Genomic DNA, 54,261 nt, shown 5'->3' with positions numbered 1-54,261 from the left:
CCAGTCGGCCGCGGATTCCTCCCCCGGCCGGCCGGCGGTGGGCCCGCGCCGCTTCGTGGAGGGGAAAGGTGTCGGCCACCCGCGTGGTGAGCCGCCCGGCACCGGCCCCCGACCGGCCCCTGACTGCGGGCCCCGCCGGAGCCGTCCGGGCATCCGCGACCGTGGCTCACCCCGCTGCCGGGCGCAGCTCGCGGATGATGCGGGTCAGGTCGGCCGGGGCGGCCGCGAGGCGGACCGGGCTGCCCGCGTCGTCGAGTTCGGCGATGTGCCAGCCGCCGGGGACGGTGTCGCCGTCGCTGCCCCGGAGCCGCCGTACGCCCTTGACGGTGAGCCGCTCCACCGGGATCGGCTTCGCCGCGAAGCGGCCGGGGCCGGAGTGCGGGGTCACCGCGGGCGGGCCGTCGCCGAGGACGATGTGGGTGCCGAAGAAGTGCGGGTTGTAGTCGGTCTGTTCCAGGAAACGGGCAGCCACGAACACCTCGTCCGCCGCCCCCGCCTTCCCAGGCTTCCCGGTGGACTCCGCCGCTCGGGGCGTACGCACCCGGGTGGCCCGCCAGGCCAGGACGGACAGACCCAGCGTGGCCGCCGAGCCCGCCGCCGCCCAGGCGATCGTCGCCGGAGAGGTGAAGGGGTCCGTGGGGTGGCGGTAGCAGAGCGGCAGCAGCCACAGGGCCGTACCGACGAGGACGCCCACGAACGGAAGCGCCGACGGGAGCACCTCGTCGTCCGGCAGCCGCCGCCCGCGCAGGCGCAGCAGCACCCGGGCAGCGGGGTAGCCCGCGGTCAGGGCCAGCGCGGCCGCGAGGACGGCCATCTCCCCGGCGGCGGAGACATGCTCGCGCCACACGTGGTGCGCTCCGGCGACCTTCATCACCCGGTCGCGCCAGAACGTCACCTCCACGCTGTCGCCCGGCCCGAAACCCTGCGCGCCCTCGCGCGAGACCGCGAGCCGCTCCAGCGGGCGGCCGTCGGCGAAGTACAGCCAACTGGACTGCTTGGGCCTGCGGACCGCTGCCTTCGCGATCACGGCGGGCACGGTGGTCAGACAGTCGCGGCGCTCCGTGGTGCCCGTACCGGCGCCGGCTCCGGCGGCGCACGGGACGGCCGACTGCCACGCGCGTGCGTAGGAGGTGGAGTCCGGCACGGCCCACGCGGCCGCCCCCGCACCGGCCAGCAGCAGCGCGCACAGGATCAGCGCCCAGGACACGGAGCGCCCGGCGGTGCGGCGCGAGATGACGGGGATGTGGCTCGAATCCGGGGCTCCGTGACGGACGTGCAGCGCGTGGAGCGCGTCCACCTTTGCGTCGAACTCCGCACGGTCGTCCGGCAACCCGCACTGCGGCAGCGGCAGGAGCCGTCTGCGCCCGTTGCGCAGCACCAGGCCGACCCGCCGGACCTCCGGTATCCGGTGGCTGCTCTCGTGCTTCAGCAGGATCCGCAGGCCGGTGATGTCGCCCCACGGGACACTCCGGCGGCGCAGCAGCGTTCGGCTGTGTACGCCGTACGCGTCGGCGCTCACCCGGGTGGTGACCATGCCGAGCGCCAGGACGCCCAACAGGGCGAGCAGTACGCCGATGCTCAGCCACGCGTCCAGGAACGTGCCGCGGTACGCCCCGCGCACCGCGGCCAGGGACGCTCCGGCGGCACCGAGCCCGACCAGGAACCACCAGGGGAGTCTTCGACGGGGGCGGCAGATCACTTCCCGGACATCGTTCATGCGCATAACCTTGCCACCGGCCGGGCCGCGCCTTCTTGTGGGTTCTCCGGCAATGCTGTGGGCCGCCACACTGCCGATGTCGCGCCTACTCCCTCCGGGCCCCTGCCACGACGCCGTTACCCTCCCGGGTTGCCGACCCCATGCGTTGGAAGGCGGTGGGTGTCGTCCGACGGCGGAGGAACTCCTTGATGTCCCGAGCACACTCGGCAGGGCTCGAACCGCCGGTGTCGCACTCGACGTCGTAGCTGCCGTGGGCATGGGCCCGGTCGAACTGGCGGGCCGCCAGCCCCGCCGGGCGATCACCGCGCGTCCGCTCCCGGCGCTCCAGCTCCGGCAGCGGGCAGCGCACACCGACGAGGACGACGTCCGCGGGCGGAAACAGGGCCAGGCAGTCCTGGAGGCGCCAGGGCTCGCTCAGAATGTGGTCCACGACGACGGTGTTGCCCGCGGCGGCCATGCCCGCGACCGCGCGGTGATACCCCATCCAGGTGCGCCTGAGCACGATGTCCAGCTGGTCCGGTGCGAGCTCGGGACCCGACCGCATGGCGTGGAACGCGTCCACGGGCATGTGGAAGGACGGCTCGTCGAGGAGGGCGACCAGCTCCCTGGCAACGCTCGACTTGCCTGAACTGGACGTGCCGTTGAGGAAGATGATCAGCCCGCCGGCGGGGCCGCGATGGCGTTCACCTCCATGACCGGTGTCATCTCCGCGTCCGTGGGCGGCCGGATCCGAGGGGGATATGTCCATGGCCACAGAGTAGGACCGGGGAGGGGTTCACGGGGTGGTGGCCTCCCGACTCGTGGTCCACCGGCTGGTGACCTCCCGGCCCTCGATGATGGGCGTCAGACCGTCGAGGAGCGCCGTGAGACCGAACTCGAACAGGGCGTCGAGACGCAGGTCGTAGCCGTCGCCGAAGGCTCCGACGATCCGGGTGAAGGCGGGGAAGCGGCCGGACTCCGCCAGCCACTGGAGGGTGGGGGCGCGGCTGTCCATCCACTCGTCGTCCGACTGGCCCGTGGCCGCCTCGGCCTGTGCCTCCCGCTCCAGGTGCACCGCCAGGCCGTGGGAGTGGCTGTAGATCAGTACGTGGATGTCGAACAGCCGGGTGGGGTCGAGGCCGTGGCCTTCGAGGGCGCTCAGTACCCATTCGCCGTGGACCATGAGGTTGGGCAGGGGCAACGGGCGGGATATGGGGCCGAGTTGGGCCAGCCATGGGTGCCTGCGGTACAGGGTCCAGAGGGTCCGGGCCCCCAGCTCGACCCGTGGGCGCCAGCCCTCGGGCGCGTCGGCGGGATAGGACTCCTCGCCGTAGGCCGTGTCGGCCATGAGCAGGACGAGGTCGTCCTTGCCGGTGACGTACCGGTAGAGCGACATGGCGGCCACGCCGAGACGGGCCGCGACGCCGCGCATGGAGAGGGCCGACAGCCCTTCGGCGTCCGCGATGTCCATGCCCGTACGGACGATCCGTTCGAGGGTCAACTCCTGCTCGGAGGCGGAGGCGGAGGCGGGGGCTCCGGCTGAGGAGGAGGCAGAGGAGGGGGAAGCCGGGGATGCGGCCGGCGGAGCGGTTCCGGCCACGACCGTGCCGGTCCGGGGCCGGGTCTCGACGAGTCCCTCAAGGCGCAGCGTGGTCAGGGCCTTGGTGGCGGTGGCGAGCGCGACGCCCCACTCCCGGGCGATCTGACGGGTCGAGGGAACGCGGTCCCCGGCCACGAGTTCGCCATCGGCGATGCGGCGGCGGATCGCGGCGACGATGCGCAGATAGGGCGGTTCGGCGGGTGTTGCTGTGGGCTTCGTCACGTCCTGCGGCCTTTCCGTTCTGTACTAGTGCAGAGAGGAGCGGTGAGAATGCCGCCCTGATGTCAACTGTCCTAGTACAGCAGGAGGGTTAGGTCAGTTGAAGAGGGTGTGCGTACGCCGTACGTTCAGTTTGCGTACAGCGTATCGAAGGAGTTTCCCATGCAGACCGTTCTCATCTCCGGCGGCGGAATCGCCGGGACCGTGCTCGCCCACTGGCTGCACCGCCGCGGCTTCGCGCCCACCGTCGTCGAACGCGCCCCGCGCCCGCGCCCCGGAGGGCAGGCCGTGGACATACGCGGTGTCGCTCTCGATGTCGTCGGGCGGATGGGCCTGCTGGAGCGGGCGCGGAAGGTGCGTACCCGGATGCGCGGCATGTCGGTCCTCGACCCCGAGGGGCACGAGATCGACCGCTCCACCGAGTCGACCTTCAGCAGTGGCCGGCTCGACAGCGACGACATCGAACTGCTCCGCGAGGACCTGGTGCGGATGGTGCACGAGCACACGCGCGAGGATGCCGAGTACCTCTTCGGGGACAGCGTCACCGCGCTCCGGGAGGACGGTGACGGTGTGCGCGTCGACTTCGTCCACGGGGCGTCCCGCACCTTCGACCTGGTGATCGGCGCCGACGGCCTGCACTCGGCCGTACGGCGCCTGGTGTTCGGCCCCGAGGAGCGTTTCGCCCGTCACCTGGGGAGCTACCTCTCGGTGTTCAGCGCGGACAACTTCCTCGGGCTCGACGACTGGCAGGTGTGGCTGCGGGACGGCGAGGTGGGCTTCGGCGTCATGCCCGTACGCGACAGTACGGAGCTGAGGATCGCCTTCGGTTTCGAGTCCGGCCCCCTCGCCCGCGAACCGCGCGACAGCGCCACCCTGCGGCAACTCGTCGTCGACAAGCTGGCATCCCTGCGCTGGGAGGGGGCCCGCCTGGCCAAGGCCGCCGCGGAGGCACCCGACTTCTACTGCGACGCCATGGCCCAGATCCGGATGGACCGCTGGTCCCACGGCAGGGTGGCCCTGCTCGGGGACGCCGGGTACTGCCCCTCCCCGCTCACGGGACAGGGCACCAGCCTGGCCCTCGTGGGCGCCCATGTGCTGGCCGACTGCCTCGCCCGGACACCCGGCGACCACCGCGCCGCGTTCTCCCGCTACGAGTGGCGGATGCGCCCCTTCGTCACGCTCAACCAGGACCTGATCACCGAGAACCCTGGCGGGCCCGCCGCCGAGGCGTCGATCACGCGCGCCAAGAACGCACTCTCACTGGACGACTGATTCGTATTCCCCCGCATGCGGAGCGGGGGATCCGGGGTGAATCGCTCGATGGGTTCCTCGCCGTCCGGAGCGGGGCGACGGCTCCGTCGTGCGCCATGCGCGTCAGTCCGTACGCGGCAGGGTGTCCTGGTTCCTCCGGCCGGGCCCGCCCGGCGACGCGCCGGAGCCGGACCGGAAGCGGAGCCGGTACTCCGTCGGTGTCGTGTCGAGCTGTCGGCGGAACGCCCGGATGAGGGTGTCGGTCGTGCCGAAACCGCAGGTGGAAGCGGTGCGTTCGAGCGTGGCATCGGTGGATTCGAGTTGGCTGCGGGCCCTTTCGACGCGGACCGATTCGACGTAGGCGCTCGGGGTCATGCCGAGTTCGGCCTTGAAGATCCGGGTGAGCTGCCGCTCGCCGACGTGGGCGTACGCGGCGAGGTCCGCGACGGTGAGCCGTTCGCCGATGTTGTCCATGATGTGGTGGCGCAGGTCCTCGATGCGCCGTGTCGTGGAGACGGGTTCCAGGGGCACGCTGAACTGGCTCTGCCCGCTCGGCCGCTTCAGGTACATCACGAGCTGCCGGGCGACGCGCAGCGCGACGGTCTCGCCGAAGTCGTCCGCGACGAGGGCGAGCGACAGGTCGAGACAGGCGCTGATCCCCGCGCCGGTCCACACGTCGCCCTCGCGGATGAAGATCGGGTCGGCGTCGACCTCGACCGCGGGGTGGTCGGCGGCGAGTTGCTGCGCGGTCGACCAGTGGGTGGTGGCGCGCTTGCCGTCCAGCAGTCCGGCGGCGGCGAGGATGTGCGCCCCGACGCAGACGGACGTGACCCTGCGGGTCCCGGCGGCGAGCGTCTTCACCCAGCCGACCACGGTGGGGTCGGTGAGGGCGCGTACGCGGCGGTTGCCGTCGACCTCGACCGAGCCGGGCACCAGCAGGGTGTCGATGCTCCGCGTGGACACGTCGTGGAAGGTGGTGTCGGGGAGGATGCGCACGCCGGCGGATGTGGTGACGGGGTCCATGGTCCGGGCGGCGAGGACGACGGTGTAGCCCGCCGCGTCGTCCGTCTCGCGCCGCAGGAGGGCGAACACCTCCGGTGGTCCGGTGACGTCGAGCAGGTCGACGCCGTCGAAGAGGACGATGACGACGAGTCGTTCGACGGTGCTGCTCATGGGCGGTCTCCGTCCGGTCGTTCGACGGTGCTCATGGGGGTCTCCGTCAGGTCGGCCATAGCGATGTCGGTATCTGCATGTTAGATGGCATTGCCGACATGCTGCGGTCGGTCGTAGCGTTCACAACACCCGGTATCTGCTCCGGCACAACACCCGGCACAACACCCAGCGCTACTCCGGCACAACACCTGAGGCGGTACACCCATGGCCACGACGACCCTGCGCGCACTCAACGGCTGCGACGAGACGCCCGCGTCGCTCGCCGATGCGACCCTGATCCTGGTCGACTACCAGAACACCTACGTCGGCGGCGTGATGGAACTGGAGGGCTGGCGGGCCGCGCTGGACTCCGCCGCCGCGCTCCTGGGCAGGGCCCGGGAGGCGGGCACGAAGGTCATCCATGTCATCAACGACGGCGGCGAAGGCACCCCGTACGACATCCGCGCGGAGATCGGCCGGATCCACCCGAGCGTGGCGCCGGTCGAGGGCGAGCCCGTCGTCGTCAAGAAGGCCCCGAACGCGTTCGTCGACACCGACCTGGGCGAGCACGTCGATGCCGCCGGGAACGAGAACGTCATCGTCGCGGGGTTCATGACGCACATGTGCGTGACGTTCACCGTGGAGGGCGCGTTCCTGCGTGGCAACCGGCCCACGGTGGTCGCCGATGCCTGCGCGACGCGGCCCCTGCGGTCGGTGGGCACCGAACTGACCGCCGACCAGATCCACCACAGCGCGCTCGCCACCATCGCCGACCTCTACGGGGTGGTCGTCGAGTCCGGGAAGTCCCTGGCCTGAGGACCGCGGCGACCGGACGGCCCGCGATCAGGCCAGTGCCGCGGCCAGCATGTCGAGATGGTCCGCCACCGGTCCGAGCGTGATCAGACCGCTGCCCGCACCGCCCTGTTCGGCCGCGGCGGGCGCCAGCTCCGTCCGGGCCCGCGCCATCACGGCCCGGTCGCCGACCGCGACGCCGGCCCGTGCGACGAGGCACCACATGGCCTCGGACATCAGGTCGCGCGGCGGCGGCCCGATGGCACGCAGAGCCGCACCGGCCTCCTCGTCACGTCCCTCGCCCACCAGGAGCACCGGACGCACCCAGGACTCGTACGGTCCCCAGTCGGCCTCGCGGTCCACGGCGACCGGCTCCCCGTGCCGCAGGCGCACACTCAGCAGCGCCAACGGCAACAGGCCCTTCCGCAACCCGGGCATGCCCGCCCCGCGCAGACACCCCGCGGCCTCCTCGTAGGCGGCCAGGGCGGCGCCCGGCGGTCCGGTCATGGCGACCCGCAGCGCCCGGTACCAGGTGGTGAAGACGGACACCAGCGGCAGATCGTGGCGGGCGGCCAGCGCGTCGGCCGCCGCCGCATGCCGGTCGGCACCGGCCAGGTCGGACAGCGCGGACCGTGCCTGGACGCGGACGAGGTGGCCGAGGACCTCGTACCTCACCAGCTGGTGGCGCTCCGAGAGCGCCACCAGCTCCGCTCCGATCGCGTCCCGGCGGGCGGCCAGTCCGGCCCGCCGGAACGTCTGCATGAAGGTGCCGTTCAGGGCGAAGGCGAGCAGCGAGGCGTCGTCGAGCCGTTGGGCGATCTCCTCCGCCTGCCGGGCCGCCCGCAGGGACCGTGCCGCCACCCCGGACACCGGTCCGTCCGCGGGCAGGCTGCCCCGCGACTCCACGGCGATGGTCGCCAGCAGCCGGCAGCGCGAGGCGTCATGGCCCCCAGACGGAAGCAGCCGAAGGGTCCGCTCCGCCGCTCCCACCAGCCACCGGGCCTGCTCGGGGTCGTCCGAGCGCGTCCAGATCGCCGGTACGTCGTACACCCCGATGACCCGCGCCGTCAGTTCGGGATCACCGAGCTGCTCCGCGGCGGCCACGGCCGCGACCCGGTGCTGCCGCGCCGACTCCAGCCCGCCCCCGCCGGTGACCGCGAGGTCCCGCATGAGACCGGCCGTCGACTCCAGCCGGGTCCGGGCCCGGGAGGCCAGAGAACCCTCGTACGCGGCGGCCGCCCTGGCCCACACCTGGTCCACCGTGGACCCGGTGTCGGGGTCCAGATGGTCCGCGTGCCGCAGTATGTCCTCCTCCAGCCGCCGCAACCGCGGGCCGGGGTCCACGCCCAGGTGCTCGCGCAGCATGGCGCGGGCCCGCCGCAGGACCGACAGCGCGTCGGCCTGCCGGGCGGAGCGGTACAGGGCCAGCGCGAGCAGCCGCCACGCCTCCTCCCGCCACGGATGCGCGGCCACATGCGCGTCCAGATCGGGTACGGCCCCGGCCGCGTCCCCCAGGGCGATACGGGCCTCGGCCCGGCGTTCGACGGCGTGCAGGCGCAGTTCGGTCAGCCGGGAGCGCTCCGCGCGCAGCCAGTGTTCGTCGCCGAAGTCCGCGAAGGCGGGGCCGCGCCACCAGCCCAGCGCCTCGGCGAGCCGCTCCGCCACCTTGGCGGGCCCGGCCCTGCCCAGGGCATCCATCACCTGCTCGAACCGCCATGCGTCGACGTCGTCCTTCGGAACCCGCAGGGCGTATCCGGGCCCCTCCGTGACCAGTAGCCGCGGCGGGGTCCTGGGCGGCCGCTCCGGCTCGATGGCCCGCCGCAGTCCGCCGACGAAGGTGCGCACAGTGCCCACGGCATCGCCCGGGGGCTCGTCCCACAGGTCGGCCACCAGCTGGTTCACCGGCACGACCCGCCGGTGGGCGACGACCAGCCGGGCCAGGACCGCGCGGTGCCTCGGCCCCTTGAGGGGAAGCGGGTCCCCGGCCCCGTTCCAGGCGACCACCGCCCCCAGCACCCCGAATTCCACACGCACCCTCGTCGCCCCTTCGTACCCTCGCCCGCGGAACCGCCCGGCCCACAGGCGTTCATCCCCTGCTGATCGAAGCCTCGCAGACTGAGGACACCGCCGGCCGGTCCCGTGCCGCAGCGGCCCGTACGGAGCCGCGGCGATCCGTACGGAGATGTTCACCGGACAGAGGAGAAGCGCCATGGCACACACCATCCAGGGATTCGATCACCGGCGGATCCAGGTGGACGACGGGGTCGAGCTCACGGTCGCCGTGGGCGGTACCGGATCGCCGGTCGTCCTGCTGCACGGCTTTCCGCAGACCCATCTGATGTGGCGGCACGTCGCCGCCGATCTCGCGGCCGACCACACGGTCATCTGCCCCGACCTGCGCGGTTACGGCGACAGTGACAAGCCCCGGGAAGAGGGCCCGGACACGTACTCCAAGCGGACCATGGCCAACGACGTCGTCGCGCTCGCGCGGAGCCTGGGACACGAGCGCTTCGCTCTCGCGGGACACGACCGGGGCGCCCTCGTGGCCTTTCGCGCCGGGCTCGACCACCCGGCCGCCGTCAGCCACCTGGCCTGCCTGGACGTCCTGCCGACCCTGGACATGTGGAAGGCGTTGCACGGCAGGTCGGCCGCGGTCGGCTTCCATCTGTACCTGATGGCCCAGCCGCCCGGTCTGCCGGAGAAGATGATCGGGGCGAGCGCCGACGCGTTCTTCTCCCACTTCCTCGACATCTGGGCCAAGAACCCCGACGCCGTGCCGGCCGACACCCGCGAGGTCTACCTGGACGCCTCCCGGAACGCCGTGCCGTCCATCGTCGCGGACTACCGTGCCTCCGCCGGGATCGACGTGGAGCACGACAGGGCCGACCGCGCGGACGGCAGGCAGCTCACGATGCCGGTCTCGGTCCTCCAGCAGGACTGGGGCGCGGCCCTCGGCTACGAGGCCGCCGCACTGTGGGGTGCCTGGGCCACGGACCTGGAGCACTCCACCGTCTCCTGCGGTCACTTCATGGCCGAGGAGGCTCCGGCCGACATCGCGAGGGCGTTGCGGGACCTGATGGCCCGTTGAGCGGGCGGCTGCGGTGGAGGCGTGCGGCGGACCATACGGAGAACGGGGCACGGTCCGGTCCCGACGGTGAGGTCTCAGTCGTCGTGGTAGGCGGCGATCGCGGACCGGACGAACGAGCGGATCAGCGGATTCCTGTCGCCCTCGTTCCACGCCACGACCACGCGGCTCGGCTCCATGCCGATCAGCGGTACCACGGTGAGCCCCGCCCCCGGCTCGTGGTTCAGCAGGGTCATGCCGACCGTGCCGTTCCAGAGAACGGCCTGCCGGCACTCCTGGACGGCACGCACCACCGGGCCCTCGCGAGGTTCCCCGCCGTTCCAGTACGACTGCCAGATGGCGTCGGTGCCCTCCGGGAACAGGAACCAGCGGCGACCGGCCAGGTCGGCCGGCTTCAGACTGCCGCGGCGGGCCAGCGGATCGTCGTCACGCAGCAGCGCTCCCACCGGGTCGGCGCGCAGTACGCGCACGGTCAGACCGGTCTCGTCGAACGGGCCGCGGGTCAGGGCGACGTCGACCAGTCCAGCGCGCAGCCCGCAGGTGGGATCGGTCAGGCCGGCCTCGCGGACGCGGACCTCGACGCGTGGGTGCAGCCGGTGGTGGGCGTCGGCCAGCCGGGATGCGCCCGGGTCGGTGCTGTCGCCCAGGACGCCGACGGTGAGGGTCGCGGCGCCGGCCGCCGCGGCCACGCGTACGCGTACCCGGTCGGCCCGGTCGAGCAGGGCACGCGCCTCGACGAGCAGCACCGCCCCCACCGGAGTCAGCGCGACACCGGTGGACGACCGGTCGAACAGTACGGCGCCGACCTCGGTCTCCAGCCGCTTGACCGCCCGGCTCAGCGGCGGCTGGCTGATGTGCAGCCGGGCGGCGGCCCGGCCGAAGTGGAGCTCCTCGGCGACCGCGACGAAGTAGCGCAGTGTGCGTAGCTCCATGGTGTGACGATACCCGTGCGGTATCGACATCACGGAATGGGTCTTGGACTTCGGGGCGGCCCCGGCAGTGGAATCGACACATGACCGACGAACCGAGGACCAGCGAGCCGAGAACGAGCGAACCGAGGACCAGCGAACCCAATACCAGTGAGCGGATGGCCGACCCCGCCGTATCGGTGGTCGGTCCGGGCGACGGCGAGACGATCCTCCTGGGCAGCACGCGCATGCGTGTCCTGGAAGACGGCAGCAACACCGGGCACCGTCTCGGCCTCGCCGAGTCCGTCCTCGCGCCGCACACGCCCGGACCGCCCCAGCACCGCCACGCCCAGCACGACGAGGGCTTCTACGTCATCTCCGGCACGGTGCGGTTCACGGTCGGCGACAAGGACTACGACGCGACCGCGGGCACGCTCGTGATGGTCCCGCCCGGAGCCCCGCACACCTTCGCCAACACGACCGACCGGCCGGCCGTCATGCTGAGCACCTTCACGCCGGACCTGTACGTGCAGTACTTCCGGGACCTGGAGGAGATGTTCGCCGGCGGCCGGGCGCCGGCCCCACAGGAGAGCATCCAGGTGATGAGCCGTTACGCCACCGAGCCCGCCACCGACTTCGCCCCGAGACGGGACTGACAACGCCGACGACGCCGCCCGCCCGGCCGACCGCCACCCGATGTCGGCCGGCTGTCGGCGCCATGTCGGCGTACCCGTGCAAGCTGATGCGCATGACCGAGCTACGCGCATCATCCGACGACCTCCGCCCCCTCACCGCTCTCGACGACGGATCCGGGCCGAACCTGCTGGTGGTCCACCCGGGCGGTGGGGACGCGACGACATGGAACGGCGTCACCCGCCACCTGACCGACGACTACCGCGTCGTCAGGATCCACCGAAGGATCTACGCCCCCGGAGCGGACCTCGCACTACCCCACTCGATGGCCGTCGAGGCAGCCGACATCGTCGCCGTCGCGGGACTCCTCGACGCGCCGGTGCTTCTCGTGGGGCATTCCTCGGGCGCCGTCGCCGCGCTGGAAGCAGCGCTGCTCGCCCCGGCGGCGTTCGCCGGACTTTTCCTCTACGAACCTCCCCTGCCCACTCGGGAGTTGATCGCCGGGGCGGCGGGAGCACATGCGCGTGCCGCTCTCGACGCGGGCGACCCGGTCGAGGCGATGCGGATCCATATGCGCGACACCGTCCGCATGCCTGCGGAAACGGTCGATGCGATGTTCGCCGACCAGCACGTGCGAGCGGCGTCCGCCGCCTACGCGCCGGCCCAGATCGCGGACGACGAGGCAATCGACGCACTCGGCGTCGGTACCGACCGCTTCGCGAACCTCGCGACGCCGACGGACCTGATCGAGGGCGACCAAAGCCCCGCCCACCTGCGCGAGCGCCTGGCCGATCTGGCGGCAACGCTGCCGAACGCGCGGACCGTCACGCTCGCCGGCCAGGGACACATCGCCCACCTCACCGCGCCCGACACACTGGCCAACGCCATCCGGGACATGGCGGAACAGGTACTTCGCGTATGAGTCCCCGTCCGGGACCCGCCGTTACACGCTGTCGGGCGGGATGGGTGTGGCCTGGTGGTAGTACATCTGCCACGTCGTGGCCGCACCCTGCTTGCGCCAGAGCGAACTCCGCCGTGCCCGGTCTCCAGCCATCGTGGTCTCGTAGGTGAGGTGCACCAGCCCGGGTGCCAGCAGGACACCGGTGATCTCTGCGGGCTCGTAGCGCGGACCGCCTTCTGTCGCGCCGTCCATCTCGGGCAGCGCGGCAAGCATCTCGTCGTACGTCCACCGCCGCCCCGAAGCGCCGACTTCTGCGAAGTCCGGGTCCAGTAGCTGTCGGGCAAGCGAGCGCGACCTACGCACGCCGGGGTCCATGAGGCTCAGCTCGCCTGCGATCGCTTCGCGTACCTCATCCGTCTCTCGGCTCATGCAGGTATCTTCGCCCAGGTGACCAAGCCCCTCGCAACCGAGTTACCACGCGCAGAGCACAACAGGGGCTTGGACTCCCTGCGTCAGGCCGTCGGGCTGTCGGGCCGTCAGACCCAGAGCTGATAGACGCCGTCGTTGCACACATGCATGTAGACGGAGCTTCCGTCACTGTCGAGGCATTCGCCCGTCTGCCGGTTCCGCAGCTTCCAGCCGTTGCCCGTGTTGATCTCGTCCCAGCGCTGGTAGTTGTTGCCGCTGCAGGACTCCATGTAGACGTCGTGGTCGGTGTAGGCCGTCATGCAGTAAGCCGGATCTGACTTGTCCTGCTCCAGCCAGCTCCCGTCGCTCATCTGGACGTCGTGCCAGAAGGCGGTGGTGGTGCTGCCGCAGCTGTCGACTCCGACGTTGTCGGGCGTCCCGGCCCAGTTGTAGTGCACCTCAAGACACTTGTTGTCCGGCTTGTGGGTCCAGTGGACGTCCGAGTCGGCGTGGGCCGCCGCGCTCGTGGCCAGTACGAGGAGCGGGGCGAGCGCCACCGTTCCGACCGCCTGAGCCACCCGCTTGATACGCATGAGAGTCCCCCTTTTTTGGAATGCCGGAGAAAAGAAATCAGGCCGGGCCGGTGGGAAGGGAAGGCCGGTACTGGGGCCCGTGAGTCGTTGGCCGTATGCGACGAAACGATGCCCGGTGCCCTCGTCTGCCCTCCCAGTGGGAGGGCAGACGACCCGGCCCCCGTTCGGACTGCGTGAGGGAGCCTATGCGTCACCGGACGGCGGCCGTGTGCATCGCGTGCAGTCCTTTTTGACGATGCGTGCAGCCGCAGGGCCTGGACGGACCCGGAGTGAGGGTTCAGGGAGCGGGGCCGTCCGCCGGGCGACGGTGGCGCGATCTTGCTCGATCCAGCAGACTGCACACCGCCGGAGGCCGAGGCCCCCGGCGGCAGGCAGCGGGCACGGGGGAGCTTCGACGGTGTGGCAGAGAATGACTGCGGCGGAAGTGCCGCCTCACAACAGGTTCGATTGGTTCGCGGAGGTGGTGTCCCATGTGCTGCTGCCGACGGCGTTCCGTGCGGAGGACACCGGCGGCTTCTACGCGCAGGGCGGGCTGCTGGACCTCGGTGCCGCCCAGATGGCCAGGTTCACCTACGCCCCGCTGCGCTCGCGGCGGACCCCGGCGTTGATCCGCAAAGGGGACCCGGAGCAGTACCAACTCGGGCTGGTGACCAGCGGATCCGCCTGGTTCGCGCAGCAGGGCGGGGAGGCGGAGGCGGGTGCCGGGGACATGGTGCTGTGGGACACCTCCCGCCCGTACGAGTCCGGCTCGGGGATGGACGGCCGCAGCGTCGAGGTGTTCGTCCTGCAGATCCCCAAGGCCCGGATGCCCTTGCCCTCGCAGCAGGTCGACAAGCTCCTCGGGCGGCGCGTTCGAGGTGGCGCGGGCATAGCCGCGATCCTGGCCGGGTTCCTGGTGGACCTCGCCGAGAAGGGCCCCGACTGTTCGCCCCACGAGCTGGGCGGGCTGGGGGAGATGGCCGTGGACCTGGCCACCTCGTGTCTGGCGGGACAACTCGGCTCCACGGTGGAGCAGTCCGCCGAGCTACGGGCCCACACTCTGCTCCGCCGGGTCAACGCCTTCATCGAGCACCACCTCGGGGACCCCGACCTGACGCCGCGCGTCATCGCCGACCATCACCACCTCTCACTGCGGAGCCTGCACGCCCTCTTCCACGACGAACCCGAGGGCGTCGCCGCGACGATTCGCCGGCGTCGGCTCGAACGCTGCCGTGCGGATCTCGCCCGCCCCGATCTGCGGCAGCAGCTCATCCAGACCATCGCCGCCCGCTGGGGCTTCACCAGCACGACGGCCTTCAGCCGCACCTTCCGCACCGCATACGACATCACCCCCCGCGACTACCGCGCCGACGCCCTGACACGTGCCGATGATTCCCGGGACGCAGTGCCCGGCTGATCGCCCGTCGGCCCGTCGGCCCGTCGGCCCGGAGAAGGGGGAGCGGTGGCTCCGTTCGGCCTGCGGCCGGTGGCGCCGTATGGGCCTGGCCGTACGGGTGGGTGGGGCCAGACCCACTCCGGTGCCGATCCGGCCGGAACCGGGCCCCGGCTGGTGCAGAGTGAGCAGATCAGGCCGGACCGGCCGGATCGGTGCGCGGTGCAGGACTCCCGCGTGCCGCGGCCGGTGCCATGGAGTGGGGAGGAAGGGCAATGCGGCAGCTGGTGTCGTGGGTGGCGGGCGCCTGCGTGGGGTTCGTACGGGCGTGTGTCGTGATGGTCGTCAGCATGCTGGTCCCGGCGGTGTGGGCCGCCGCGGTGGTGCTGGGGATCCGTTGGGGCGCGGCGAACCCGTGGTCGTGGACGGCGCCGTTCGTGCTGGTGTGCGTGGGCACGCTCGCCCTGTCCCGGCCGGTCTGCCGGGCGGTCCGCTTTCTCGTCGCACGGTGGACCGCCACCGTCATCCCCGCCGGATACCGGCAGGCCGGACCGGTGACGCGGATGTCCACCGGGTACTGGTGGAACGGCTTCGGCTACGAACGCACCAGCCGCGACGCCCTCATGGACCAGAGGTGGCGGATCCGGTGGAAGGACCCGGCCAACTGGCGCGACCTGCGCTTCACGGCCATCGCCCCGTTCACCGCGGGCGTGGTCGCGTCCCTCCCGCCGGCCGGGCTGGCCGTGGCGGTCCTCGGGCTCGGGGAGCCGGGGCCCGTCGCACGCGCCGTCGGGGTGCTCGGCCTGGTCGTGGCCGTCGGCGGAGCCCGGTACGCCTGGCGGGCCGTCGAGCCGGTGGCCGTCCGCTTTCTGCGCGCGTCGCCCGCGATGGTGCTCGCGGAACGGGTGGAGGAGCTGACGGCCCAGCGCGCGGACACGACGGTCGCGCAGGCCGCCGAGATCCGCCGGATCGAGCGGGACCTCCACGACGGGGCGCAGGCCCGCCTGGTCGTGCTCGGCCTCTCCCTGGCGACGGCGGAGAAACTGATGGAAACCGACCCCGAGCGGGCCAGGGCCCTGATGCGGGAAGCACGGGCCGGTGCCGCCACCTCACTGACCGAACTCCGCGACCTGGTCAGGGGAATCAATCCGCCGGTGCTGAACGACCGGGGGCTCGTCGAAGCCGTGCGCGCCTTCGCCCTGGACAGCCCGCTCGAAACGGCCGTCACCACCGACCTCCGGCTGCGCCTGGACCCGCCGGTCGAGTCCGCCGTCTACTTCGGGATCGTCGAACTGACGACCAACGCGGTCAAGCACGCCCGCGCGACCCGGGCGCGGATCACCCTGACCCGTGACGACACCGGCCTCGTCGTCGACGTCGAGGACGACGGCCGGGGCGGAGCCGGAGTGGGCGCCGACGGGGGACTCGCGGGGCTGCGCCGTCGCCTCGCGGCCTTCGACGGCACCCTGGAGATCACCAGCCCGGCGGGCGGCCCGACCCACGCGAGGATAGTGGTGCCATGCGAATCGTTGTAGCCGAAGACCTCTACCTCCTGCGCGACGGCATGGTCCGCCTCATCGAGGCGTACGGACACCAGGTGGTGGCCACGGCGACCACCGGGCCCGAGACACTCGACGCCTTGCTGAAGTGGCGTCCGGACGTGGCCGTCGTCGATGTCCGCATGCCGCCGACCCAGTCGGACGAGGGACTGCGGGCGGCCCTGGCCGCGCGCGGCGAACTCCCCGGACTGCCGGTTCTGATCCTCTCCCAGTACGTCGAACAGCTCTACGCCCGCGAGCTGTTGGCGGACGGCGCCGGTGGCATCGGCTATTTCCTCAAGGAGAGCGTCTTCGACGCCGACCAGTTCATCGACGCCCTGGAACGCGTCGCGGGCGGTGGGACCGCCATGGACCCGGCCGTCATCGCCAAACTGCTGTCCAGCGGCTCCTCGAACCGGCGGCTGGAACAGCTCACCGAACGCGAACACTCGGTGCTCGGTCTCATGGCCGAGGGAATGTCCAACCAGGCCATCGGGCGGCGGCTCTTCCTCAGCGAAAGCGCCATCAGCAAGTACACCACCTCCATGTTCGGCAAACTGGGCATCACCGATGACGACGACAACAACCGCCGCGTACTCGCCGTCCTCACCTACCTGAACAACCCCTGACCGGCCGACGGGCGGGACGGACTCCGGGCCCGAAATGCCTGACGGTATGCCATATCCGCCAGGTGTCGCTGTACTGGATGTGCAGGCGGGCGGGTATGTTCCGACGGGTCCGTGCCCGTGTCCACGGGCCGGGGCTCAGCTCGACACAGAAGTGCCCGGCGTCCGGGTAGCGGTACACAGAGGACGGGCCTCGTCGACCAGGCTCCGCAGCGCGGTGCCGTGCTCGCGGAACGCGGTGGAACTGCCCACGACGAAGAGGGCGTGCGCGGCGATGTCGAAACCGAGGTGGTCGCGGTACGTCCGGTACTCCCGCCGCTGGTGGTCGATGGCGGCCTCGTCGGGAAAGTCATGGTCCGGGGTGGCCGCGGTGTGGGGTTCGCCGCTGCCGAGCCGTGCCCGGACCTGCCTCCACGACGCGGTCCGGAACTGCAGGCTGTGGTGGACCAGGACCAGGTCCAGCGAGACCGGTTCGCCGTCGCTGACGACGCCGTCGGGGGCCGGGTTGGCGCGGATCGGCAGGTGGACGAGCGACCGGGCGGACCGGGCGGCCAGTGCCCACATGGCGGCGAGCTGGGCGGCGCCGTCCCGGTCCGCGTACATCGACAGCCAATGGTGATCGTCACGCAGCGCCAACCGTGCCGCGACCGGGGCGGGCCGGACCACCCGGAACCCGCTGCCGCCCAGCCGCACCCTGTGTATGCGGACCCGCTGCCTCACTCGCTTCCCCGGACCCGTTGCCTCGCGCACCCCGGCCGAGTCCAGGACCCGGCCGCGCAGGGTCCGTCGGCAGGCTGTGGGGCCTGCCGACGACATGTCCGGCCGGGGCGGAACAGGGTGGCTCCCGACGGTTTCCCTGTGACGGGAGCTTCACGGCCATGTCCCGACTGTGTGCCATCCGGCGTTCGGCCGAAAATCGATGGCTAGCCTGACGGCGCTCAAGGTGTCCCTGGGGGACGTCGCAACAGTCGGACGGAAGAGGGAACGGACATGGGCGGTCGTGACGGGCACACGGTGTCGCGCAGGCGGATACTCGGGCTGGCCGGTGCCGGGCTGGGGGCGGCCGTGGTCGGGACCGGGGTCGCGGGGTGCGGTCCCGGGGAGGAGCCGGCCGCACCGGGCGGCAGCGCGAAGCCCGGCGGGGACAGGAAAGGCGGCGGGGACAGCAAGGGCGGCGGCTTCACCACTCCACCGCCGGGCACCGCACCCGAGCCGCTGTGGAAGGCGGCCGCCGCGAACACCGGCCTGGCCGGCATCGACGCGCTCGCGGTGATCGGGGGAGTGGCCCTGGTGTCGGGCGATCCGCTGGTGGGACGGTCCATGGCCACCGGCAAGGAGAAGTGGTCGCGGCGCGGCGTCACCACACCCGGCGCCGAACTCATCGTCGGCGGCGGCACGCTCTACCTCGCCAGTGCCGAGTACGACGGTGACGTGGTGGGTCTGGATCCGGCCACCGGCAAGGAGACCTGGCGCAGCCGCCTGGGCAAGAAGTATCAGCAGCCGCGCCCGATCGCGGCCGACGACCGCCATGTGTACGTCATCGCCGGCATCCTGGAGAAGGACTTCACGACGCCGAACAATGTGATCGCCGCCATCGACACCACGTCCGGCAGGATCGCCTGGCGTGAACAACGCGACGCGGGTACCGAGGAGTTCGGCATCACCGCTGCGGCCGTCGACGGGCGCCTGGTCTACACGGACTACCGGGAGAACGTGACCGTCCGCGACACGGCGACCGGACGGCAGGTGTGGACGAAGAAGATCAGCCGGTCCAACAACCGGCGCTTCGCCGTCCACGAGGGCCTGGTGATCGTGGCGGACGGCCGGCGGCTGCGCGCGTTCGACCTGGCCGGGGGCGAGGACCGCTGGTCGCTGCGGACGGAGGAGTTCAGCTCGTTCAACGACCCGCAGGTCCTGGACGGGGTGCTCTACGCCTCCGACAGCGTGCGCGGCATGTGGGCCGTGGACCCCCGTACGGGCAAGCGGATCTGGCACAACGGGGAACTGCTGGACTCGGCGACGCAGGCGTGGCAGTTCGCCAAGGTGAACGGCACCCTGTACGGCGCGACCGAGTTCGACGAGGACGGCGGCGTGCACGCCTTCGACGCGGCGACCGGGAAGCTGCGCTGGACGTACAACGACAAGAGCGGCGACATCCAGCAGTGGTACGTGGCGGCGGCGGCCGACCGGCTGGCCGTGATGCACGGGAAGCGGCTCTACGCGCTCCCCGCCGTGTGATCCGGACACCCCGGCCGCACGGAGGCTGCCCCTCACCGTCCCGCGCGGGACGGTGAGGGGCAGTCGGGGCTTCCTACTTCCGACCGGACGGCGTCCGGCAGGTCAGGTCCTCGGCCGGGAGCCTGCCCGTGGTCAGATAGGCCGTGGCGCTCTTGTCCGCACAGGATCCGTCGAGGCCGTAGACACCGTGCCCCTCGCCCCCGGCGACGGTGACCATCCGGGAGCCGCGCAGCGCCCGGTGCATGCCCCGGGCGCCGGGCAGGGGCGTCTGGGGGTCCCACTGGTTCTGCAGGATCAGCACGTCGGCCTTGTTGTTCACCGTTGTCGCGGGCTCGCTGCCCTGCTTCCAGAAGGCACACGGCTTGATGTTGGACGCGAAGTCGCCGTACAGCGGATAGCGGGCCTTGTCGCGGATCGCGTCGTAGCGGTACTGCTCGGGGTCCTGCGGCCATGTACGGGAGTCGGCGCACAGGACGGCCCAGGCGCTCGCGGCGTTGTTGTCCGGCGGGACGTCATGGGCGGACGCCGTTGCGACGGGATCCGGGGTCGCCTCGGTCGTGACGGCCGGGGCGGCCTTCCCGCCCTCGGCCGCCCGCTTCAGCTCGGCGACCCGCTCGGCGGCGCTCTGGACGTGGGGGAACATGCCGCGCAGCTCGGAGCGGATGTCGGCACCGCTCAGCCGGCTCCCGCCGGAGTCGACGGGGACGCGGTCGGCTCGGGCGACCAGCTTCCAGAAGGTCTCGCGGACCTCGGCCGGGGCGGCGCCCAGGTGGTACGTCGTGTGCCGGCGGGCGGTCCATTCGGTCCAGCGTGTGAAGGCGTGCTCGGCCCCCTCCGCCATCCCCTGGAACATGCCCCGCCAGACCCACGCGGGGTCGGTCGCGCTGTCCAGCACGAACCGGTCGGCCCGCCGGGGGAACATCTGCGTGTAGACGGCGCCGAGGTAGGTGCCGTAGGAGTAGCCCAGGTAGGAGATCTTCCGCTCGCCCAGCACGGCACGGATGACGTCCATGTCGCGGGCGGTGTTGCGGGTGGTGAGGTGCCGCAGCGTGTCGCCCATCCTGGCCTGGCACTTGTCGGCCACCGTACGTGCCCACGCCACGTCCTTCGCGAAGGTCGCGGCCTTGTACGGGCGTTCGTCGTTCTGCTCGTCGTCGGTCAGACCGCAGCCGGCGGGAGAGCTCTGTCCGATGCCCCTCGGGTCGAACCCGATGAGGTCGTACCGTCCCTTCACCTCCTGGGGAAGGGACAGATTCGGGTTCACGGGCAGGCTCAGGCCCGGCCCGCCGGGGCCGCCGGGGTTGAGCAGCAGCACGCCGCGCCGCTTCTCCGGGTCGCTCGCCCGCAGCCGGGACACCGCGATGTCGATCTTCCTGCCACCGGGATCGCTGTAGTCCAGCGGCACCCTGAGCGTCGCGCACTGAAAGGAGGCCGGGCTCTCGGCGTCGCAGCGCTGCCATCGGAGGGTCTGCTGGGTGTACTGCCGCAGCGGGTCCTTGGCCTCGGTGGCCGAGGAGGCGGAGAAGGCCGGTACGGGTGTGAGCGCCGACAGGAGAGTCGCCGCGGCACCGGCAGTCAGAAGGGATGCTATGTGTTTGTTTCGCACAGTGTCGCCCGTCCTTGCTGGAGAGAGGTGTTCGGTCCATCTGGCCTTGTGTGCACGGGAGTTGGTTGCTTCCGTCGCCTGGGTGTCCGCGCATGACGGCATGGCCGGGGCGCCGGGACCGGGAGCGCGCCGCCGGCTGCCGGTTGGTCCCGGTCAGTCCCCGCTGAGTTGCTGGTGAACGCACTGCCGGTACTGCTGGAAGCTGTCGGGCCGGTAGCACTTCTGCGTGTGGTCGGCGTACCAGGCCAGGAGGACGGCGACCAGGACGGACACCACGATCGCGAGGAACGACGTCAGCAGGCCGGTGACGGACATGCCCCGGCCGACGCCGGTACGCCTGGCCTTGATCAGGGCGACGACGCCCAGGACCAGGCCGATGACGCCGAGCGGGCCGCCGACGAAGACGATCGAGGTGATCAGGCTGATGATGCCGAGCACCATGGCAGCCACGGCTGTGCCATTCCTGCTGTTCCTGCTGTTCCTGGCGACCGGAGGCCGCAGGCCGGAGCCGGGACCTGGCCCGTTCGATACGGCCTCGGTCGGCGTCGCCGTGTGATGCGGCGACGTCTTCGTCCCTTGCGTGTTCATCATCAGTCCTCCCGTGAACTGGGCAGGACACGATCTTGGTGCGCGGGGTCCCTGCCGCACATCGCGGAAAGGCGGGAAAACGGCCTCCCTCGATCGGGGGAGGCCGCTGGGGAACGATCCGGTCATACTGGCCGCATCATGTTCAGGGGAATCCGGCCGCTGCTGCGCGGCTCCACGTATGCGGGTGCGCTGTTCGCCTATGGCGGCGCCTTCGCGAGCATCCCACTGCTGGTCCTCGCGCTGCTGCCGGTGGCGGAGTGGCGATCCGCCCCCTACGGGGTGCGGGTCGCTCTGGCCCTCGTGGTCTGGGCGGCACTGATCGGCGTGGTCGGGCTGGCCCGCACCACGCGGCGGGTGCTGATCGTGTGCGCCCGCCGCCTGCTGGGCGTTCCCTTGCCGGATCCGGTCGCCGTACGCCGGTCCACGAGCACTCCCGATGCCGGAGCGGCTCCCGCCGGGTCGGCCCCCGTCGCGCCGGCCTCCGCAGTGTCGTCCGCAGCCGACCGCCGGCGGACCTCGGTCTGGCTGCTGCTCCATGTGGCACTGGGGTGGGCCGGTGCCCTGGCGAGCGGTTTGCTGTTCCTCGCGGCCCTGATCCTGCCGGGGAAGTGGCTCGGCGCCGAGGCGGGGTTGAGCCTGTTCGGCTGGACGGTGCGGGCCACGGGCGGCTGGGGCAGCTGGGTGGCGGCCCTCGGCTGCCTGCTGCTGGCGGCGATCGTGTGCGTGGCGGTGACGTACGCCCTGCGGTGGCTGGCGCCGAGGCTGTTGGGGCCGTCGTCGGCCGAGCGGCTCGCACTGGCGGCCGAACGGGAGCTGCTGCTGGCCGAACGCAACCGGCTGGCCCACGAGTTGCACGACTCGATCGGGCACACGCTGACGGCGACCACGATCCAGGCGGCGGTGGCGGGCGAGGTGCTCTCCGCCGACCCGGTGGCCGCGCGGGCCGCCCTGCGCAGCATCGAGGAGTCGGCACGGGCCGCGCTGGAGGACCTGGACTACGTGCTGGGCGTGCTGCGCGAGGAGAAGACGGGGACGGCGCCGACCCGCACCCTGGCCGACCTGCCCGAGCTGCTGGACCGGTTGCGGCATGCGGGAGCGGTGGTGGAGCCGGAGCTGACGGGCGAGCTGGCGCAGGTGCAGGGGACGGCTTCCCGGGCGGCGTACCGCATCCTCCAGGAGGGGCTGACCAACGCGTTGCGGCACGGGGCGGGCGGCCCGATCGGGGTCAGGGTGGCCGCCGCGCCGGACGGACTGGAGCTCAGCGTGGTCAACCGGACCGGGGCGGGCACGGGCAGGAGCCCGGGTGCCTTCCCGACGTCCGGGCACGGTCTGCCCGGACTGGCCGAGCGCGTACGGCTGCTGCACGGCGAGATCGAGGCCGGCCCGGACGGGCCGCGGCGCTGGCGGCTGACGGTGCGCCTGCCGGTACGGTTGCCCGCATGATCGGCCCCGCGACCACCGGCCCCGGCCCCGCAACCGCCACCGGCTCCACCGCCACCACCAGCCCCGTCGGCACCCCCGTCACGCTTCTGATCGCGGACGACGACGAGGTGACCCGCAGCGGTCTGCGCACGCTGCTCACGGCACAGCCGGGGATCACGGTGGTCGGGGAGGCCGCCGACGGCGTCGAGGCGGTCGATCAGGCGCGGGAGCTGCGGCCGGACGTGGTGCTGATGGATGTGCGGATGCCGCGCCGCAACGGGATCGAGGCCACCCGGCAGTTGCTGGCCGGGTCGGCCACACCGCCGAAGGTCGTGGTGATCACCACCTTCGAGAACGACGGCTATGTCACCGCCGCGCTCAGCGCCGGGGCCAGCGGGTTCGTCCTCAAGCGGCGCCCGGTCCGGGAGATCGCGGAGGCGGTACGCGTGGTGGCGGCGGGAGAGGCGATCCTCTTCCCGGCGGCCCTGCGCCGGATGGTCGCCGCCCGCCCGTTGGGCTCCGCCGAGGCGCTGCCGAAGGCGGCGCTGACGGGGCGGGAGGAGGAGGTGCTGCGATCGATGGCCACCGGCCTGTCCAACCCGGAGATCGCGGAGTCCCTCACGGTGAGCCTGGAGACGGTGAAGACCCACGTCGGGAACGTGCTGACCAAGCTCGGCGCGCAGAACCGGACCCACGCGGTGGTCATCGCGTACGAGTCCGGTCTGGTGGTGCCGGGCTTCACCGGCTGACGCGCCCGGACGCGAGCCCGGGGCGGCCCGTGCCGGACGGGACCGGCACGTGCCCGGTACGTACCGGACCGGCAAGTACCTGGTACGTACCGGACCGGACCGTTACCGGCGGCGCCCCTACTTCTCGTCGTCCCAGGCCATCGAGCTCATCCGCCAGCCGACAGGCGTCCGCAGGAACTGGGTGGTCTTGCGGCCCGAGCCCTCGAACCACTTGCCGTCGAGGACACCGGACTTCCGGTACTCGCTGAACCGGTGCGCGACGGACCCGAAGATCTCGGTCCGCTCGGCGACCTCCCACTCGGAGAACTCCGTCACCGTCCCGTCGGTGAGCAGCTTCTCCCGGGGCTCGATGAACGAGTCGAGATCGTAGATCACGGGCTCGTCCCCGACGTTCGAGACGATCGTCCCCTGCGGAATGAACACCTCACGGACGACATGGAGGTTCGGCCGGCTGCCGCCGATGGTGGCGAACGCGCCGAGAAAGGCGTGCATCAGCCGGTCCAGCTCGGCCTTGACGTCGGAGACGGGCTCCTCTTCCACGGGCCCCGCGCCCCCGGGCGGCCATTCCCCGGCGAGGACCGACCAGACTTCGCTGTCGTGCCGCACCCCCTGGTGCGGGAAGCGCTGCCGCAGCACACCGTCACGGGTCATCCCGAGCCGCCGCGCGACCTCGATGCTGCGGGTGTTGCCCGCCGAGACCCACCACTCGACCCGGTTCATCCCGCGTTCCGTGAAGGCCCAGTCGATCAGCGCCCGGCAGGCCCGGGTCACCAACCCCCGGCCTTCCCCGGCCGCCTCCAGCCAGCAGCCGATCTCGCACACCCCGGAGGCGCGGTCGAAGCGGGTGAACATGACGCCACCGACCAGTGTGCCGTCCAGCCAGATGCCGTAGATCCGGGCGGAGTCCTCGGCCTGCTTGTCGGCGTAACGCTGGAGGACGGCCGTGGCGGAGGCGAGGCCGGTGCTGAGGGTCGCCCACGGTATCCACGGATCCACGGAGGGCCGCGCGCGGTCGATATGAGCGAGGAACTCCTGGGCGTGCCAGGGCTCCAGGGGGCGGAGCCGAGCAGTGTGGCCGAGCGGCAGTGCGAACACGGATACCTCATCCCGGGGTACGTGAAGAGCGTGCGGAACGTACGTAGGTCAGCAGCATGCCGCCCGCACCCGGAGACCGTGAAGCCCTCGGGCGCGTCCCGGAACGGCTCCTGTCACCTCATGGCGCGAACGGCCCGTCGAGCGCGGCCCACTGGAGCAGCATGATGGTCTTGGCGTCGGCGATCGTGCCGTTGCGGATCCGGTCCAGCGCCTCGGTGAAGGGCAGCTCCACGGTGGTGATGTCCTCGCCCTCGGCGGCGATCCCACCGCCGCCGGTGACAGGGGCGGCCGTGTCGTAGGGGGCGGCGAAGAAGTGCAGGCGCTCGGTGACCGAGCCGGGGCTCATATAGACGTCGAAGACATGCTCGACGGCGCCCACGGTGTGCCCGGTCTCCTCGGCGGCCTCCCGGCGGATCGCCTCCTCGGGGCCGTCACCGTCCAGGAGCCCGGCGGCGGTTTCGAGCAGCATGCCGTCGGGATGTCCGTTGACATAGGCGGGCAGCCGGAACTGACGGGTCAGCAGTACGGTGCGCCGTCCGGTGTTGTGGAGCAGGATGGTCGCCCCGTCACCACGGTCGTACGTCTCGCGCTGCTCGCGGCTCCAGTGTCCGTCGCCGTGCCGGTAGTCGAAGGTGGTCTTCCGCAGGACGTACCAGTCGCTGGAGAGCAGCTCCACCTCGCGGATCCGCACGCGCGGGTTGCCGGTGAGGTCGCGGCCGTGCCGGTCCAGGCCGGTGCGGCCGCGCCGGTCGGGGGTGTCGATGCCGGCGGTCACCGGGCGGCCGGTACGGCGGCGAGACCGGCAAAGACGTCCTTGCCCTGCGCACGGGCCAGGGCGACCATCAGGTCCGCCCCCTCCGAGGGGCCGCCGATCCGCAGGACGGCGTCGCAGCGGGAGAGCAGCCGTTCGGCGACGGGGTGGAAGATCTCCCGGAAGAGCGGGTCACCCGGGCCGGTGCTGCCGGCCGTCTCCAGGAGCGGCAGGGCGAGGGCCTCGCCGGTGACGGGCAGGTGCCCGGCGCGGAACAGGACGAGAGCCGCTTCGTTCATCGCCCGTACGTTGGCTTCGAGCGCGTGGGGGTCGTCGTCGGTGCCGGAGCGGTAGGGGCCCGCGACAAGAATCATCAGTGCGCGTGGAACGCTGCTCATGACCGGTTCACTCCTCGGGTGGGGCGCATTCAGACCAGGCGGCTGTCGACGCCCGCGTCCCGCAGGGCGTCCAGGGTCTCCGGGCCGCTGGGGTGCGTGGCGGCGTCCTCGGCCGCCCTGTCCGTGACGAAGTGGTGCACGGCGCCGAGCGGGGCGACCCGGCTGAACGCGCGTACTCCCAGCTTGGTGGCGTCCGCCACCGCGATGGTGCGGGTGGCCCGGGTGAGCCCGACCTGTTTGACGGCCGCGTCGTCCAGCGAGAACTCCGACCAGCCGTGCTCGGCGTGCACACCGCCGATGGACATCACGAAGCAGTCGAAGGCCAGCGACTCCAGGGTGCGCAGCGCCAGCGGGCCGACGAGGGAGCGTTCGGCAGGACGGGAGCGGCCGCCCACGACCAACAGGTCGATCCCGGGCCGGTCGGCCAGGCTCAGCGCTGCCTGCAGGCTGAGCACGGCGACCGTCAGCGGCGCACGGGCGGCCAGGTGCGCCGCGACGTGCACGGTCGTGGTCCCGGCGTCGAGCAGCACCCGCGATCCCGGCTCCACCATGGCGGCCACGGCCGCCCCGAGCCGGTCCTTGGTGGCTGCCTGCCACGGCTCCCGCGCGGCGAACCCCGCGTCCTCGTCGCGCGGGCGGGTGGCGACGGCGCCCCCGTGCACCCTGCGCACCAGGCCCTGCTGCTCCAGCGCGTCGAGGTCCCTGCGCACGGTCATTTCCGAGACGCCCAGACGATGGGAGAGCTCCGACACGGAAACCCGGTCGGAGCCCTGCACCAATCGCAGGGTCAGGTCCAGACGATTGGCGACACCCATGCCTCAATTTCTATCACGCAAGAGTTCAAATGAACATCTCCGTGTGCGAATGCTGATCGCGGGATGACCGGGACGATCGTGCCGCCCGCCCCTTTCTCTCTCCCTCTCCCTCCCCTCGAAGCCGGAGTCAGCTCATCCCCGACTCATCCCCCGACGGGCCCGCTTCACCTCGCGGTCGATGGCCCAGGCGTCGGCGACCGGCCCGAGGTGGCCGAGCTTGTCGGGATTGATCACCCCACGGACGGTCTGGACCTTCCCGTCGAGCACGTCGAGGACCAGGGCGTGCAGGACCCTGCCGTCCCGGTCGCGGAAGACCGCGCCGGGCTGGCCGTTGACCTCGCGCGGCTCGGACGTCACGTCGATCCGGAGCAGCCAGGGGAAGGCCGCGCCCAGCACCCGGGCCACCTTCTCCGCGCCCACGACGGCATTGGCCAGCTGCGGGGCCTTGCCGCCGCTGTCCCCGACCAGCTGCGCGTCGGCGGCCAGCATGTCCTGCAGCCCGCCCACATCCCCGTTCATCAGCGCGTCGAAGAACCGCGTCGCCAGCTCCCGCCGCTCCCGGGAGTCCGCCGCGAACCGCGGTCGCCCGGCCTCCATGTGCCGCCGCGCCCGCACCAGCAACTGCCGGCACGCCGCCTCCGAACGCCCCACCGCCGAGGCGATCTCGTCGAACCCGAAGGCGAACACCTCCCGCAGCAGGAAAACCGCCCGCTCCAGCGGGCTGAGCCGCTCCATCAGCAGCAGCGCCGCCATCGACACCGAGTCGGCCAGCTCCGCCGACCGCGCCGGATCCTGATACGGATCGCTCAGCAGCGGCTCGGGGAACCACGGCCCGACGTACTCCTCCCGCCGCACCCGCGCGGAGCGCAGTACATCGATCGAGATCCGGGTCACGGCCGTCGACAGAAAGGCCTTGGCCGACGTGGGCCGGGTCGCCGAGGCGTCGAAGCGCAGCCATGTCTCCTGCACCGCGTCCTCGGCCTCGCTCACACTGCCCAGAATCCGGTAGGCGATCGAGAACAGCAGCGGCCGCAGTTCCTCGAAGTCCTCGACCTTGCTCACACCGACTCAGCTCCCCTGGTGTCTTCCCGCTGATGCCTTCCCGCCCGACCGTACGCGTGGGCACAGGCGGCTTCTCCTGGCCGGTCCCGGCAACCGGCCGGACCACCGGCCGGACCACCGGCTCGGGCCGGGACGATTCCCCGGACCCGGGCCGGTGGCTCATCGGCCGGTGCCGTTCAGTGGAACTGGCCCGGCTCGTAACCACCGGCCGGCTGCTGGGCGATGACGTTCAGCCGGTTCGCCGTGTTCATGAAGGAGACCAGGACCACCAGGGCGTTGAGCTGCTCCTCGTCGTAGTGCTTGGCGGCATCGGCCCACGCCTCGTCGGTGACCCCACCGGCCCCGTCCGCGATCCTGGTCCCCTGCTCCGCCAGCTCCAGCGCGGCACGCTCCGCCTCGGTGAAGACCGTGGCCTCCCGCCAGGCCGCCACCAGGTGCAGCCGCACCGAGGTCTCTCCGGCGGCTGCGGCGTCCTTGGTGTGCATGTCGATGCAGAAGGCGCAGCCATTGATCTGGCTCACCCGCAACGCCACCAGCTCCTGCGTAGCGGCAGGCAGTGCCGATTCCTTGATCGCCTTGCCCGCCGACATGAGGTGCTTGAAGGCCTTGCCCGCGGTCGGGCTGGCGAAGTAGTTCAGTCGCGCGTCCATGGTGTGCTCCTCCGTGGTCGTCCGTGGCTACACCCTTGGGACGAGACAGCCCGGCCGCCTGTGACACGGACGGGTGTGTGACCTGGGCCTCTCCGCCGGTGTGACAGGGGACGGGGCACCGAGCCGCGCTCCCGTCGGCCTGCTTGTCGTCACCGGGACCGCGACTTCGGGCGAGGTGTTGCGGCGCTATCGTTCTCTGCCGGCCACGGACTGAGCGGCTCGACCGAGAGACTGACGACACCGAACTGTGGCGGCTGGGGGAATGGGCATGGGGGACAGCGGGATGACAGAAGTACGCCGGGAACATCCGTGTGCCGAGCGGCTGACAGAAGGACTGACCATCGCCGTGGCGTCGGGCCTCTCGTTCTTCCTGCTGGCCGGCCCAGCGGTGTTCTTCGGCACGGCCGCCCGGCAACTGATCACCGACACCGACACCGGCACCACCGCGCTCGGCCGCTTCTCGGCGCCGGTGATCTTCCTCGCCCTCATGGCGCTGCCGCTCGTCCTGGCCCGCGCGGTGTTCCGCTCAGGCCGGCGCAAGGGCAGGAGGCGACTGACGGCGGCGGTCCCGGCGGTGCTGGCGCTGCTCGGAGGGTCCGTCGTGCCCTTCGCCGCTCTGTGTCTCATGTTCGTGTACGCGAACTGACCTTTGGCTACGGCGGATCGGTCCGACGTGTACAGGAACGGGCGCCAGGCTCAGGAGTGCTGGGTGTGGTGGTCCAGCAGGCGTGTGAGCAGCTGTACCTGGACGCCTTCGGCCTTGTGGTCCGTACTGGAGGAGATGGCCCGCGAACTGGCCGGGCACGGGTACTACGTACTCGTCCCCAACGTCTTCTACCGGCATGGTCCGGCCCCCGTCGTCGCCCTCCCCGAGCACATCGGGGAGGAAGCCCGGCCCGCGCTCTTCGCTCAGCTGATGCCCTTGATCGAGGCGCACACCACCGAACGCGCCCTGCGCGACGCCGACGCCTACGTCGGTTTCCTCACCGCCCAGCCCGAGGCCGACGCCGGACCGGTCGCGGTGACCCGGGGCCGGATCAGTGCTTGCCCAGCTTCGCGGCCATGGCGGCGCGCCGGGCGAACATCTCGTCCTTGGACCCGGCCATCTCGCGCAGGGCAGCCTTTCGTTCCCGCTGGGGGAGCCGGTCCAGATAGAGGTGGCCGTCGAGGTGGTCCGTCTCGTGCTGCAGGCACCGGGCGAAGTAACCCCGGCCCTCGATCACCAGTGGTTCGCCTTCCTTGTCGCGGCCCCGTACGACGGCACGGTCGAGGCGGGGCACCACACGGTACGGGCCGGGAACGGACAGGCACCCTTCGGATTCCTCGACCAGCCTGCGGTGTTCGGCCGGCACCTCGTCCAGGACGGGATTGGCGATGTGCCCGACATGGCGAACCCCCCACTCGTCCGTGATGTCCCACACGAACAACCGCAGATCCACGTCGACCTGGTTGGCGGCGAGCCCCGCCCCCTCCGCCGCCTGGTTCGTGGCGAACATGTCGTCGATCAGCCGCGAGAGTTCCGGTGTGCCGAACCGGGTGACCTCCTGGCACCGGCGGCGCAGGATCTCCTCGCCGACGACGGTGATGCGGCGCACCGCACCCCGCTCCACCTCCGGTGCGAGCCGGGGGAAGGAGTCGACGGGTACGCCCTGCACACGTACCCGGCGGTCGTGTGAGGTGTCACCGGACCGAACAGCCATGGATCATCAACGCCTTCCGCACATGCCTGATCCGGTCGGGGCCGAACCCCGGCCGACGGCAACCCAGTTGACCGAATGCTTTGCAAAGTAGCATCCTTTGCAAAGTGAGTGATGAGAACCGTCGAACAGCATCCGCGGGACCGCCGTCGCAGCGCGCCCGGCAGTCCCTCCCGGACCATCCCCTGCGCGTCGCCCTGCTGGACCTGCTCGCCGAGGTCGGCACCGTCACGTCCACGCAGGCCGCCGCCCGTCTCGGCCACAGCTCCGGCCTCTGCTCGTTCCATCTGCGCCAGCTCGCCCGGCACGGTCTCATCGAAGAGGCACCGCACAAGGGCGGGCGGGCACGGCCGTGGCGGCTCCGCTGGGATTCCCCCCACCGGTCCGGTCAGGAAGCGCCGGAAGAGTTCGACGTGCTCGCACGCGGGCTGGAGGACGAGAGCTACCAGCACTGGCTGGCCCACCGGGACCAGGCGCCGGCCGAGTGGCAGCACGACGAGTCCTTCAGCGCCGTCGTCCACCTCACGCCGGCGGAGATGACCGAGCTCGCCGCCTCCATCCGCCTCCTGCTGGCCGACTACCGCGAACGGGACCGGCACCCCGCCGCACGCCCGGCGGGCACCGTCGCCGTGGCCGCGGTCACCAGACTGTTCCCCCTGCTGGCCGAGAACCCCGTGCCGCCGCCGCCCGCCCCGCGCCGAGGTGCTGGGGCGACCGATTGAGCCGCCGAAGGCAGTCGGCCGGGGACCTCGATGGAGCCTCGGCCTTGCGTGAGGTCAAGGGTGTGGTCTTCGAGTGTGGTCATCGAGCGGGATTTCGCGAGGTGCGGGTCGCGGAACCGTGCCTAGCATGATCGTTATGGACATCACCATTCACACGAGCTTCCTCCCGCACGACGACCCGGAGGAGTCCCTGGCCTTCTACCGCGACGTCCTCGGCTTCGAGGTCCGCAGCGATGTCGGGCAGGGCAAGATGCGCTGGATCACGGTCGGCCCCGTCGGCCAGCCCAGTACGTCCATCCTCCTGGCACCGCCGGTCGCCGACCCCGGGGTCACCGAGGACGAGCGCCGCACCATCGCCGAGATGATGGCCAAGGGCACCTACGGCTGGATCCTGCTGGCCACCCGGGATCTCGACGGCACCTTCGGCCAGGTGCAGGCCGGGGGCGCCGAGGTCGTCCAGGAGCCGACCGAGCAGCCGTACGGCATCCGCGACTGCGCCTTCCGCGATCCCGCGGGCAACCTGGTCCGCATCCAGGAACTGCGCTGAGCCGTCCGGCAGTGGGCCGGGTGCCATCGGCAGGCCGCCAGGTGCGGCGGAACGGGTGCCAGGACCGGTCAGGAATCAAGAAGCACCGGCCGTCGAGCCGCAATTAGCGTGACGGACATGGCATCCATCGCAACCGTCACCCTCGAAGTCGCCGACCCCGCGGCCGCCCAACACTTCTGCACCACCGCCTTCGGCCTGGACACCCAGGTGCGGCTGCGGGCCTCGGAGGCACCCACGACCGGCTTCCGCGGGTTCACGCTCGCACTCACGGTGTCCCGGCCGGGCACCGTCGACAGCCTCATCGACGCCGCCCTCGACGCGGGTGCGACGTCGCTGAAGCCCGCCGCGAAGTCCTTCTGGGGCTACGGCGGCGTCGTACAGGCCCCGGACGGGACGATCTGGAAGGTCGCGACCTCCGCGAAGAAGGACACCGGCCCCGCGACCCGGCAGATCGACGAGATCGTGCTCCTGCTGGGAGTCGCGGACGTGGTTGCGAGCAAGCGGTTCTACGCCGGTCGAGGTCTTGCCGTGGCGAAGAGCTTCAGCCGCGTGTACGTCGAGTTCGCCGCCGGGGCGAGCCCCGTCAAGCTGGCGCTGTACAGGCGCCGTGCCCTTGCCAAGGACGTCGGTGTCCCGCCCGAGGGCAGCGGATCGCACGGGCTCGTGATCGGCGGCGACGCCGGGCCCTTCACCGACCCGGACGGATTCGCCTGGGAGGCCGCAGCGCCGGCACTCGCACCGTGACCCGCGCTGCCCGTCCGACGCCGCCGTCCAACGCCGCCGTGTGCCGTGTGCTGTCGAGCCGGACCGGAGCGGATCGTGGAGGGATCGCGCCGCGATGGTGCGGCGGTGGTGGAGCCGGGCATGATCGCCCCGGCAGATTTGCGTGGCACGGGGTCCGCCGGGGCGATCCGCTCACCACGGGACCTGCCGCAGGGCCCGCCGCAGGACCGAGGAGTTGTTCACGGTGTCGTCCCCAGTACCGTTCTCACCCGATCAGTTGACCATCGTCCCGGCCAACGAGGCATCCCGGGAGGACATCGCCGCCGTTTTCGGCACCACCGACGCGGGCCGCTGCCAGTGCCAGCGGTTCAAGGTCGCCGGCTGGATCTGGCGTGACACCACCCATCAGGAGCGGACCGAGATGCTCGGTTCCCGGACGGCCTGCGGCATCCCGGCCGCCGCCGACACATCGGGCCTGGTGGCGTACGTCGACGGCGAACCCGCAGGCTGGGCCGCGGTCCAGCCCCGTACCGCCTACCCCAAGCTGCGCACCTCGCGCGTGGTGTGGGCGGGCCGGGACGAGGACAAGGACGACGACGGGGTCTGGGCGGTGACCTGTCTCGTGGTCCGCAAGGAGTACCGGTGCAGGGGACTGACCTACCCCCTCGCCGCTGCCGCCGTCGCCCACGCCCGCGACCGTGGCGCCCGCGCCCTTGAGGCCTACCCGATGATCACTCACCCCGGCAAGCAGATCACCTGGGGCGAACTCCATGTGGGCGCCCACCAGGTCTTCGAGGAGGCCGGGCTGAAGGAGGTCACCCGCCCCACGGTCCGGCGCGCGGTGATGCGGATCGACTTCGCGGACACGCCTCGGGGCCTGTCCTGAAGACGTGTTGCGGATACGCCTCGGGCCTGTCGCGATCACGGGTCGCGGGGATCAACCGGTGACGTCCGCTGGTCGTGGCCGGTTGTCGAGGCAGCAGCGTACGAAGTCCTGGACGACCGGATCGGTGTCGTCGGCGCGGGCCCACGCGACGCCGACCTGACTGGGGCCGATGCCGCTGACGGGGCGGTAGACGATTCCCGGGCGGGCGTAGAAGCGAGCGGCGGAGGCGGGGGCCAGGGCCGTGCCGTAGCCATTGGCGATGGCGCTGAGCCAGTCGTCCGGCCGGTCGGTGACGGCACCGATGCGGACCGGGTGGCCCTCGCGTTCGTCGGTGGCCAGCCAGTAGTCCCGCCACCGGCCCGACCCGGGCGGGGCGGCCACGAACGGCTCGTCCCACAGCTCCCGGAAGGGGATCACCTCGCGTACGGCGAGAGGGTGCCCGGCGGGGAGGGCGACCCAGCGCGGCTCGGAGAACAGCACCTCGGTCCGCAGGGCGTCCTGGCCGGGGAAGGGCATCCGTACCAGCGCGGCATCGGCATCCCCGTCGGTGAGCCCGGCGCTCGGCTCCGACCAGGCGGCCTGCCGCATGTCCACCCGCCAGCCCGGTCGGCGCCGGGCGAACTCCGCGATGATGTGGGTCTCCCGCAGACCTGGCTTCCGTGGCTCGCCACGCTCAAGGCCGCGGGGGCCGCCGGCCTCCTGCTCGGGCTCCTGGGTGTTCCGGTCATCGGCGCCGCCGCCGCGACGGGACTCGTCCTCTTCTTCGTCGGGGCCATCGCCGCACACATCCGCGCTCGCGTCCACCACAACATCCTTTCCCCCGCCTGCTACCTGGGACTGGCCGTCGCGTCCCTCGCCCTCGCCGTAGTGCGCTACCAGGTGACGGGAAGCCTGTCCACGCCGTAGACCATGTCCTCCCGAAAGCAGAGCTCCTCGAACGGGGCGGCGAGCCGCAGCCCGGGGACCCGACGCAGCAGGGTCGGCAGGGCGATCTGGAGTTCCGCCCGTGCCAGTGCCTGGCCGAGGCACTGGTGGGGGCCGAAGCTGAACGCCAGGTGGTGGCGCGTGTCGCGGGTGAGGTCGAGCCGGTCGCCGTTCGGGAACATCCCTGCGTCACGGTTGGCGGTGGAGAGCATCAGCATCACGCCTTCGCCCGCCCGGATCACGGTGCCGTCGACATCGATGTCCTCAAGCGCGGCACGGGGCACTCCGAGTTGCAGGATGCTGAGATAGCGCAGCAGTTCCTCCACAGCACCTGTCGCCAGATCACCGTCCGCGCGCAGGAGGTCGGCCTGGACGGGATGACGCAGCAGAGCCAGGACGCCGAGCGCGGTCATGTCGACGGTGGTCCAGTGGCCGGCGGTCAGCAGAAGTCTGCCCATCGAGGCGAGTTCCTCGGCGGCGACGTCCTCCCGCGTGGCGAGCCGACCGAGAACGCTCTCGTCGGGCGAACGACGCTTGTGCGCTGCGAGGTCGGTCAGGTACTCGGTCAGCGCGGCGATGGCCGCTTCCAACGCGTCAAGGTCCGGATCGAGCCGGGACATGACGCGGCTGTGTTCCAGAAGGAACACATGGTCCTCGTAGGGCAGGCCCAGCAGCTCGAAGATGACTCGCGAGGCCACCGGTACCGCGAAGCCGGCCACCAGGTCGGCCGGCCCGCCCTCCGCCACGAAGACGTCGAGCGTCTCGTCGACCACCTGCCGCATCCGCGGACGCATCTCCTCGACCCGCCTGGCGATGAAGCCGCCCATGAGCATCCGTCGTTGACGGACGTGCTCAGCATCGTCCAGCCGGATGAAGGACACGGTGCTGCGGCCCAGCAACTCGTGCCGGCTCCGGGACAGCAGCGGAAAGCCGGGAGCCCGGACGTCGGCGCTCAGGCGCCGGTCACCGAGCAGAGACCTCACGTGCTCGTACCCGGTCACCAACGTACAGAGCGAACCATCCCAAAGACGCGCCCGGACAACCGGCCCCGGACACGATTCCTGTCGGTAGTCGGGCGGAGGGTCGAAGGGACAGCCGGCCGTACGCAGGGCGGGGAAGTCGATGACCCGGTCGGAACCGGTGGCTTCGGAGATCACAGGCTGGACACCTCGACGAGAACGACGGCAGATGCGCCCCCAGCACCCAACCTATCCACGACAGGACTCGTCCTTCCGCTCCGGCAGCCGCGCCACGCCGCCGAGCATCGACGAACCGGCCCGGGACAGCTTGCCCGCACCGGCATCCTGCGGGTAAGCGGTCGTGCCAAGTCCGGCGCGACCGGCATCGACCGGAAGGCGAACGGGCCGCATGGGCACGCAAACTGCCACCGAGCTCACCTGCCCGATCTGCCGTTCGGGTCGATCGGCACAGCCCGCGGTCAGGCGCGGCGCCCCCTCGCACCCATGGTCCGGTGGGCAGGCGGCGGGCCGCAGACGACGCGGCTGACAGCATCGGCGATGGGTGTGGAACCGGAGATGAGCTCAAGAACGCGAGGGCTTGTCGCGGGAGCGGTGATCAGGGCGGCCAGGACAGCCGCGACGTCCGCACGGTCGATCTCTCCGGGACCGGCGTGTTCGGCGAGCTCGACCAGGCCGTTGCCTGGGCCGTCGCGGAACCAGGAGGGCCGCACCACGGTGCAGTCCAGGGCGGCGCGAGACAGCAGGTTCTCGTCGGCCCGGCCTCTGGCCCGCAGGAAGGTCTCGACAAGCGGGTCGGCGGGGTAGTGCTTGGCGGGATCGGCTCCCATGGCGGAGAGCATCACGAAGCGTCGGACGCCCGCGAGTTCGGCCGCGTCCGCGAAGGCGAGGACGGCGTCGTGGTCGACGGGGTTGGCCTTCCCCGGGGCGTCACCGAGCCCCACCCCGGCGGCGAACAGCACCGACCGTGCGTCGGTGAGGTGCTCCGCGAGCTGTTCGACCGTGGCCGTGGCCAGGTCCAGGAGCAGGGGCCGGGCCCCGGCGGCCCGGACCGCGGCGACTTGCTCCGGCCGTCGGATGATCCCGGTGACCGACCGGCTCCGGTCGGTCAGCAGCTGGGAGACCAGTAGGGCGATCCTGCCGTGGCCACCCGCGATGACAACGGACATGGCACTCACCGTAGCCCTGCGCATGCGCGCTGTCCCGGAAGGCGGCGCTGCGGCTTCCCCCGCCCAGTCGGCCGAGGGCAACCCGTCGTCATGCCCGTACCACGAACGGAGGACACCGCCGAGCGGCAGGTTGGTTCCCCGCGCCACCGCCCGCGAACAGACCCGGAACCGTACTGCGGAGCGAAGGCGGTACGTGTTCGCCGTCAGCCGACTCGGTCGCGAGCGCCGGTGGTGCGGGGACAGGATGCCCGTATGGAGCCGATGCAACCGATCTTCGTCCTCGTACACAGCCCTTCGGTGGGTCCCGCCACCTGGCGCCCGGTGGCGGAACATCTGAGCGCCGCCGGACACCAGGTGCGCGTGCCGTCCTTGCTGGACGTGGGTGATGGTGAACCGCCGTTCTGGCCCCGGGCCGCCGATGCCGTCCGCGACGGCCTCGCGGACATCCCGACGGAACAACCGCTCGTCCTGGTGGCACACAGCAACGCGGGACTTTTCCTCCCGTCTGTCCGCGCGGGGCTCGACCACCCGGTGACCGGCTCGGTGTTCGTCGATGCCGCGCTGCCGGCCCGCAGTGGTCCGACGCCCGTCGCCCCGCCCGAACTCCTCGATCTCCTCCGCCCTCTGGCGGTGCACGGCAGGCTGCCGCGCTGGACCGACTGGTGGGACGAGGCCGACATCGCGCCCATGTTCTCCGATCCGGTGATGCGGCAGCAGGTCATCGCCGAGCAGCCCAGGCTGCCGCTGTCCTACTACGAACAACGGATCCCCGTCCCGGACGGCTGGGACGACCACCCCTGCTCCTACCTGCTGTTCGGCCCTCCCTACGACGCCATGGCCGCCGATGCGCGCGAACGCGGATGGCGGACCGCCCATCTGCCCGGCGAGCATCTGCACCAGATCGTCGACCCCGTCGGCACCACCCGGCAGATCCTCGAACTCACCTCCGGTGGAGCCTGACGGCCACGACGTCCTACGGCCGCACGGCAGGCAGGCAGGCAGGTCGGCTGGCCGGGCAGGGGCCGCCCGGAACGCGGTCAGCCGGGCCCCGTCACCTCGTACGGGCCCGGCCGAACTCCGCCATGACGTGGAAGGCGGCCTTGGGCTCCCAGCCCAGTTCCGCGTACGGCCCTTCGGCCGCGCCGGGCGGCAGGACCCGGACCACGCCGAAGCTGGCGGCGTCGAAGTCGTGCTCCGGATCGTGGCGGGCCGTGGTCGGCAGGTCCCGGCGGGAGAAGGTGTAGACGAACGCGGCGTCGACGCCGGCCGCGTCGTAGATGTCGAGCATCTCCCGGACGTAGGAGGCCTGTTCCTGCTCGTCGCGCACCGTCCCGGCGGCCAGCCCCACCGGCCGCGCGTCCTCGCCCCACTCGACGACCGAATCCCCGCGCCCGCCCAGATCGGCGGCGCCGCGGAAGGACCCGCAGCCGAACTCGGTGACGCCGAACGGCTTGCCCCGCGCCACCTGCGCGCGCAGCGCCTCCGGGAACGTGTCGGCGTTGGTCGCGTCGCGATAGCCGGCATCGGTGGCGACGATGTCGAACGGGGTCCAGTCCACGCCCTCGAAGGCGACCGACGCATAGCCGACCGGGCCGCCGAAGCGGGCGCGGACCTCGGTGACGATCCGGGCGAGGAACGTGTTGAACTCGGCGTGCAGCCGGGGCAGCAGGGCGCGGAACGCGGCCGGGTCGGCCAGGTTCGCCGACCGCTCCTGGAACGTTTCGCCCGGCAGGAACCCCTCGGTGAACAGGGTGACCTCGGAACCGGTGAGGAACACGACCCGCGCGCCGTCACGGCGCAGGCGCTCGGCGCGTTCGGCCGCGTCGATGAGGAACGCCAGAAGTCCGTCCTGGGTCAGGCCGTTGGTGAACGGGCAGTACCAGACCTCCAGCCCCGCGTCGGCGGCGGCGCGCGCCGCGATCTCCATACGGTCGGCGTGGCCGCCGGTGATGCGGACCGCGTCGCAGCGCAGGTCCTCACGGATCACCCGCATCTCACGCTGGACAATGTCGGAGAGGAACGGTTCGTGGGTCGTGGTCCCGCCGGAGGTGAAACCGGTGTCGTAGTTGATACCGAAGGCGCGCATCGCTGCTCCGATTCTGCCGGTCCGTGATCGAGTTTAGGGTACGGAGCGTACCTTATGAGTGAGGGGAGGGCCACGATGGCACCCGACCAGCAGCGCGGCGGCGCGACCCGGCGCCGGGGCGCGGCGTTGGAGGACGCGATCCTGCGGGCGGCGGCCGAGGAGCTGCGGACCGCCGGGTACGCGAGCATGACGATGGACCGTGTCGCCCAGCGCGCCGGCACCAACAAGAACGCGATCTACCGGCGCTGGCCGGCCCGCGCGGCGCTGGGCGTCGCCGCCTACTGCCACCTGGCCGACGCGGAGTTGCGGGTTCCGGACACGGGGACGCTGCGCGGCGACGCGCTGGCACTGCTGCGCGCGGCGAACGCGACCTGGTCGTCACCGCAGGGGGCCGTACTGCGTGACCTGCTCGCGGCGGCGGCCGACGACCCCGGCCTGCTCACGCTGCTCCGGGAGCAGGCCGGCGGCAGCAGTACGGACGCGGCCTGGCTGACGCTGATCGGGCGCGCCGTGGCCCGGGGCGAGGCGGCGGCCGGTGCGGCGCATCCGCGTGTGGCGTCGGTGCCGATGGCGCTGCTGCGCGGCGAATACGCCGTGCGCGGTCTTCCCGAGGTGCCCGACGAGGTGCTGACGGAGATCGTGGACGAGGTCTTCCTGCCCCTGGTGCGCGGCCGCGCGATCGACGTCTGAGTGGCGCCGGACACCTCGGGCGTAGGGGTATCGGGCGCAGGGCATCGGGCGTCAGGCGCCGGCTCCGCGCCACCGACTTCCATCGGCGGGACGGCGGGATGACAGGCCGTTCCGCCGGACCCCGGCCTCAGGTCACTCGGCGGAGACCTTGTGGACGGTGGTGTCGTCGGGGTCTAGCAACCGTCCGTCCGCGGACCGGACCTCCAGTGCGCGAAGGCGCTCTCCCCGTCGGCGGTCGACCAACTGCGAGTGCGGTTCGCCGGGGGCGAAGAAATTCGCTTCGCCCCACTGCCGCAGCGCCACGATGACGGGGAAGAGTTCCCTGCCTTTCGCGGTCAGTACGTACTCGCGGTAGGCGCTGCCGTCCGAGGCGGGAACGGATTCGAGGACATCGCCGGCGACCAGGCTGCGCAGCCGCGCGGTGAGGATGTTCTTCGCCACGCCGAGACTGCGCTGGAACTCCCCGAAGCGGCGGCTGCCGTCGAAGGCGTCCCGCACGATCAGCAGGGACCACCAGTCACCGATCGCGTCCACCGACCGCGCGACGGGGCAGTCGCTGTCGTCGAAGCGCGTCCTTGTCACCATGTCGTCCTCCACCTCCCTCTCAAGCTGGTTGCAACATGCTACCAGCAGGGGCTACCGTGCCGTGCTGGTAGCAAGATGAAACCAGATGTGAGGGGTGCTGAATGACCGGCAACTGTGAGACCGCGACACCACGGGTCGCGGCCCGGAGCGGCGGCGACTCCGCGTTCGTCCTGTCCCGAGGCGTCGTCATGCTGTTCGCCGTCGCCTGCGGAACCGCGGTGGCCAACGTCTACTTCGCCCAGCCGCTCCTGGCGACCGTGGGCCACGACCTCGCCATGAGCCCGGCACTCGTCGGCAGCGTCGTCACCTTCACGCACATCGGATACGGACTGGGGCTCTTCTTCCTCGTACCACTGGGCGACATGGTCGACCGCAGACGGCTCATCGTGGTCCAGCTGCTGCTCCTGGTGGTGGCGCTCGCCGCGGTCGCCGTCGCCCACGACGCGGCGTTCCTGCTCGTGGGCATGGCCGTGATGGGGCTGCTCGCGGTCGTCACACAGACGCTGGTGGCCTTCGCGGCAGCGCTCGCCCCGCCCACCGAGCGCGGACGCGTCGTCGGCCTGGTGACCAGCGGCGTGGTCATCGGAATCCTGCTCGCCCGCACCGCGTCCGGCCTCATGGCCGACCTCGCGGGCTGGCGCTCCGTCTACCTCACCTCGGCGGCGCTCACCGCTCTGCTCGCCCTGGTCCTGCACCGAGTGCTTCCGCGCCACGGCGAGGCCCCGCCCGCCGACCTGCGCTACGGACAGCTCCTCCGCTCCACGATCACCCTGTTCGCACGGGAACGACTGCTCCGGCTCCGGGCGCTGCTCGGCCTGCTGATCTTCGCCGCCTTCAGCACCCTGTGGAGCAGCATCGCGCTGCCGCTCAGCGAGGCACCGTACTCCCTGTCCCACACCGCGATCGGGGCATTGGGGCTGGTCGGAGCCGCAGGTGCGCTGGCCGCGACGGTGGCGGGCCGCCTGAACGACCGCGGGCTCTCCCAGTGGACCACCGGTATCGCCCTGGCACTGCTCGCCGCTTCGTGGCTGCCCCTTGCCTTCACCCGCAGTTCGCTCTGGGCCCTGGTCGCGGGGGTGATCCTCCTGGACCTGGCCGTGCAGGCGGTCCATGTCACCAACCAGACCCTGATCCATGCGCGGCGCCCGGACGCGGGCAGCCGGCTGATCGGCGGGTACATGGTCTTCTACTCGATCGGCAGCGCCACCGGGGCCCTCGCCGCGACCTCCCTCTACGCGGCCTTCGGCTGGGGCGCCGTGTGCGTGCTGGGCGCCGCGATCAGCTGCCTCGCGCTGGCGCTCTGGGCACTGACACAGCCACGTCACGCCCGGGATCTGTAGGCCGGGCCGGATCAACTGACCGGACCGGCGCCGCGGATCGTGCCAGGATGCTCGGCATGTCTGATCGTGCGTTTCGTGCCTTGAGTTTCGGAGCGATGGCGGAGGCGTACGAGCGGTTCCGGCCGGGGTATCCCCCGGAGCTCTTCGACCTGGTGGCGGCGTACGCCGGCCGGCCGGTCCGGACGGCTCTGGAGATCGGCGCCGGGACGGGCAAGGCAACCCGCCTGTTCGCTCGACGGGGCGTCGTGGTCACCGCGACCGAGCCCGACGGGGCCATGCTCGCCGAGCTGCGCAAGCACGTACCGGACAACGTCAGGACGGTGCGGGCCGCGTTCGAGGACCTGTGGCCGGGCGAGCGGTACGGGCTGGTCTACGCGGCGGCGGCGCTGCACTGGACGGACCCGGAGGACCGGTGGTCACGCATGGCCGCGCTGCTGGAGCCGGGCGGCGTGTTCGCCTCGATGGGCGGGCCGATCCAGCCGGCCGACCCGGCAGCGCGGGAAGCGGTGCGCGCGGCTCGGGCACCGTTCCTGGAGAGCGACGACGTGCCGTCCCCGGACGGGACGCCTCCGGGGCACGACATGCAGTGGCCGGGTACGGAGCTCCGGCGGTCCGAGTGGTTCACCGACGTACAACAGTCCGCGATCCAACGGCGCCTGACGATGAGTGCCTCCGACTACCTCGGCCATCTCTCGACCGTCTCGGCCTATCTCGTCCTGCCGCCCGGGGAGCGGGAGAAGGTCTTCGGGCAGATCGGACGGGTGCTGCCCGGGACGGTCGAGATCGCCGCCGACATCACCGTCCATCTCGCACGTCGGCGCCACGAGCGGTAGTACCTCAACGACCGGTCACCGGACCGGACATGTCGGCGGCGGCGGGCCCGTGATGGGATGGTGGCGTGAGCCGAGCCGCCGAAGAGACCAACCGCCGTATGCTCCGCGCCAGGGACGCGATGGACCGCGACTACGCGCAGTCGTTGGACGTCCCGTCCCTGGCCCGGATCGCGTATGTGTCGGAGGCACACTTCACGCGCACCTTCCGGGCCGTCTTCGGTGAGACACCGCACCGCTACCTGCAGCGCCGCCGTGTGGAGCGGGCGATGTTCCTGCTGCGGGAGACCGACCGCAGCGTGACGGACATCTGCTACGAGGTCGGCTTCGGCAGTCCGGGCACCTTCAGCCGCACCTTCCACGACATCGTCGGCCGGTCACCACGCACCTACCGCAAGGAAGCGGTGGCCGCGGGCGTACCGACGTGCTTCACGATGGCGTGGACGCGACCGAGCTCCTGACCGCCCACCGTGCCCGTATGCCCTGCGCGTCGCCCGTGGGTCGAGCAGTTTTGGATAAGTTCTCGTCCGCGCCGCTCGGTAGCGTGAGGGACATGTTCAACGCCATCACACAGTCACAGATATACGTCCTCGACCAGGACGCGGCCCTCGACTTCTACGTCGGCAAGCTCGGCCTGGAAGTGAGCGCGGACGTGGACCTGGGCTTCATGCGCTGGCTGACCGTCAGCGTCCCCGGTCACCCCGAGCGGCAGATCCTGCTGGAGAAGCCGGGCGCTCCCGCGATGTCGGAGGAGACGGCGGAGCAGGTACGCGAGCTGGTGACCAAGGGAGCGATGGGCGGCTGGCTCATCTTCACCACGGACGACTGCCGCAAGACCTACGAGACGCTGCTGGCACAGGGCGTGGAGTTCACCGAGGAACCCACCGAGCGTCCGTACGGGATCGACTGCGGCCTGCGCGACCCGTTCGGCAACCGCATCCGCTTCACCCAGCCGAAGGCCTGAGACCACCCGGCACACCCACCACACCACGACAGGCCCGGCCCCTCACCTCCCCGTGCATCAGGGGGAGGTGAGGGGCCGGTCCGCGTCAGTCCAGGCAGAACTCGTTGCCCTCGGGGTCGGTCAGCACGATGAATCCGGCCCTCAGCGGGGGAGTGGGCTCGTCGCGGCGCACCCGCTTCGCTCCCAGCGCGACCAGCCGGTCGCACTCGGCCTCCAGCGCCGCCATCCGCTCCTCGCCGTGCAGCCCGGGAGCCGCACGGACATCGAGGTGGACGCGGTTCTTGGCGGCCTTGCCCTCCGGCACCTGCTGGAAGAAGACGCGTGGGCCCTGTCCGTCCGGGTCCTCGATGGCCGATTTCGAGTTGCGCTGCCCCTCCGGTACGCCGATCCGGACGAGGAAGTCGTCCCACGCCGCCAGCGGATCGGCGCCCTCGGGCAGGTCGACGCCGGGCGGGCCGGGGTGGACGTAACCCAGTGCGTCACGCCAGAAGGACGACAGCGCACGCGGGTCATGGGCGTCGAAGGTGATCTGGATGTGCCGGCTCATCGGGCAGCTCCGTTCGTAGCGGGGTTGGTGTGGTGGTAGAGGTCGCGCAGCAGGCAGACCTCGGACAGGTGATGGATCAGCTCGCGGTGGATGTGCAGCACCAGATCGGCCATGGGCGCCTCGGGGAAGGGCTCCTTCTCGCCGACCGGGACCCGGAGCCCGGCGTCGCCCAGGCCGCGCACCCCGGCCAGCCAGAGATCGAGCTGGGTCCCGAGCTGATCGAGCGCGGTGGCCGCGCTGCCGGCGTACTCCCAGTTCTCGTACGACGCGGCCGGTGCGCCGAAGTGCGCCGCGTTGCGCGCGGCGAGCACACCGACGATGACGTGACCGAGTCGCCAGGCGATCGTCGTGAAGGCCGGAGGGACCGGCTGCGGGAAGGCGAAGTCGATCGTGAAGTCCCCGGTACCGGCCTGCACGGGCGCCGCCGAGCTGCCGCGCGGCCGCACGCTCCAGGCGTCCGGCACCGGCGACCAGAAGTACTCGTCATCGGTGAGGTCTTCGAGCCGGGCTCGGAGCTGGTGGTTCCAGTGGAACTCCCACTGCTCGCGCAGGGTTCGGTTCCAGTCGGGTTCGTCTGCGTCCATGGAGCCACCCTGACACCCCAGGCGGACAGAATCGGTCCGCTATCTCTGGCAGGGTGGGCGGCATGGATGTGGGGAGCGGTGCCGAGCGGGGCACGACGGAGCGGGTGCTCACCCTGCTCGGGCTGTTGCAGCAGCGTCAGAGCTGGACCGGGCCGGAGCTCGCCGCCCGGCTCGGGGTCACCTCGCGCACGGTGCGCCGCGATGTCGAGCGGCTGCGCACGCTCGGCTATCCGGTGCACGCCGGCCAGGGCGTCGGCGGCGGCTACCGGCTCGGGCCGGGACAGGAGTTGCCGCCACTGCTCCTCGACGACGAAGAGGCGATCGCCACCGCGGTCTCGCTGCTCGTCGGTGCGGGGGGCACGGGCGGCGGTGCGGTCGCCGGAGCCGGTGACGCCGCACTGCGGGCGCTGACCAAGCTCGACCAGGTGCTGCCCACCCGGCTGAGGTACGAGGTGCGCGCGCTCTCCGGCTCGGTGGAGTCCTTCGGCGGAGGCCGCACGCCGGTCGACCCCGAGGTGCTCATGACGCTGGCTCGGGCCTGCCGCGACGAGGTCGAGGCCGGTTTCGACTACCCGTCGGGGAACGAGGTGCGACGGCGCCGGGTCGAGCCCTACCGTCTGGTCGCCTCGGACCGGCGCTGGTACCTCCTCGCCTACGACCTCGACCGCGACGACTGGCGAAGCTTCCGCGTCGACCGGATGACCGAGGTGTCCGCACGGACCTGGCGCTTCTGCCCACGCGAGGCACCCGACGCGGCGACATACGTACAGGAGGGGGTGGCGAGCCGGGTCTACCCGCACCGGGCGCGCTTCCTCGTGCACGCGCCGGCCGACACGGTGCGCGCGCAGATACCGGCATCGGCGGCCGTCGTACGAGAGCGCGGCGGCGAACACTGCGAGGTGCTCAGTGGCGCCGCCGGTCTCGACTTCCTGATCATGCACGTGCTCCTGCTGGGGCACGATTTCGAGGTACTCGACCCTCCGGAGCTCGGGCGGCGCTGCCGCGCGCTGGCGCGGAGACTGCTGTCGGCCGGTGCGTCGATCCCACCGCTGCCGGACGAGCCGGAGTCATGAGCCGCGACCCCGCTCCGGGGCCTCAGCCGTTGGTGAGGGTGCGGTCGAGGAGGGGGAGCAGCCGGTCCCAGTGGCGTTGCAGCGCCGCGGGGTCGTAGGCGTCGGTGTCGGCCATGGTGTAGCCGTGGACGGTGCCGGGGTAGACCTCGGTGGTGTGGCCGACGCCCGTGGCGTCCAGGGCCCGGTCGAGCTCGCCGATGGTCTCGGGCGTCATGTCGTTCTCGGCGGGGCCGAGATAGACCTCGGCGGTGAGCCCGGAGAGATGACGGTGCGGGCTGTCGGGTGCGTCGGTGACCAGACGGCCGGGGTGGAATCCGGCGACGGCGGCCACCCGGCCGGGATGGGCCGCCGCGGTGCGCATCGCCAGGACGGCGCCCATGCAGTAGCCGATCGCGGCGATCGGTCCGGGGCCGACCTCGGGCTGGGCGGTGAGGAACTCGACGTAGGCGTCGGCGTCGCGCAGGGCGCGTTCGGTGGTGTGCGCCTCGATCAAGGGCATCAGCTGGGCGAAGAGCGCGGGCCGGGCTTCCTCCCCGATGTGCTCGGGGAGGGCGACGACGGGGGCCGGACCGTGCCGGTAGAAGACGTTGGGGACGAGTACGTAGTACCCGTGCCCGGCCAGTTCGCGGGCCATCTCCTCCAGTACGGGCCGCAGGCCGAAGGCGTCCATGTACAGCAGCACCCCCGGGTGCCGCGCGCCGTCGTCGGGGAAGGCGGCGAACGCGTCGGCCCGGCCGTCCGCCGTGGGAATCTGCACTGTCTCGATGGGCAAGATGGTCCTTCCTCGGGTTGATGCCGGTGCACAGCCGCCACCAGGGAACGAGGCCCACGCTACACACCACCAACTCCACCACGCGGCAACGCAATACCCCGTTCAGGTCCGACGCGGCCCGGCCGATGCGTGCCCCCGCACGACGATCCCGCGCCGACCGGACCGGCGCTCAGACGATCAGCGCCTCCCGGACCAGCTGCACGGGATGCCAGGCATCGCGCCGGGTGCCGTGGAAGATCTGCTGTCGGCAGGACACACCGGTGGCGACGATCACCGTTTCCGCGGGCTCCGCCTCGACCGCGGGGAACAGCCGGTCGCCGCCGACCGTCATGGAGACGTCGTAGTGCTCCGACTCGAAACCGAACGAGCCGGCCATTCCGCAGCAGCCCGCGTCCAGCTCGACCACCTCCACGCCGGGGATGCGGTTCAGCAGCGCGAGGGTGGCGGCGGTGCCGACCTCGGCCTTCTGATGGCAGTGGCCGTGGTAGAGCAGCCGCCGTCCGGCGGGCCAGGCGGCGTCGCCGAGACGTATGCGGCCGTCGTCGATGGCCTCCACCAACAGCTCCTCGACCTGACGTACGCGCCCCGAGATGTCCTTGACCGCCGTGTCCGTGGGCAGCAGGGCCCGGTGTTCGTCGCGCAGGGTCATCAGACAGGAGGGTTCGCAGCCGACGATCGGGGAGCCCGCGGGGGTGGTCTCCGCGAGGAGATGGGCGAGCTTGAACGCCTTCTCGTTGGCGTCGTCGACGAGCCCCTTGGAGAAACTGGAGCGTCCGCAGCAGCCGCGGCTCTCCAGCCGTACGTCCCAGCCCGCCTGTTCGAGGAGTTCGACGGCCGCACGGCCGATGCTCGGCTCCGTGTACGTGGTGAAGGAGTCGGCGAGATAGGTGACGGTTCCCTGGGCGGCAGCCGGCCGAAGTTCCTTCGGCCGTCGGTCGAACCAGCGTACGAGATTGCGTCGTTGGAAGCGTGGCAGGGGCCGAGCCGCGGCGATGCCCAGCCGGCGGTCCATCAGGCGGCGCAGCGGGCCGATACGGCCGGGCAGGTTGGACAGGGGTGCGGTGGCCGAGCCGAGCCGGTTGAGGAGACGGATCGAACCGAAGATCCGTGACCGCAGGGGTGTCCCGTGCTCGTCGTGGTGATGGGAGAGCGCCTCCGCCTTGAGGGTGGCCATGTCGACGCCCAGCGGGCATTCGCTCTTGCACGCCTTGCACATCAGGCACAGATCGAGGACCTCGTGCAGTCGCCCGTCGCCGAGCGCCTTCCGTGGATCGGGCTCCGACAACGCCTTGACCAGGGCATTCGCCCGGCCCCTGGTGGAGTCCTGCTCATTGCGGGTCGCCATGTAGGAGGGGCACATGGCACCGCTGCCGCTCTTACGGCACAGTCCGATGTTCATGCAGCGGTCGGCGGCACCGCGCATGCCTCCCACGACGTCGAAGTCCAGCCGGGTACGCAATTCGGGGGCGGGCGGCAGCGCCGGGTCCCGGAGGTTGTCGGTCATGGCGGGCGCGTCCACGATCTTGCCCGGGTTGAGCAGGTCGTGGGGGTCGAAGAGGCCCTTGACGGAGCGCATCGCCTCGTAGAGGGCGTCTCCGAAGATCTCCCGGTTGAACTCGCTGCGCGCCAGACCGTCGCCGTGTTCGCTGGAGTTGACGCCTCCGTACTCGGTGACGAGGTCCTTGACGCGTTCGGCGACCGTCCTCATGGTGGTGATCTGCTGCGGGTCGGCGAGGTCCACGAAGGGCCGGATGTGCAAGCAGCCCACGGAGCAGTGGCCGTAGAACCCGGCGGTGAGGCCGTGCTCGTCCAGGATGTCCTTGAAACGGCGGGTGTACTCGGCGAGATGGGCGGGGTCGACCGCGGTGTCCTCGACGAACGCGAGTGGTCTTCTGGTGCCCTCGCCTGCCGCCATCAGCAGTCCCAGGCTGGACTTGCGGACCTTCAGCAGGGACGCCTGCTGCTCGGGGGTGACAGCCCGCAGGGTGTGGTAGCCGTGGCCGTGGCGATTCCACAGGCTGGTCAACTGCCCCAGGCGCTCCAGGAGTTCGGTCTCGTCGTCGCCGGTGAAGCTGACGAAGAGGAGTGCTTCGGGGTCCCCCTGGAGGAGGGTGCCGAGCGAGGCGTACTCGATCTTCCGGCGGGAGAGGTCGAGGATCTTCCGGTCCATGAGTTCCACGGCGGCCGGATGACAGGCCAGGGCGGATTCGGTGGCTTCGATGGCGGCGACGACCGAGGCGAAGTGGCCCACGGCGATGACGGTCCGGCCCGGCTTGGGCACCAGATCGACCAGGGCCCGGGTGGCGATGGCCAGGGTTCCCTCGGAGCCGACGACGAACTTCGCCAGGTCGAAGGGGGTGTCCTCTCGGGCCAGCCGGTCCAGTCGATAGCCGCAGGCACGGCGCCAGAAGTCCGGGAACCCCTCGGCGATGGCATCGGCGTTGGCCCGTACGAGCAGCGGGAGATCCCGGTGGAGGCGGCCTTCCAGCGTGGGCAGGCCGGCGCGCCGTCCGCGTTCGGTCTCGTCGACGGGCTCCAGGCGGGCCGTGCTTCCGTCGGAGAGGACGACATCGAGGGCGCGGACATGGTCGATGGTCATGCCGTACCGCAGGGAGCCGCTGCCGGCGGAGTTGTTGCCGATCATCCCGCCGATGGTCGCGCGGTTGCTGGTGGAGGTGTCCGGGCCGAACATCAGGCCGTGCGGAGCCGCGGCCCGGTTGAGCTGGTCCTGTACGACGCCGGGCTCGACCAGAGCCGTACGCCCTTCGGGATCGAGGTCGACGATGCGGTTCATATGGCGGGAGAAGTCGAGGACCAGGCCGGGGCCGACGGTCTGTCCGGCGAGGCTGGTTCCGGCACCGCGCGGCAGTACCGGCACGCCGTGGTCGATCGCCGCCGCCACGGCGGCCTGCACATCACCCGCGTGCCGGGGGAAGAGGACCGCGCGCGGGGTGATGGCGTACATGCTGGCGTCACGCGAGAACAGGTGCCGGGTGTAGTCGTCGAAGGCGACCTCGCCGTCGAGGTCACGGCTCAGCCGTTGCCGGAGGTCACGGTCGTCGGGGGATCCGGCGGCCGACGGAGTGTTCCGGGTCTCGCCGTGGGGCGGTGTCATGGATGCGACTCCAGGGTGCCAAGTGGGTACGAGGGAGGAGTTCGGTGTGTCGGGGCCGGTCATGAGGGTGCGCGGTGCTGGTTGTGAGGTGCGTGGGGCTGGCACAGCGTCGGTGATGACGTGCGCAGCGCCGGTCACGAGGCGCGCAGTACGTCCAGTGCCGCGCCCAGTCCCGCCGGGTCGACCGGCACTTCGGCGATCTCCAGGCCCATCTGGACCCCCGCGAGGGTTCCGGCAAGGGTCAGATCGTTGAAGTGGCCCAGATGACCGATACGGAAGATCCGGCCGGTGAGTCTGCCGAGGCCCGCGCCGAGTGACATGTCGTACTGGTCGAGGATGACCCTCCGGACCTTGTCCGCGTCATGGCCGTCGGGCATCAGCACGGCGGTGAGGGATCCGGAGTGTTCGCGCTCGTCGGCGCAGAGCACCTCAAGTCCCCACCCCCGTACGGCGGCCCGGGTCGCCGCCGCGTGCCGGGCGTGCCGGGCATGGACCTGGGGCAGTCCCTCGGCCGCGAGCATGTCCAGCGCCTCGGCGAGTCCGTAGAGGAGGTTGGTGGCCGGGGTGTAGGGGAAGGCCCCGCTCCTGTTGGCCTCGATGACCGGTGCCCAGTCCCAGAACGACTTTGCCAGCCGTGCGGTCCTGGAGGCTTCGAGCGCCTTGTCGCTGACGGCGTTGAAGCTGAGGCCGGGTGGGAGCATCAGCCCCTTCTGCGATCCGGCGACGGTGACGTCGACGCCCCACTCGTCGTGCCGGTAGTCGATGGAGCCGAGCGAGGAGATGGTGTCGACGAGCAGCAGGGCCGGGTGGTCCGTGTCGTCGAGTACCTGACGGATCTCGGCGATGCGGCTGGTGACGCCGGTCGAGGTCTCGTTGTGGACGACGCAGACCGCCTTGATCGAGTGCGTGGTGTCGGCGTCGAGGCGCAGGGCGAGTTCGGCGGGGTCGGCCCCATGGCGCCAGTCCCCGGGTACGAAGTCCACGTCCAGGCCGAGGGCGCGGGCCATGTCCTGCCAGAGCGTCGCGAAGTGCCCGGTCTCGAAGGACAGGACGCGGTCGCCGGGGCTGAGCGTGTTGACGAGGGCGGCCTCCCAGGCCCCGGTGCCGGATGCCGGATAGATCACGACCGGCCCGGCGGTGCCGAACACCGGCTTGATCTCCGCGAGCAGCCGGGTGGTGAGGGCGGCGAACTCGGGGCCGCGATGGTCGATGGTGGGTGCCGCCATGGCACGCAACACCTGGTCGGGGACGTTGGTGGGGCCGGGGATCTGGAGGAAATGGCGGCCGGTGCGTGACGTCATGGGACGGGCTCCTCCGAAGACTTGTGCCGTGACACGGCACGCTGTACCGTAAGCTGGCACGCTGGAGCATAGGTTCGCCCGCCGAGGGAGTCAACGGATGCAGAACGTCCTCAACGCGCTGCGCGCCCTGGAAGAGGTCGCCGCGCGGCAGCCGATCGGTGTCGCCGATCTGGCGCGCGCCATGGAACTGCCCAAGAGTTCGGTCCAGCGCGCCCTGGTCACGCTGCATACGGCGGGCTGGATCCGGCAGGCTGCCGGGACGCCCACGCGATGGATGGTGACCGCGAAGGCGCTGCATGTCGGCCGGAGCGCGACCGGTGAACTGAGCCTGCGGGACATCGCGGTGCCGGTGATGGAAGAGCTGCGCAGGCAGACCGACGAGACCGTGCATCTGGCGGTGCCGGAGGGCGGCAGGATCGTGCTGATCGAGCGCCTGGAGACCAGCCAGCCGGTGCGGATCATCCTGCCGCTCGGGCAGAATCTGCCGGCCCACGCATCGGCGAACGGCAAGGCGATCCTGGCGGCGAGCACCACCGAGACCGTGGAGAACTACGTGGCCGAGGGCCTCTCCCGGTTCACCGGCACCTCGATCACCGATCCCGGGGACCTGCGCGCCGAACTGGCGGAGATCCGTGCGCGCGGGTACGCCACCAACTCCGGCGAGTGGCGCGACGACGTGTCGGCGGTGGCCGCCGCGGTCATCGGCGAGGCCGGGACTCCGGTGGCGAGCATCAGCGTCAATGTGCCGACCAGTCGGATGACCGACGCGTCACGGGCGGCCTTCGGGGCGGCCGTGTGCGAAGCGGCGCAGCGGGTCGGGAAGCTCCTCGGGAGCGCATCCGGAGGCTGACACCCCGTCACCCCGGGGTGAAAGTTCTGCCGCGCCCCCTTGACGCACCCGCTTTTACGAGGCTTCCATACTCCTCATTGCGGAATCATCATTCCGAATGACGGAATTCCATGGCGCCGGGGCGCTCCCGACGCCATGCCGGGCTACGGCACACCCTCTTCTCCCACCGCCCTGCTCAGGGAGGGTCGCGCCTGCATGCCCGCACGCCCGCACCATGGCCATCGACCGAAGGCGGGGAAGCCTCGTGTCAGATCACGTCATATCCCTCATCGCATTGGCGCTGGTTTTCACTGTCGCCACGTTTACCTCGGTGCATATGGGGGCGCTGGCCATCGTCGCCGCTTTCGTCGTCGGCACCTTTTTCGTCCATGAGAGCGCGGACGAGATATTCGGCGGATTCCCCGGCGATCTGTTCGTCGTCCTCGTCGGGGTCACGTTCCTGTTCGCCATCGCCAAGAACAACGGCACGGTCGACTGGCTCGTACACGCCTCAACACGGGCCGTACGAGGGCACATTGCCCTGATCCCCTGGGTGATGTTCCTGATCACAGCGGTCCTTACGGCGGTGGGCGCGGTCGTGCCCGCTGCCGTGGCGATCATCGCGCCGATCGGTATGGGGTTCGCTGTCCGCTATCGGATCAATCCGGTGCTCCTCGGGCTCTTCATCATCAACGGAGCCAGCGCGGGTGGTTTTTCCCCGATCAGTATCTTCGGCAGCATCACCAATGGTGTGGTCTCCCGGAACGATTTGCCGGGTAACCCGATGCTGCTGTTCGCCAGCTCCTTCGTCTTCAACGCCCTGCTCAGTGCGGTGGTGTTCTTCCTGTTCGGCGGAAGAGAACTGATAGGGCGTCGGGCCCAGGACAGCGGGGAACCCGTGCCCGGGAACGCGGGCGACGTCCCGGAAGCCCGTCCGAAGGGCGGCGACACCGGGGGCGCCGGGGCACCGGCGGGGGGTGCGGTGGCCCTCCAGACCTCGACCACCATGACACCCACGTCGACCACTCCGACACCCACGTCGACCGGCACCGCGGAACTCTCCGATCCCTCCGGTCCCTCGGCCCTGCGCCTCAACCGGGTCCGGGCCCTCACCCTGACCGGCCTGCTCGGTCTGGTCCTCGGGGCGCTGTTCACCGATCTGAACGTGGGATTGCTCGCGCTGACCGTGGCGGTCGTGCTGTCACTGCTCTCCCCCGAATCCGCGAAGGGAGCCGTGGACCGCTGCGCCTGGTCGACCGTCCTGCTCGTCTGCGGGGTCGTCACCTTCGTCGGCACGATGGAACGCATCGGGACCATCGACTGGCTCGGCCACAGCGTCGCCGACGTCGGCGCCCCGCTCCTCGGAGCGCTGCTGATCTGTTGCATCGGCGCGGTGGTCTCCGCCTTCGCGTCGACCACGGGCATCCTCGGGGCGCTCATCCCGCTGGCCGTGCCGTTCCTCCTGGGCGGCGAGGTGGGTGCGGTCGGGATGGTGATCGCCCTGGCCATCTCGTCGTCGGTGGTCGACTCATCGCCCATCTCCACCAGCGGCGCCCTGGTCACCGCCAACGCCCCGGAGGACCAACGGGACGCGGTCTTCCGGAAGTTGATGACCTGGGGGCTCAGTATGGCCGCGATGGCGCCGCCGGTGACCTGGGTGATCTTCGTGGTGCCCGGCCGGCTCTGAGCCGGTCCCACTCTCCGAGCGGCTCCGCGAGGCGCCCTGCCCTGGACAAGGACCGTGGTCGCCCGCGCCTCCTACGGCAGGGTGCGGGTGAGCCATACCAGCTCGCCACGATCGTCCGTCGACACGTGGTCGCGGGTGAACCCGATCTTGTCGAGGACGCGGAACGACGGTGCGTTCCAGGGGCGCACCGTCGACCAGAGCCGCTTCCGTCCGGTCTCGATCGCGGCGTCGAGCACCGCGGAGGCCGCCTCGGTCGCGTAGCCCTGTCCGTGCACCCGCCGGAACAACTCGTACGCGATCTCGGGCTCGTCGGCGGAGGCCCGGCCGACGGTCAGCCCGCAGTATCCGATGAAGTCGCCCACGTCCCGGCGGACGACGGCCAGCAGGGCAATGCCCGTCCGTGCCGCAGCGGCGCGCTCATCCTCGATCATCCGCCGGTTGTGCTCGATCGACGGCATGCCGTCGCCCCGTTCGGCGACGAGCTCGCGGTGGGCGTCCACATCGGAATCGGTCCACGGACGCAACGTCAGCCGAGGGGTTGTGAGGTGGAGCGGCATCGGTGGATAGGCCATGGCGGCACTCTACTTGCCCGCGGGGATCGGCTTGTGGCGCGGGCCGGTCGCGACGGAATGCGGGTGCGCCGGCGGATCGGCCCGGGAGACACTGCGCGGATGAGCTCCGAAGCCCCGGCCCACGGGACACCGCAGGAACGGGCCCTTCGTCATGTCGCGGAACTGGCGTCGGGCCCACCGCTGGATCCCTCGCTGCGCGTGACCCTCAACTTCCACCCCGACCGGCTGCTCCACGGCAAGCCGATCCTGGACGCTCTGGCAGAGGACGGCCGGTACCTCTCGCAGTTCGTCACGGGCATCGGCAACGGTGGGCTGACCGCGCATCCCGGCGGAGACCGCTGGCGCTGGGAGAGCCGGATCTTCGACGGGGCGTATGACGAGGCGCCTGCTCATGAGCGGCCCGTCTACGGGGCGTTGAACTTCCGCCGAAAGCCGGTCGGCGGGGCGCCGCGGTTCGGCTCCGCCCACTTCCGGCTGACGGCCCGGACCGCGGCGCGGACCACGTTCTGCTACCCGGACAGTTTCTTCGAACCCTCGGATTTCGGTGTCGCCGCCCGCATGGGGCTCATCGCGTCCGCCCTGGCCGACACCCAGGACGATCTCGACGACTACATCGAGGCCCAGGTGCACGGGCCGGTCCGGCTGGACCATCACGTGGAGGCACTGGTCCTGAACCCCTGCTACCGGGGCACCGCTGCCGAAACCGCGGCCGCGCGTCTCGGCTGCCCCGTGGAGTGGCACCCCGGCTTCCGTCTCGGGGTCGAGGAACTGCGCCGTCACCCCGACTACCGGGGCCAGGAGTACGTCGACCTGGGCACGGAGATCGCCGTGGGCGGCGTCCTCGACCCCCGTACGGTCGGAGACGCGGTACGTGCCGGCCGCCACGACCCCCAGGCGGTCAAGAAGGTGTGGCACTGCCTGGCGCGTTTCGGGGCGCCCGAGAGGGCTGACGCATCGGTGCGCGGCTAGACCGTCTCTTCCGGATCACGCTCGGACGGCGTCGTCCTCCGCCCGTACCCAGGCCAACTGCGCGTCGCTCAGTGGCGGATCGAATCCTTCCGGGAACAGCAGCATGCGAGGCTGCGGCCACATGTTCTCCGGTCCGTGCTCCTGACGGTCCAAGGCGACGAGGTGCGACCCTTCCCCGCAGGACCCGTGCCGGTAGGGGCGGTCATGCGCCCGGCAGAAATACTCGAACACCGAGCAGTGGTCATCGTCACCCGGTTCGTAGAAGCCGGGGTCGCTGACGATCACGGTCACCGGCTCCTGCCGGTTGAGCCGAGGGATGGGCCGGGGATCACACCACAGCAGTCGAGGAGGGAGCACGTACCCATCCTGCACCGAGGCCGGGCCATTCGGATCGACGAGTTGTTGGTCCGGTCATGCCGCAGCCGACGCCATGCCCCGGATCCACGGACCGCATGGGCGGCCATACCACCGGCCCCCGCGGCGGTCCGCCGACCGGGACCGTCGTCACTTGGTGAGGACGAGAG

At 71.3% G+C, this 54,261-nt stretch carries 56 protein-coding genes and 2 pseudogenes; 28 read left to right on the top strand and 30 right to left on the bottom strand.

The window, feature by feature from the left end:
• Window positions 1-166 precede the first annotated feature (166 nt).
• The 3 genes from GA0115234_RS00285 to GA0115234_RS00275 all read right to left on the bottom strand — a co-directional run bounded on the left by GA0115234_RS00285 (window position 167) and on the right by GA0115234_RS00275 (window position 3,518).
• A complete protein-coding gene (locus tag GA0115234_RS00285; RefSeq protein WP_093538791.1) occupies window positions 167-1,717 on the bottom strand; it encodes a PH domain-containing protein in 1,551 nt (516 codons plus the stop codon).
• Window positions 1,718-1,802: 85 nt separating this feature from the next.
• Window positions 1,803-2,465 carry a chloramphenicol phosphotransferase CPT family protein gene (locus tag GA0115234_RS00280; protein ID WP_093538790.1) on the bottom strand — a complete coding sequence of 221 codons (663 nt, stop codon included), beginning with the start codon at window positions 2,463-2,465 and terminating at the stop codon, window positions 1,803-1,805.
• Window positions 2,466-2,492: 27 nt separating this feature from the next.
• Window positions 2,493-3,518, bottom strand: a complete 1,026-nt coding sequence (locus GA0115234_RS00275) for a TetR/AcrR family transcriptional regulator C-terminal domain-containing protein (protein WP_093538789.1) — start codon at window positions 3,516-3,518, stop codon at window positions 2,493-2,495.
• Between the two features lie 159 nt (window positions 3,519-3,677).
• Here GA0115234_RS00275 and GA0115234_RS00270 point away from each other — a divergent pair, with 159 nt between their 5' ends.
• Window positions 3,678-4,787: an FAD-dependent monooxygenase gene (locus GA0115234_RS00270; RefSeq protein WP_093538788.1), complete on the top strand. Its 1,110-nt coding sequence runs from the start codon at window positions 3,678-3,680 to the stop codon at window positions 4,785-4,787.
• 102 nt (window positions 4,788-4,889) lie between these two features.
• On the opposite strand, the gene GA0115234_RS00265 is transcribed toward GA0115234_RS00270, so the two are convergent.
• Entirely contained in the window at window positions 4,890-5,939 is a 1,050-nt protein-coding gene (locus GA0115234_RS00265) for a GlxA family transcriptional regulator (protein WP_093538787.1), read from the bottom strand.
• Window positions 5,940-6,143: 204 nt separating this feature from the next.
• On the opposite strand from GA0115234_RS00265, the gene GA0115234_RS00260 reads away from it, so the two are divergent.
• Window positions 6,144-6,734: a cysteine hydrolase family protein gene (locus GA0115234_RS00260; protein WP_093538786.1), complete on the top strand. Its 591-nt coding sequence runs from the start codon at window positions 6,144-6,146 to the stop codon at window positions 6,732-6,734.
• Window positions 6,735-6,761: 27 nt separating this feature from the next.
• Here the strand turns inward: GA0115234_RS00260 and GA0115234_RS00255 are convergent, their stop codons facing one another.
• Window positions 6,762-8,744, bottom strand: coding sequence for an AfsR/SARP family transcriptional regulator (locus GA0115234_RS00255; protein WP_093538785.1), 1,983 nt, complete (start codon window positions 8,742-8,744; stop codon window positions 6,762-6,764).
• 175 nt (window positions 8,745-8,919) lie between these two features.
• Here GA0115234_RS00255 and GA0115234_RS00250 point away from each other — a divergent pair, with 175 nt between their 5' ends.
• Window positions 8,920-9,798, top strand: coding sequence for an alpha/beta fold hydrolase (locus GA0115234_RS00250; RefSeq protein WP_093538784.1), 879 nt, complete (start codon window positions 8,920-8,922; stop codon window positions 9,796-9,798).
• Between the two features lie 74 nt (window positions 9,799-9,872).
• Here GA0115234_RS00250 and GA0115234_RS00245 read toward each other — a convergent pair whose 3' ends face one another.
• On the bottom strand, window positions 9,873-10,727 hold the full coding sequence (locus GA0115234_RS00245; RefSeq protein WP_093538783.1) for a LysR substrate-binding domain-containing protein: 855 nt from the start codon (window positions 10,725-10,727) through the stop codon (window positions 9,873-9,875).
• 155 nt (window positions 10,728-10,882) lie between these two features.
• Between GA0115234_RS00245 and GA0115234_RS00240 the strand changes: the two genes are divergently transcribed.
• Window positions 10,883-11,359 (top strand): cupin domain-containing protein, encoded by a 477-nt coding sequence (locus GA0115234_RS00240; protein WP_161275520.1) that lies wholly within the window; start codon window positions 10,883-10,885, stop codon window positions 11,357-11,359.
• A gap of 92 nt (window positions 11,360-11,451) precedes the next feature.
• Window positions 11,452-12,258, top strand: a complete 807-nt coding sequence (locus GA0115234_RS00235) for an alpha/beta fold hydrolase (RefSeq protein ID WP_093538853.1) — start codon at window positions 11,452-11,454, stop codon at window positions 12,256-12,258.
• Window positions 12,259-12,279: 21 nt separating this feature from the next.
• Here GA0115234_RS00235 and GA0115234_RS00230 read toward each other — a convergent pair whose 3' ends face one another.
• Window positions 12,280-12,666, bottom strand: a complete 387-nt coding sequence (locus GA0115234_RS00230) for a nuclear transport factor 2 family protein (RefSeq protein WP_093538781.1) — start codon at window positions 12,664-12,666, stop codon at window positions 12,280-12,282.
• A gap of 107 nt (window positions 12,667-12,773) precedes the next feature.
• Window positions 12,774-13,238, bottom strand: a complete 465-nt coding sequence (locus tag GA0115234_RS00225; RefSeq protein WP_093538780.1) for an RICIN domain-containing protein — start codon at window positions 13,236-13,238, stop codon at window positions 12,774-12,776.
• Window positions 13,239-13,647: 409 nt separating this feature from the next.
• Here GA0115234_RS00225 and GA0115234_RS00220 point away from each other — a divergent pair, with 409 nt between their 5' ends.
• The 3 genes from GA0115234_RS00220 (at window position 13,648) to GA0115234_RS00210 (ending at window position 16,777) form a co-directional block, all read left to right on the top strand.
• Complete coding sequence (locus GA0115234_RS00220) at window positions 13,648-14,634, top strand: AraC-like ligand-binding domain-containing protein (RefSeq protein ID WP_093538779.1); 987 nt, start codon at window positions 13,648-13,650, stop codon at window positions 14,632-14,634.
• Between the two features lie 251 nt (window positions 14,635-14,885).
• The gene (locus GA0115234_RS00215; RefSeq protein WP_093538778.1) at window positions 14,886-16,145 is read left to right on the top strand and encodes a sensor histidine kinase; all 1,260 of its coding nucleotides are present in this window, start codon (window positions 14,886-14,888) and stop codon (window positions 16,143-16,145) included.
• Window positions 16,130-16,777: a response regulator transcription factor gene (locus GA0115234_RS00210; RefSeq protein WP_093538777.1), complete on the top strand. Its 648-nt coding sequence runs from the start codon at window positions 16,130-16,132 to the stop codon at window positions 16,775-16,777. The genes GA0115234_RS00215 and GA0115234_RS00210 overlap by 16 nt, the downstream gene beginning before the upstream one ends.
• Before the next feature lie 135 nt (window positions 16,778-16,912).
• Here the strand turns inward: GA0115234_RS00210 and GA0115234_RS00205 are convergent, their stop codons facing one another.
• Entirely contained in the window at window positions 16,913-17,494 is a 582-nt protein-coding gene (locus GA0115234_RS00205; RefSeq protein ID WP_237540951.1) for a hypothetical protein, read from the bottom strand.
• A gap of 270 nt (window positions 17,495-17,764) precedes the next feature.
• Here GA0115234_RS00205 and GA0115234_RS00200 point away from each other — a divergent pair, with 270 nt between their 5' ends.
• The gene (locus GA0115234_RS00200; RefSeq protein ID WP_093538776.1) at window positions 17,765-19,012 is read left to right on the top strand and encodes an outer membrane protein assembly factor BamB family protein; all 1,248 of its coding nucleotides are present in this window, start codon (window positions 17,765-17,767) and stop codon (window positions 19,010-19,012) included.
• A 73-nt stretch (window positions 19,013-19,085) separates the two neighbouring features.
• On the opposite strand, the gene GA0115234_RS00195 is transcribed toward GA0115234_RS00200, so the two are convergent.
• Window positions 19,086-20,618, bottom strand: a complete 1,533-nt coding sequence (locus tag GA0115234_RS00195; protein WP_256088495.1) for an alpha/beta hydrolase — start codon at window positions 20,616-20,618, stop codon at window positions 19,086-19,088.
• Between the two features lie 153 nt (window positions 20,619-20,771).
• Window positions 20,772-21,059, bottom strand: coding sequence for a DUF4190 domain-containing protein (locus tag GA0115234_RS00190; protein ID WP_237540961.1), 288 nt, complete (start codon window positions 21,057-21,059; stop codon window positions 20,772-20,774).
• Between the two features lie 285 nt (window positions 21,060-21,344).
• Between GA0115234_RS00190 and GA0115234_RS00185 the strand changes: the two genes are divergently transcribed.
• Both GA0115234_RS00185 and GA0115234_RS00180 read left to right on the top strand, forming a co-directional pair.
• Entirely contained in the window at window positions 21,345-22,649 is a 1,305-nt protein-coding gene (locus GA0115234_RS00185; protein WP_093538773.1) for a sensor histidine kinase, read from the top strand.
• Window positions 22,646-23,377, top strand: a complete 732-nt coding sequence (locus tag GA0115234_RS00180) for a response regulator transcription factor (RefSeq protein ID WP_237540950.1) — start codon at window positions 22,646-22,648, stop codon at window positions 23,375-23,377. Before GA0115234_RS00185 ends, GA0115234_RS00180 begins: the two co-directional genes overlap by 4 nt.
• 117 nt (window positions 23,378-23,494) lie before the next feature.
• Here the strand turns inward: GA0115234_RS00180 and GA0115234_RS00175 are convergent, their stop codons facing one another.
• The 6 genes from GA0115234_RS00175 to GA0115234_RS00150 all read right to left on the bottom strand — a co-directional run bounded on the left by GA0115234_RS00175 (window position 23,495) and on the right by GA0115234_RS00150 (window position 28,148).
• A complete protein-coding gene (locus tag GA0115234_RS00175) occupies window positions 23,495-24,472 on the bottom strand; it encodes a GNAT family N-acetyltransferase (RefSeq protein WP_093538772.1) in 978 nt (325 codons plus the stop codon).
• Window positions 24,473-24,590: 118 nt separating this feature from the next.
• Window positions 24,591-25,247, bottom strand: a complete 657-nt coding sequence (locus GA0115234_RS00170) for an NUDIX domain-containing protein (protein WP_093538771.1) — start codon at window positions 25,245-25,247, stop codon at window positions 24,591-24,593.
• A complete protein-coding gene (locus GA0115234_RS00165) occupies window positions 25,244-25,621 on the bottom strand; it encodes a DUF4406 domain-containing protein (protein ID WP_093538770.1) in 378 nt (125 codons plus the stop codon). The genes GA0115234_RS00170 and GA0115234_RS00165 overlap by 4 nt, the downstream gene beginning before the upstream one ends.
• Before the next feature lie 29 nt (window positions 25,622-25,650).
• On the bottom strand, window positions 25,651-26,436 hold the full coding sequence (locus GA0115234_RS00160; protein ID WP_093538769.1) for a DeoR/GlpR family DNA-binding transcription regulator: 786 nt from the start codon (window positions 26,434-26,436) through the stop codon (window positions 25,651-25,653).
• 132 nt (window positions 26,437-26,568) lie between these two features.
• Window positions 26,569-27,498 carry an RNA polymerase sigma-70 factor gene (locus GA0115234_RS00155; RefSeq protein WP_093538768.1) on the bottom strand — a complete coding sequence of 310 codons (930 nt, stop codon included), beginning with the start codon at window positions 27,496-27,498 and terminating at the stop codon, window positions 26,569-26,571.
• A gap of 176 nt (window positions 27,499-27,674) precedes the next feature.
• Window positions 27,675-28,148 carry a carboxymuconolactone decarboxylase family protein gene (locus GA0115234_RS00150; RefSeq protein WP_093538767.1) on the bottom strand — a complete coding sequence of 158 codons (474 nt, stop codon included), beginning with the start codon at window positions 28,146-28,148 and terminating at the stop codon, window positions 27,675-27,677.
• Window positions 28,149-28,431: 283 nt separating this feature from the next.
• On the opposite strand from GA0115234_RS00150, the gene GA0115234_RS00145 reads away from it, so the two are divergent.
• Window positions 28,432-28,794, top strand: a complete 363-nt coding sequence (locus tag GA0115234_RS00145; protein ID WP_141718346.1) for a hypothetical protein — start codon at window positions 28,432-28,434, stop codon at window positions 28,792-28,794.
• 56 nt (window positions 28,795-28,850) lie between these two features.
• Window positions 28,851-29,182: pseudogene (locus GA0115234_RS00140) on the top strand (dienelactone hydrolase family protein); the annotation flags it as partial.
• 3 nt (window positions 29,183-29,185) lie between these two features.
• On the opposite strand, the gene def reads toward GA0115234_RS00140, so the two are convergent.
• On the bottom strand, window positions 29,186-29,848 hold the full coding sequence (gene def, locus GA0115234_RS00135) for a peptide deformylase (RefSeq protein WP_093538765.1): 663 nt from the start codon (window positions 29,846-29,848) through the stop codon (window positions 29,186-29,188).
• Window positions 29,849-29,952: 104 nt separating this feature from the next.
• On the opposite strand from def, the gene GA0115234_RS00130 reads away from it, so the two are divergent.
• From GA0115234_RS00130 to GA0115234_RS00115, 4 genes are all read left to right on the top strand, one after another.
• Window positions 29,953-30,567, top strand: a complete 615-nt coding sequence (locus GA0115234_RS00130) for a winged helix-turn-helix domain-containing protein (RefSeq protein WP_093538764.1) — start codon at window positions 29,953-29,955, stop codon at window positions 30,565-30,567.
• 136 nt (window positions 30,568-30,703) lie between these two features.
• Window positions 30,704-31,114 (top strand): VOC family protein, encoded by a 411-nt coding sequence (locus GA0115234_RS00125; RefSeq protein ID WP_093538763.1) that lies wholly within the window; start codon window positions 30,704-30,706, stop codon window positions 31,112-31,114.
• A 117-nt stretch (window positions 31,115-31,231) separates the two neighbouring features.
• Window positions 31,232-31,858 carry a glyoxalase gene (locus GA0115234_RS00120; protein WP_093538851.1) on the top strand — a complete coding sequence of 209 codons (627 nt, stop codon included), beginning with the start codon at window positions 31,232-31,234 and terminating at the stop codon, window positions 31,856-31,858.
• 223 nt (window positions 31,859-32,081) lie between these two features.
• Window positions 32,082-32,723 carry a GNAT family N-acetyltransferase gene (locus GA0115234_RS00115; RefSeq protein WP_202553218.1) on the top strand — a complete coding sequence of 214 codons (642 nt, stop codon included), beginning with the start codon at window positions 32,082-32,084 and terminating at the stop codon, window positions 32,721-32,723.
• A 51-nt stretch (window positions 32,724-32,774) separates the two neighbouring features.
• Here the strand turns inward: GA0115234_RS00115 and GA0115234_RS00110 are convergent, their stop codons facing one another.
• Window positions 32,775-33,509, bottom strand: a complete 735-nt coding sequence (locus tag GA0115234_RS00110) for a LysR family substrate-binding domain-containing protein (RefSeq protein WP_256088489.1) — start codon at window positions 33,507-33,509, stop codon at window positions 32,775-32,777.
• Here GA0115234_RS00110 and GA0115234_RS42930 point away from each other — a divergent pair.
• Window positions 33,414-33,629, top strand: a pseudogene (locus GA0115234_RS42930) (DoxX family protein); the annotation flags it as partial. The gene GA0115234_RS00110 and the pseudogene GA0115234_RS42930 overlap by 96 nt on opposite strands.
• On the opposite strand, the gene GA0115234_RS00105 reads toward GA0115234_RS42930, so the two are convergent.
• On the bottom strand, window positions 33,596-34,630 hold the full coding sequence (locus GA0115234_RS00105; RefSeq protein ID WP_256088488.1) for a cytochrome P450: 1,035 nt from the start codon (window positions 34,628-34,630) through the stop codon (window positions 33,596-33,598). The pseudogene GA0115234_RS42930 and the gene GA0115234_RS00105 overlap by 34 nt on opposite strands.
• A gap of 455 nt (window positions 34,631-35,085) precedes the next feature.
• Complete coding sequence (locus GA0115234_RS00100) at window positions 35,086-35,793, bottom strand: NAD(P)H-binding protein (protein WP_093538762.1); 708 nt, start codon at window positions 35,791-35,793, stop codon at window positions 35,086-35,088.
• A gap of 252 nt (window positions 35,794-36,045) precedes the next feature.
• Here GA0115234_RS00100 and GA0115234_RS00095 point away from each other — a divergent pair, with 252 nt between their 5' ends.
• Window positions 36,046-36,753 (top strand): alpha/beta hydrolase, encoded by a 708-nt coding sequence (locus tag GA0115234_RS00095; protein ID WP_237540949.1) that lies wholly within the window; start codon window positions 36,046-36,048, stop codon window positions 36,751-36,753.
• 91 nt (window positions 36,754-36,844) lie between these two features.
• Here GA0115234_RS00095 and GA0115234_RS00090 read toward each other — a convergent pair whose 3' ends face one another.
• Window positions 36,845-37,879, bottom strand: a complete 1,035-nt coding sequence (locus GA0115234_RS00090; RefSeq protein WP_093538761.1) for a hypothetical protein — start codon at window positions 37,877-37,879, stop codon at window positions 36,845-36,847.
• A 75-nt stretch (window positions 37,880-37,954) separates the two neighbouring features.
• On the opposite strand from GA0115234_RS00090, the gene GA0115234_RS00085 reads away from it, so the two are divergent.
• Window positions 37,955-38,569: a TetR/AcrR family transcriptional regulator gene (locus GA0115234_RS00085; protein ID WP_093538760.1), complete on the top strand. Its 615-nt coding sequence runs from the start codon at window positions 37,955-37,957 to the stop codon at window positions 38,567-38,569.
• A gap of 132 nt (window positions 38,570-38,701) precedes the next feature.
• On the opposite strand, the gene GA0115234_RS00080 is transcribed toward GA0115234_RS00085, so the two are convergent.
• Window positions 38,702-39,154 (bottom strand): winged helix-turn-helix transcriptional regulator, encoded by a 453-nt coding sequence (locus GA0115234_RS00080; protein WP_093538846.1) that lies wholly within the window; start codon window positions 39,152-39,154, stop codon window positions 38,702-38,704.
• 101 nt (window positions 39,155-39,255) lie between these two features.
• Between GA0115234_RS00080 and GA0115234_RS00075 the strand changes: the two genes are divergently transcribed.
• The 4 genes from GA0115234_RS00075 (at window position 39,256) to GA0115234_RS00060 (ending at window position 42,288) form a co-directional block, all read left to right on the top strand.
• Complete coding sequence (locus GA0115234_RS00075; protein ID WP_093538759.1) at window positions 39,256-40,494, top strand: MFS transporter; 1,239 nt, start codon at window positions 39,256-39,258, stop codon at window positions 40,492-40,494.
• Window positions 40,495-40,574: 80 nt separating this feature from the next.
• A complete protein-coding gene (locus GA0115234_RS00070) occupies window positions 40,575-41,327 on the top strand; it encodes a class I SAM-dependent methyltransferase (protein WP_237540948.1) in 753 nt (250 codons plus the stop codon).
• Between the two features lie 65 nt (window positions 41,328-41,392).
• Entirely contained in the window at window positions 41,393-41,785 is a 393-nt protein-coding gene (locus tag GA0115234_RS00065; RefSeq protein WP_176729024.1) for a helix-turn-helix domain-containing protein, read from the top strand.
• A gap of 92 nt (window positions 41,786-41,877) precedes the next feature.
• Entirely contained in the window at window positions 41,878-42,288 is a 411-nt protein-coding gene (locus GA0115234_RS00060) for a VOC family protein (RefSeq protein WP_093538756.1), read from the top strand.
• A gap of 85 nt (window positions 42,289-42,373) precedes the next feature.
• Here the strand turns inward: GA0115234_RS00060 and GA0115234_RS00055 are convergent, their stop codons facing one another.
• Together GA0115234_RS00055 and GA0115234_RS00050 are read right to left on the bottom strand one after the other, a co-directional pair.
• Window positions 42,374-42,835: a VOC family protein gene (locus GA0115234_RS00055; RefSeq protein WP_093538755.1), complete on the bottom strand. Its 462-nt coding sequence runs from the start codon at window positions 42,833-42,835 to the stop codon at window positions 42,374-42,376.
• Window positions 42,832-43,419 (bottom strand): DinB family protein, encoded by a 588-nt coding sequence (locus GA0115234_RS00050; RefSeq protein WP_093538754.1) that lies wholly within the window; start codon window positions 43,417-43,419, stop codon window positions 42,832-42,834. The genes GA0115234_RS00055 and GA0115234_RS00050 overlap by 4 nt, the downstream gene beginning before the upstream one ends.
• Window positions 43,420-43,481: 62 nt before the next feature.
• Between GA0115234_RS00050 and GA0115234_RS00045 the strand changes: the two genes are divergently transcribed.
• Entirely contained in the window at window positions 43,482-44,492 is a 1,011-nt protein-coding gene (locus GA0115234_RS00045; RefSeq protein ID WP_093538753.1) for a helix-turn-helix transcriptional regulator, read from the top strand.
• 22 nt (window positions 44,493-44,514) lie between these two features.
• On the opposite strand, the gene GA0115234_RS00040 is transcribed toward GA0115234_RS00045, so the two are convergent.
• The 3 genes from GA0115234_RS00040 to GA0115234_RS00030 form a co-directional block, all read right to left on the bottom strand.
• Window positions 44,515-45,264, bottom strand: coding sequence for a dienelactone hydrolase family protein (locus GA0115234_RS00040; RefSeq protein ID WP_093538752.1), 750 nt, complete (start codon window positions 45,262-45,264; stop codon window positions 44,515-44,517).
• 169 nt (window positions 45,265-45,433) lie between these two features.
• Window positions 45,434-48,379: an FAD-binding and (Fe-S)-binding domain-containing protein gene (locus tag GA0115234_RS00035; protein WP_093538751.1), complete on the bottom strand. Its 2,946-nt coding sequence runs from the start codon at window positions 48,377-48,379 to the stop codon at window positions 45,434-45,436.
• Window positions 48,380-48,513: 134 nt separating this feature from the next.
• Window positions 48,514-49,680 carry a pyridoxal-phosphate-dependent aminotransferase family protein gene (locus tag GA0115234_RS00030; protein ID WP_093538750.1) on the bottom strand — a complete coding sequence of 389 codons (1,167 nt, stop codon included), beginning with the start codon at window positions 49,678-49,680 and terminating at the stop codon, window positions 48,514-48,516.
• 97 nt (window positions 49,681-49,777) lie between these two features.
• Between GA0115234_RS00030 and GA0115234_RS00025 the strand changes: the two genes are divergently transcribed.
• Together GA0115234_RS00025 and GA0115234_RS00020 are read left to right on the top strand one after the other, a co-directional pair.
• The gene (locus GA0115234_RS00025; RefSeq protein WP_093538749.1) at window positions 49,778-50,530 is read left to right on the top strand and encodes an IclR family transcriptional regulator; all 753 of its coding nucleotides are present in this window, start codon (window positions 49,778-49,780) and stop codon (window positions 50,528-50,530) included.
• A gap of 244 nt (window positions 50,531-50,774) precedes the next feature.
• Window positions 50,775-52,196, top strand: a complete 1,422-nt coding sequence (locus tag GA0115234_RS00020; protein ID WP_093538845.1) for an SLC13 family permease — start codon at window positions 50,775-50,777, stop codon at window positions 52,194-52,196.
• A gap of 71 nt (window positions 52,197-52,267) precedes the next feature.
• Here the strand turns inward: GA0115234_RS00020 and GA0115234_RS00015 are convergent, their stop codons facing one another.
• Window positions 52,268-52,768 carry a GNAT family N-acetyltransferase gene (locus GA0115234_RS00015; RefSeq protein WP_093538748.1) on the bottom strand — a complete coding sequence of 167 codons (501 nt, stop codon included), beginning with the start codon at window positions 52,766-52,768 and terminating at the stop codon, window positions 52,268-52,270.
• 99 nt (window positions 52,769-52,867) lie between these two features.
• On the opposite strand from GA0115234_RS00015, the gene GA0115234_RS00010 reads away from it, so the two are divergent.
• The gene (locus tag GA0115234_RS00010; protein WP_093538747.1) at window positions 52,868-53,737 is read left to right on the top strand and encodes a DUF3626 domain-containing protein; all 870 of its coding nucleotides are present in this window, start codon (window positions 52,868-52,870) and stop codon (window positions 53,735-53,737) included.
• A gap of 15 nt (window positions 53,738-53,752) precedes the next feature.
• Here the strand turns inward: GA0115234_RS00010 and GA0115234_RS00005 are convergent, their stop codons facing one another.
• The gene (locus GA0115234_RS00005; RefSeq protein WP_093538746.1) at window positions 53,753-54,028 is read right to left on the bottom strand and encodes a hypothetical protein; all 276 of its coding nucleotides are present in this window, start codon (window positions 54,026-54,028) and stop codon (window positions 53,753-53,755) included.
• Window positions 54,029-54,261: the final 233 nt, after the last annotated feature.

This window comes from Streptomyces sp. DvalAA-43, from assembly GCF_900091725.1.
In the GTDB taxonomy this organism is placed as follows: domain Bacteria; phylum Actinomycetota; class Actinomycetes; order Streptomycetales; family Streptomycetaceae; genus Streptomyces; species Streptomyces pulveraceus.
The sequence above is the reverse complement of the archived record's forward strand: the minus strand, read 5'-3'. Positions and strand labels throughout refer to the sequence as shown.

Bases quoted from the DNA above. Each gene is read 5' to 3' on its own strand.
- GA0115234_RS00285 (WP_093538791.1), bottom strand. From the start codon at position 1,717: ATGAACGATGTCCGGGAAGTGATCTGCCGCCCCCGTCGAAGACTCCCC.
- GA0115234_RS00280 (WP_093538790.1), bottom strand. From the start codon at position 2,465: ATGGACATATCCCCCTCGGATCCGGCCGCCCACGGACGCGGAGATGAC.
- GA0115234_RS00270 (WP_093538788.1), top strand. From the start codon at position 3,678: ATGCAGACCGTTCTCATCTCCGGCGGCGGAATCGCCGGGACCGTGCTC.
- GA0115234_RS00265 (WP_093538787.1), bottom strand. From the start codon at position 5,939: ATGAGCAGCACCGTCGAACGACTCGTCGTCATCGTCCTCTTCGACGGC.
- GA0115234_RS00260 (WP_093538786.1), top strand. From the start codon at position 6,144: ATGGCCACGACGACCCTGCGCGCACTCAACGGCTGCGACGAGACGCCC.
- GA0115234_RS00250 (WP_093538784.1), top strand. From the start codon at position 8,920: ATGGCACACACCATCCAGGGATTCGATCACCGGCGGATCCAGGTGGAC.
- GA0115234_RS00245 (WP_093538783.1), bottom strand. From the start codon at position 10,727: ATGGAGCTACGCACACTGCGCTACTTCGTCGCGGTCGCCGAGGAGCTC.
- GA0115234_RS00240 (WP_161275520.1), top strand. From the start codon at position 10,883: ATGGCCGACCCCGCCGTATCGGTGGTCGGTCCGGGCGACGGCGAGACG.
- GA0115234_RS00235 (WP_093538853.1), top strand. From the start codon at position 11,452: ATGACCGAGCTACGCGCATCATCCGACGACCTCCGCCCCCTCACCGCT.
- GA0115234_RS00230 (WP_093538781.1), bottom strand. From the start codon at position 12,666: ATGAGCCGAGAGACGGATGAGGTACGCGAAGCGATCGCAGGCGAGCTG.
- GA0115234_RS00225 (WP_093538780.1), bottom strand. From the start codon at position 13,238: ATGCGTATCAAGCGGGTGGCTCAGGCGGTCGGAACGGTGGCGCTCGCC.
- GA0115234_RS00220 (WP_093538779.1), top strand. From the start codon at position 13,648: ATGACTGCGGCGGAAGTGCCGCCTCACAACAGGTTCGATTGGTTCGCG.
- GA0115234_RS00215 (WP_093538778.1), top strand. From the start codon at position 14,886: ATGCGGCAGCTGGTGTCGTGGGTGGCGGGCGCCTGCGTGGGGTTCGTA.
- GA0115234_RS00210 (WP_093538777.1), top strand. From the start codon at position 16,130: ATGCGAATCGTTGTAGCCGAAGACCTCTACCTCCTGCGCGACGGCATG.
- GA0115234_RS00200 (WP_093538776.1), top strand. From the start codon at position 17,765: ATGGGCGGTCGTGACGGGCACACGGTGTCGCGCAGGCGGATACTCGGG.
- GA0115234_RS00190 (WP_237540961.1), bottom strand. From the start codon at position 21,059: ATGGTGCTCGGCATCATCAGCCTGATCACCTCGATCGTCTTCGTCGGC.
- GA0115234_RS00185 (WP_093538773.1), top strand. From the start codon at position 21,345: ATGTTCAGGGGAATCCGGCCGCTGCTGCGCGGCTCCACGTATGCGGGT.
- GA0115234_RS00180 (WP_237540950.1), top strand. From the start codon at position 22,646: ATGATCGGCCCCGCGACCACCGGCCCCGGCCCCGCAACCGCCACCGGC.
- GA0115234_RS00165 (WP_093538770.1), bottom strand. From the start codon at position 25,621: ATGAGCAGCGTTCCACGCGCACTGATGATTCTTGTCGCGGGCCCCTAC.
- GA0115234_RS00160 (WP_093538769.1), bottom strand. From the start codon at position 26,436: ATGGGTGTCGCCAATCGTCTGGACCTGACCCTGCGATTGGTGCAGGGC.
- GA0115234_RS00150 (WP_093538767.1), bottom strand. From the start codon at position 28,148: ATGGACGCGCGACTGAACTACTTCGCCAGCCCGACCGCGGGCAAGGCC.
- GA0115234_RS00145 (WP_141718346.1), top strand. From the start codon at position 28,432: ATGACAGAAGTACGCCGGGAACATCCGTGTGCCGAGCGGCTGACAGAA.
- def (WP_093538765.1), bottom strand. From the start codon at position 29,848: ATGGCTGTTCGGTCCGGTGACACCTCACACGACCGCCGGGTACGTGTG.
- GA0115234_RS00125 (WP_093538763.1), top strand. From the start codon at position 30,704: ATGGACATCACCATTCACACGAGCTTCCTCCCGCACGACGACCCGGAG.
- GA0115234_RS00120 (WP_093538851.1), top strand. From the start codon at position 31,232: ATGGCATCCATCGCAACCGTCACCCTCGAAGTCGCCGACCCCGCGGCC.
- GA0115234_RS00100 (WP_093538762.1), bottom strand. From the start codon at position 35,793: ATGTCCGTTGTCATCGCGGGTGGCCACGGCAGGATCGCCCTACTGGTC.
- GA0115234_RS00095 (WP_237540949.1), top strand. From the start codon at position 36,046: ATGGAGCCGATGCAACCGATCTTCGTCCTCGTACACAGCCCTTCGGTG.
- GA0115234_RS00090 (WP_093538761.1), bottom strand. From the start codon at position 37,879: ATGCGCGCCTTCGGTATCAACTACGACACCGGTTTCACCTCCGGCGGG.
- GA0115234_RS00085 (WP_093538760.1), top strand. From the start codon at position 37,955: ATGGCACCCGACCAGCAGCGCGGCGGCGCGACCCGGCGCCGGGGCGCG.
- GA0115234_RS00080 (WP_093538846.1), bottom strand. From the start codon at position 39,154: ATGGTGACAAGGACGCGCTTCGACGACAGCGACTGCCCCGTCGCGCGG.
- GA0115234_RS00075 (WP_093538759.1), top strand. From the start codon at position 39,256: ATGACCGGCAACTGTGAGACCGCGACACCACGGGTCGCGGCCCGGAGC.
- GA0115234_RS00060 (WP_093538756.1), top strand. From the start codon at position 41,878: ATGTTCAACGCCATCACACAGTCACAGATATACGTCCTCGACCAGGAC.
- GA0115234_RS00055 (WP_093538755.1), bottom strand. From the start codon at position 42,835: ATGAGCCGGCACATCCAGATCACCTTCGACGCCCATGACCCGCGTGCG.
- GA0115234_RS00050 (WP_093538754.1), bottom strand. From the start codon at position 43,419: ATGGACGCAGACGAACCCGACTGGAACCGAACCCTGCGCGAGCAGTGG.
- GA0115234_RS00045 (WP_093538753.1), top strand. From the start codon at position 43,482: ATGGATGTGGGGAGCGGTGCCGAGCGGGGCACGACGGAGCGGGTGCTC.
- GA0115234_RS00035 (WP_093538751.1), bottom strand. From the start codon at position 48,379: ATGACACCGCCCCACGGCGAGACCCGGAACACTCCGTCGGCCGCCGGA.
- GA0115234_RS00030 (WP_093538750.1), bottom strand. From the start codon at position 49,680: ATGACGTCACGCACCGGCCGCCATTTCCTCCAGATCCCCGGCCCCACC.
- GA0115234_RS00025 (WP_093538749.1), top strand. From the start codon at position 49,778: ATGCAGAACGTCCTCAACGCGCTGCGCGCCCTGGAAGAGGTCGCCGCG.
- GA0115234_RS00015 (WP_093538748.1), bottom strand. From the start codon at position 52,768: ATGGCCTATCCACCGATGCCGCTCCACCTCACAACCCCTCGGCTGACG.
- GA0115234_RS00010 (WP_093538747.1), top strand. From the start codon at position 52,868: ATGAGCTCCGAAGCCCCGGCCCACGGGACACCGCAGGAACGGGCCCTT.